This is a genomic window from Saccharothrix sp. DSM 118769, assembly GCF_052936295.1.
Window position 1 is genome coordinate 3,536,459 of record NZ_CP193627.1, and the last position, 57,671, is coordinate 3,594,129.

Sequence of the window (57,671 nt, forward strand, 5' to 3'; positions counted from 1 at the left end):
ACTCGCCCTGGCCGGCGGTGCGACGGTGATGTCCACGCCGAACCCGTTCATCGAGTTCTCCCGGCAGCGCGGCCTGGCCCGCGACGGGCGCTGCAAGCCGTTCGCCGCGTCCGCCGACGGCACCGGCTGGTCCGAGGGCGCCGGGTTCCTGCTGCTGGAGCGGCTCTCCGACGCGCGCCGCAACGGGCACCCGGTGCTCGCGGTGGTGCGCGGCAGCGCGGTCAACCAGGACGGCGCGTCCAACGGCCTCACCGCCCCGAACGGGCCGTCGCAGCAGCGGGTGATCCGGCAGGCGCTGGCCAACGCCGGGCTGTCCACCTCGGACGTCGACGTGGTCGAGGCGCACGGCACGGGCACCTCGCTGGGTGACCCGATCGAGGCGCAGGCGCTGCTGGCCACCTACGGCCAGGACCGCGAGACGCCGCTGCTGCTCGGCTCGGTCAAGTCGAACATCGGCCACACCCAGGCCGCCGCCGGCGTCGCCGGGATCATCAAGGTCGTCGAGGCGATGCGGCACGGGGTCGTCCCGGCCAGCCTGCACGTCGACGAGCCCACCCCGCACGTGGACTGGGGCACGGGCGCGGTCGAGCTGGCCACCGGGGCGACGCCCTGGCCCGGCGCGGACCGGCCGAGGCGCGCGGCGGTGTCGTCGTTCGGCATCAGCGGCACCAACGCGCACGTCATCCTGGAGCAGCCGGTGGAGGTCCCCGCGCCGCCGCGCGAGGTCCGCGAACCCGCGCTGCTGCCGCACCTGCTGTCCGGGCGGACCGAGCAGGCCCTGCGGGCGCAGGCGGCCCGGCTGCTGGACGCCGACCTGGGTAACCCGGTCGACGTCGCCTGGTCGCTGGCCACCACCCGCACCGCGCACGAGCGGCGCGCGGTCGTGCTGGGCAACCAGGCCGACCTGCGCGCCGGGCTGGCCGCGCTGGCCGACGGGCAGGCCGCGACGAACGTCGTGACCGGCCGGGCGGTCCCCGGCAAGCTCGCCGTGCTGTTCACCGGTCAGGGTTCGCAGCGGGCGGGGATGGGGGAGGGCCTGTACGAGGCGTTCCCGGCTTTCGCCCGTGCCTATGACGAGGTGTGCGGGTACCTGCCGGGTGTTCGTTCCACCGCGGACTTGGACCAGACTGGTAATGCGCAGCCGGCGATCTTCGCGTTGGAAGTGGCGTTGTTCCGGTTGGTGGAGTCGTTCGGTGTGCGCCCGGATTTCGTGGCGGGTCATTCGATCGGTGAGATCGCGGCGGCGCACGTCGCCGGTGTGTTGTCGTTGGAGGACGCCGCGACGCTGGTGGAGGCCCGTGGTCGTCTGATGCAGGCGTTGCCTACCGGTGGTGCGATGGTGGCGGTGCAGGCGTCGGAGGACGAGGTGCGCGAGCACCTGTCCGACGAGGTGTCGCTGGCCGCGGTCAACGGGCCGAACGCGGTCGTGCTGTCCGGTGTGGAGGGTCCGACCCTGGCGGCGGCCGACCACTTCGGCGAGCAGGGCCGCCGGGTCAAGCGCCTGACGGTGTCGCACGCGTTCCACTCGGCCCTGATGGAGCCGATGCTCGACGACTTCCGCGCCGTGGTGCGTGAACTGACCTTCTCGGAGCCGTCGATCCCGGTGAACGACCGCTGGACCGACCCGGAGTACTGGGTCGAGCACGTCCGCGCCACGGTCCGGTTCGCCGACACCGTCACGGCGTTGGACGAGGCCGGCGCGACCCGGTTCCTGGAGCTGGGCCCGGACGCGGTGCTGTCCGGGATGGTCGAGTCCGGCACGGCGGTCCCGGCGCTGCGCAGGGACCGCGACGAGGCCACCACGGTGGTCCTCGCCCTGGCGACGCTGCACGCCCACGGCGTGACCGTCGACTGGGAGAAGTACTTCGGGGACAGCGGGGCCACGACCGTCGCCCTGCCGACCTACGCCTTCCAGCGCGAGCGCTTCTGGCTCGACGGCGGTTCGGCGGCCGGTGACGCGGCCGGGCTCTGCCTGACCGCGGCCGACCACCCGCTGCTGGGCGCGGTCGTGCCCACCGCGGGCGGGGACGGGCTGATCTGCTTCGGCAGGCTGTCCCGCGCCGCCCAGCCGTGGCTCGTCGACCACGCCGTGCTCGGCTCCGTGCTGGTCCCCGGCGCGGCCCTGGTCGAGCTGGCGGTGCGCGCCGGTGACGAGCTGGGGTGCCCGAAGGTGGTCGAACTCGACCTGGAGGCACCGCTGGTGCTGCCGGAACGGGGCGCGCTCGCCGTCCAGGTCGTCGTCGGCGCGGCCGACGGGGAAGGACGGCGCGAGGTCTCCGTCTACTCCCGGCCGCAGGACGGCGACGAGCCGTGGACCGCGCACGCGACCGGCGTGCTCGGCCCGGAGGAGGACCACCCGGCCGTCGCGGCGGGGGCTTGGCCCCCGGCGGACGCCGAGGCGCTCGACGTGACGGACCTCTACCCCGGCCTGGCCGCCGCGGGGCTCACCTACGGCCCGGTGTTCCAGGGCCTGCGGGCCGCCTGGCGGCACGGGGACGACGTCCTCGCCGAGATCGCGCTGCCCGAGGCGGCGCACGGTGACGCGGCGGGCTTCGGCGTCCACCCGGCGCTGCTCGACGCCGCGCTGCACTCCATCGGCCTGCTGCCCTCGGACGACGAGGCGGTCACCCGGCTGCCCTTCGGGTGGCGGGACGTCTCGCTGCACGCCGCGGGCGCGACCGCGCTGCGCGTCCGGGTCGGCCGCACCGGTCCCGACTCGGTCCGGCTGGAGCTGGCCGACGCGGCGGGCGCGCCGGTGCTCTCGGTCGGCGGCCTGACGCTGCGCGAGGTCTCCGCCGACCAGCTCGGCGCGGACCCGGGGACCCGGGACTCGCTGTTCCGGCTCGACTGGCTCCCGGTGGCCGTGCCGGACGCCGCCGTAGCCTGGGCGCACCACGAGGAGGTCGGCGACACCGTCCCGCCCGTGGTGGTCCTGCGCGTCGGGGGTTCCGCCCTGGACGTGCCCGGGGCGGTGCGGGAGGTGCTGGAGCGCACCCTCGCGGCCGTCCAGGCGTGGCTGGCCGACGACCGCACCGCCGACAGCACCCTGGTCGTGCTCACGCACGGCGCGGTGACCGCGGACCCGGGCGACGTGGTCGACCCGGTCGCCGCCTCGGTGTGGGGCCTGGTCCGCAGCGCCCAGGCGGAGAACCCGGGCCGACTGGCCCTGCTCGACGCCGCGGCCGACGACGTGGCCCGCGCCGTGGCCGCCGTCGGCGAGGAACCGCAGCTCGCCGTGCGCGACGGCGTCGTGCGCGCCTGCCGCCTGCTGCGGGCCGACAACGCGGCGGAGCTGGTCCCGCCCGCCGGTGAGCGGGCGTGGCGGCTCGACTCGCCGGAACGGCCCGTGCTGCGGCCGTTCGCCGGGGCCGACGACCCGCTGGCCGGTGACGGCGTCCGGATCGCGGTGCGCGCGGCGGGCGTGGACGCCGCCGGACCGCTCGGCCGCTCCGTCGCGGGCGTCGTGCTGGAGGTCGGCGGCGACGTCACCGACCTGCGGCCGGGTGACCGGGTGATGGGCCTGCTCGGGAACGCCGCCGGTCCGGTCGCCGCGGCCGCCCGCGCGGTCCTCGCGCCGGTCCCGGACGGGTGGACCTGGGAGGAGGCGGCGTCCGCGCCGCTGACGCACCTCGCCGCCTGGCACGCGCTGCACGACCTCGCCGGCCTCACCGCCGGCGAGTCGGTGCTGGTCCACGACGCGGACCGCGGGCTCGGCCTCGCCGCCACCCGGATCGCCCGCCACCTGGGCGCGCGGGTCCTCACCACCGCCGACCTCCCGGTCGCCGGCGTGGACGTCGTGCTCGGTTCGGCCGACGGCGCCGACCACGGGTCGGCCGCGCTGTTGCCGCGCGGTGGGCGGTTCGTGGAAAGGGGGAAGGCCGACGTACGTCCCAGCGGCGATCCCGCCCGGCAGTATCCGGAGGTGAACTTCCTGGCCCTGGACCTGACCGGGGTCGGGGCGGACCGGATCGCGACGACGTGGGAGGAGCTGGTCGCCTTGTCCGACACCGACGTGCTCACCCCGATCGCGCTCCCGGCCCGGGACGTGCGCCGGGCTCCCGGGGCGCTGGCCGACCTCGGCGGGGACGGGGTCGTGCTGACCGTGCCGCGCGCCCTGGACCCGGACGGCACCGTGCTGGTCACCGGCGGCACCGGCGGCCTGGGCGCGGCGGTCGCGCGGCACCTGGTCACCGCGCACGGCGTGCGGGGACTGGTCCTCACCAGCCGGCGCGGCGCGCAGGCGCCGGGCGCGGCGGAACTGGCCGCCGAGCTGACCGGGCTGGGCGCGCGGGTCCGGGTCGAGGCGTGCGACGCGGCCGACCGGGACGCGCTGGCGGCGCTGCTCGCGGACGTCCCGGACCTGACCGGTGTCGTCCACGCGGCGGGCGTCCTCGACGACGGCCTGGTCACCTCGCTCACCCCCGAGCGGCTGGCGACCGTGCTGCGGCCGAAGGTCGACGCGGCCTGGCACCTGCACGAGCTGACCGCGGACCGCGACCTGGCGCTGTTCGCGCTGTTCTCCTCGGCCGCGGGCGTGCTCGGCGCGCCGGGCCAGGCGAACTACGCCGCCGCGAACACGTTCCTGGACGCGCTCGCCGAGCACCGCCGGTCCCGGGGCCTGGCGGCCACCTCGCTCGCCTACGGCCTCTGGGCCGACGGCATGGGCGGCGCGGCGGACGCGGACCGGATGGGCCGCGACGGCATCGCACCGCTCGACCCGGCGGAGGGGCTGGCGCTGTTCGACCTGGCCACCTCGCTGGTCGCGCCGGCGACGGTGCCGGTGAAGCTCGACGTGGCGGGGCTGCGGGCGCACGCCCGGACCGCGCCGGTGCCGCCGCTGTTCCGCGGCCTGGTCCGCTCGACCGGTCGCCGGGTGGCCTCGGCCGACACGGCGGCGCGGGCGGACGAGCTGCGGCTGCGGTTGGCCGGGCTGTCCGAGGCCGACGCGCAGCAGGCGCTGCTGACCGTGGTCCGCTCCCAGGCGGCGGCCGTGCTCGGCCACGCCGGGGTGGACGCGATCGGGCCGGACCGGGCGTTCACCGAGCTGGGCTTCGACTCGCTGACGTCGGTCGAGCTGCGCAACGCGCTGGGTGCGGAGACGGGGTTGCGGCTGCCCGCGACGCTGATCTTCGACCACCCGACCCCCGACGCGCTGGCGGCGTTCCTGCGCTCCGAGGTGGCGCCCGCCGCGGCGCCCGGCGGGACCGGTGTGGAGGCCGAGCTGACCAGGCTGGCCGACGCGCTGGGCGCGCTGGACCCGGTGGACGTCGACGGGGCGCGCGTGGAGGCGAGGCTGCGGCAGCTGGTCTCCCTGTGGCAGGACAAGGTCCGCGACCGGGCCGGTGCGGACGGCAACACGGACATCGAGTCGGCCACCTTGGACGACATGTTCTCCCTGCTGGACAACGAACTCTGACTCTGCGTTCGCGGTGGCGCCCGGGACCGGGCGCCACCGCAAGGAGGACCGCGGCATGACCACCGACGACCGGACGCTGGACTACCTCAAGAGGCTGACCACCGAACTCCGCGACACCCGGCGCAGGCTGCGCGAGGCCGAGGAGAGCGGGTCCGAGCCGCTGGCCGTCATCGGCATGGCCTGCCGGCTGCCCGGTGGGGTGACCTCCCCGGAGGAGCTGTGGGAGCTGGTGGTCCGGGACGGCGACGGCATCACCGGCTTCCCGACCAACCGGGGCTGGGACCTGGGGTCGCTCTACCACCCGGACCCGGAGCACCGCGGCACCAGCTACGCCGACGCGGGCGGTTTCCTCCACGACGCGGACGAGTTCGACGCGGGGTTCTTCGGCATCTCCCCCCGCGAGGCACTTGCCATGGACCCCCAGCAGCGGCTGCTGCTGGAGGTCGCCTGGGAGGCCGTGGAACGGGCCGGGCTGGACGCGGCCTCGTTGAAGGGCAGCGACACCGGCGTGTTCGCGGGCGCGATGCGCACCGAGTACGTGTCCGGGCTGGGCTCGGTGCCCGAGGACGTCGAGGGCTTCCTCGGCACCGGCTCGTCCAACAGCGTGCTGTCCGGCCGGCTGTCCTACTCGCTGGGCCTGGAGGGCCCGGCGGTCACCATCGACACGGCGTGCTCCTCCTCCCTGGTCGCCGTGCACCTGGCGGCGCACGCCCTGCGCTCCGGCGAGTGCTCGCTGGCGCTGGCGGCGGGCGTCACCGTGATGGCCACGCCGGAGACGTTCGTCGAGTTCTCCCGGCAGCGCGGCATGGCCCCCGACGGCCGCTGCAAGGCGTTCGCCGCGGCGGCCGACGGCACCGGCTGGTCCGAGGGCGTCGGCGTGCTGGTCCTGGAGAAGCTGTCCGACGCGCGCCGCAACGGCCACCGCGTGCTCGCGGTGGTGAAGGGCTCCGCCGTCAACCAGGACGGCGCGTCCAACGGCCTCACCGCCCCCAACGGCCCGTCGCAGCAGCGGGTCATCCGCGCGGCCCTCGCGAACGCCGGTCTGTCCACGGCGGACGTCGACGTGGTCGAGGCGCACGGCACCGGCACCACCCTCGGCGACCCCATCGAGGCGCAGGCGCTGCTCGCCACCTACGGCCAGGAGCGCACCGAGCCCCTCTACCTGGGCTCGATCAAGTCCAACATCGGCCACACCCAGGCCGCCGCCGGCGTCGCCGGGATCATCAAGGCGATCGAGTCGATGCGGCACGGCGTCCTGCCGCGCACGCTGCACGTGGACGAGCCGTCCCCGCACGTGGACTGGTCGGCGGGCGCGGTCGAGCTGCTCGCCGAGCAGCGCCCGTGGCCCGAGGTGGGCCGCCCCCGCCGCGCGGCCGTGTCGTCCTTCGGCCTGAGCGGCACCAACGCCCACGTCATCCTCGAACAGGCACCCGAGGTCGAGGAGACCGCCGAGACCGGCACGCCGCCCGCCGTCCTGCCGTGGGTGCTCTCCGCCCGCAGCCAGGAGGGCCTGCGCGCCCAGGCCGACCGCCTGCTCGCCGTCGCCACCGACACCGGCACCGACCCGCTGGACCTCGCCTGGTCGCTGGCCGGCACCCGCACGCCGCTCGAACGCCGCGCCGCGGTCGTCGGCTCGACCCGCGAGGACCTGGTGGCGGGCCTGACCGCGCTGGCCGCCGGCGAGCCCGCGGTGGGCGTGGTCGAGGGCGCGCCGCTGGTCGGCCGCACCGCGTTCCTGTTCTCCGGCATCGGCTCGCAGCGCGTCGGCATGGGCCGCGAGCTGCACGCCGCGTTCCCCGCCTACGCCGAGGCGTTCGACGCCGCCGCCGCCGCGCTCGACGAGCACCTGGACCGGCCGCTGGCCGAGGTCGTGTTCGGCGACGACCTGGACCTGCTCAGCCGCATGACCTACGCCCAGCCCGCCATGTTCGCGGTGCAGGTGGCGCTGTTCCGGCTGCTGGAGTCCTGGGGCGTGCGCCCCGACTTCGTCGTCGGCCACTCGGCGGGCGAGCTGGCCGCCGCGCACGTGGCCGGCGTGTGGACGCTCGCCGACGCGGCCCGGATGGTCGCCGCGCGCGGCCGGCTGATGGAGGCCCAGCCCGCGGGCGGGGCCATGGTCAGCGTGCAGGCCACCGAGGAGGAGGTCCGCGCCGAGCTGGTCGACGGCGTCGGCATCGGCGCGATCAACGGCCCGGACTCGGTCGTGCTCTCCGGCGACGAGGAGGCGACCCTCGCGGTGGCGGCCGTGTTCGCCGCCCGGGGCCGCAAGACCAAGCACCTGCGCATCACGCACGCCTCGCACTCCGCGCGCATCGACGGGATGCTCGCCGAGTTCGCCGAGGTCGCGGACGGCGTCACCTACCACGCGCCGCAGATCCCCGTGGTGTCCAACGTGACCGGCCGGCTGGCCGGCCCGGACGAGGTCACCACCCCCGGCTACTGGCCCCGGCACGTGCGGCAGCCGGTCCGCTTCGCCGACGGCGTCGCCTGGCTGCGCGCCGAGGGCGTCGTCCGGTTCGTCGAGCTGGGCCCGGACCCGGTGCTGGCCGGCGTGGTCGCGCGCGCCCTGCCCGACGACGCCGTGCTCAGCCTGCCGGTGCTGCGCGGCGACCGCCCCGAGCCGGTTACCGCGATGACCGCCCTGGCCGAGCTGCACGCCCGCGGCCAGCGCGTCGACTGGACCACCCACTTCGCGGGCACCGGGGCGCGCGCGGTGGACCTGCCGACCTACCCCTTCCAGCGGGAGAGCTTCTGGCTGCGCGGCACCGGCGCGGCGGGCGACCCGGCCGGGCTGGGCCTGGTCGACGCCGACCACCCGCTGCTGGGCGCCTCCGTCACCCTGGCCGACGGCGCCGGGCTGCTGTTCACCGGCCGGGTCTCGCGCACCACCCACCCGTGGCTGCTCGACCACGCCGTCGCGGGCACCGTGCTGGTGCCCGGCACCGCCCTGGTCGAACTGGCCCTGCGCGCGGGCGACGACGCCGGCTGCGCGCACCTGGAGGAACTGACCCTGCACGAACCGGTGCTGCTGGCCGACGCGCTGGACCTCCAGGTCGTGCTGACCGCGCCGGACGACTCCGGCCGCCGCGCCGTCACCCTGCACTCCCGCGCCACCGACGGCGAGTGGACGCGGCACGCCTCCGGCACGCTCGCGCCGTCCGCCCCGGCGGCCGGCTTCGACCTGGCCGAGTGGCCGCCCCGCGACGCCGCCCCCGTCGAGCTGGACGACGTCTACGAGGTCTTCGCCCGCAACGGCCTGGAGTACGGCCCGGTGTTCCGCGGCCTGCGCGCGGCCTGGCGGCGGGGCGACTCGGTGTTCGCCGAGGTCGCGCTGCCGACCGGCGGCGACGCGGAGAAGGACGCGGAGCGCTTCGGGCTGCACCCGGCGCTGCTCGACGCGGGCCTGCACGCCATCGGCCTGATGACCGGCGAGGGTGCCGGCGCCAAGCTGCCGTTCCTGTGGCAGGACATCGCCCTGTACGCCACCGGCGCCACCGCGCTGCGCCTGGAGCTGACGCCCGGTAGGTCCGGCGCGGTCACGCTGCGCGCGGCGGACGGCACCGGCGCGCCCGTCGCCGCGGTCGGCTCGCTGGTGCTGCGCGAGGTCGACGCCGAGCACTTCCGGGCGGCCGAGCCGACCGGGCTGGAATCGCTGTTCCGCCTGGAGTGGCGGCCCGTGCCCACGCCCGGGGCCGCTCCGGTCGAGTGGGCGCACTACGACTCCCTCCGGCACGACTCGCCGGCCGAGGACGTGCCGCCGGTCGTCGTGCTGCCCGTGAGCACCGGCGGCGACCCCGTCGCCGCCGCCCACGCCGCCACCCGCGACGTGCTGGCCGTGCTCCAGCGGTGGAGCGCCGAGGAGCGCTTCGCCGACACCACGCTGGTCGTGCTGACCCGTGACGCGGTCGACGCCGAGGTGGTCGACCCGGCCGCCGCCGCCGTGTGGGGCCTGGTGCGCTCCGCCCAGTCCGAGCAGCCCGGCCGGTACGTGCTGGTCGACACCGCGTCCGGCGGGATCGACCCCGACGTGCTGGCCGCCGCGCTGGCCACCGGCGAACCGCAGCTCGCCGTGCGCGACGGCGGGTTCACCGCGCTGCGCCTGGCCGCGGTGCCCGGCCGCGACGAGCTGGTCCCGCCCGCCGAGGGCGAGTGGCGGCTGGGCATGACCGAGCGCGGCAGCATCGACAACCTGCGCCTGGAACCGCGCGCCCTGGAGCCCCTGGCGCCCGGCGACATCCGCGTCGCCGTCGCCGCCGCGGGCCTCAACTTCCGCGACGCGCTCAACGTGCTCGGCATGTTCGAGGGCGACCCCGGCCCGCTGGGCAACGAGGTCGCGGGCATCGTGGTCGAGGTCGGCGACGACGTGCGCGACCTGGCCGTCGGCGACGCGGTGATGGGCGTCGCGGTCGGCGGCATCGGCACCGTCGCCACCGCCCAGCGCGCCATGGTCACCCGCGTCCCGGACGGCTGGTCGTTCGAGACCGCCGCGTCCGTGCCGCTGGTCTTCCTCACCGCCTACTTCGGCCTCAAGGAACTCGCCGGCCTGGCGGCCGGCGAGTCGGTGCTGATCCACGCGGGCGCGGGCGGCGTGGGCATGGCCGCCGCGCAGATCGCCCGCCACCTGGGCGCGGAGGTCTACAGCACCGCGAGCACCGGCAAGCAGGACGTCCTGCGCGGGTACGGCCTGGACGACGACCACATCGCCGACTCCCGCACCCTCGACTTCGAGGCGCACTTCCTGGCCGCCACCGCCGGGCGCGGCGTCGACGTCGTGCTCAACGCGCTGACCGGCGACTTCGTGGACGCCTCGCTGCGGCTGCTGCCGCGCGGCGGCCGGTTCATGGAGATGGGCAAGGTCGACCAGCGCGACCCGGCGGAGGTCGCCGAGCGGCACCCCGGCGTGCACTACCGCCCGTACGACCTGATCGAGGCCGGCCCGGAGCAGTTCACCCGGATGTGGGCCGAGGTCGTCGAGCTGTTCGACTCCGGCGCGCTCACCCCGCTGCCCGTGCGCACCTGGGACGTGCGCCGCGCCGCCGAGGCGTTCCGCTTCATCAGCCAGGCCAAGCACGTCGGCAAGCTCGTGCTGACCGTCCCGCGCGGCCCGGAGCACGACGGCACGGTGCTCGTCACCGGCGGCACCGGCGGCCTCGGCGGGATGCTGGCCCGCCACCTCGTGGTCGAGCACGGCGTCCGCCACCTGCTGCTGACCAGCCGCAGCGGCCCGGACGCGCCGGGCGCGGCGGAGCTGGCCGCCGAGCTGACCGGCCTGGGCGCGGAGGTCACGATCGCCGCCTGCGACGCGGCCGACCGCGCCGCCGTGGCCGCCCTGCTCGACGCCGTCCCCGCCGAGCACCCGCTGACCGGTGTCGTGCACTCGGCGGGCGTGCTGGACGACGGCCTGCTCGACGCGATGACCCCCGAGCGGCTGACCCGCGTGTTCGCGCCCAAGGTGGACGCCGCCTGGCACCTGCACGAGCTGACCCGGCACCTGCCGCTGCGCTGGTTCGTGCTGTTCTCCTCCGCCGCGGGCGTGCTGGGCAACGCGGGCCAGGCCAACTACGCCGCCGCCAACGGCTTCCTGGACGGCCTCGCCGCCCGCCGCCGCGCCGAGGGCCTCGCCGCCCAGTCGCTGGCCTGGGGCCTGTGGTCCGGCGGGATGCGCGGGCAGCTCGGCGACGAGGGCGAGGAGCGGATGCGGCGCAGCGGCTTCCCGCCGATCGCGCCCGTCGAGGGCATGGCCATGTTCGACCGGGCCCTCACCGTGGACCGGGCGGTCCTGCTCGCGCTGAAGCTGGACCGGGCCACCGTCCGCGGCATCGCCGCGGACACCCCGATCTCGCCGCTGGTGCGCGAGCTGGTCGGCGCGTCCGGCCGGGCCAAGGCCAAGGCCGCCGCCACCGGGCAGGCGGGCGAGCTGCACCGCCGGCTGGCCGGTCTCGACCGCGCCGCGCGCGACGAACTGCTGCTGGACCTCATCCGGCGCGAGGTCGCCGTGGTGCTGGGCCGCGCCGACTCGGCCGCGATCGAGGCGGACCGCGCGTTCAACGAGATCGGCTTCGACTCGCTGACCGCCGTCGAGCTGCGCAACCGGCTCGGCGCGGCCACCGGCCTGCGGCTGCCCGCGACGCTCGTCTTCGACTACCCGACGCCCGCCGCGCTGACCGACCTCCTGCGCACCGAGCTGGGCGGCGAGGACGTGGTGCGGGCGCAGGTCGTCGCGGCGGCCACCTCGGACGACCCGATCGTCATCGTCGGCATGGCCTGCCGCTACCCCGGCGGCGTCGGCTCGCCCGAGCAGCTGTGGCAGCTGGTCGCCGAGGGCCGCGACGGCGTGGGCCCGTTCCCCGACGACCGCGACTGGGACCTCGCCACCCTGTTCCACCCCGACCCCGACCACAAGGGGACGACCTACGCCTCCGAGGGCGCGTTCCTGACCGGCGCGGCCGACTTCGACGCGGACTTCTTCGGCATCAGCCCGCGCGAGGCGCTGGCGATGGACCCGCAGCAGCGGCAGGTGCTGGAGACCTCGTGGGAGGCCCTGGAGCGCGCGGGCATCGACCCGAGGTCGCTGCGCGGCACCCCGACCGGCGTGTTCGCCGGCGCGCTGTCCAACGACTACATCTCCCGGCTCACCGCGATCCCGGAGAACGTCGAGGGCTTCCTGGGCACCGCCTCGTTCGCGAGCGTGGTCTCCGGCCGCGTGTCCTACTCGCTCGGACTGGAGGGCCCGGCGGTCTCCGTGGACACGGCCTGCTCCTCGTCGCTGGTCGCGGTGCACCTGGCCGCGCAGGCGCTGCGCTCCGGCGAGTGCACGCTCGCCCTCGCGGGCGGCGTGAACGTGATGCCCTCGCCGAACATGTTCGTCGAGTTCTCCCGGCAGCGCGGCCTGGCCCGCGACGGCCGCTGCAAGCCGTTCGCCGCCGCCGCCGACGGCACGAACTGGGCCGAGGGCGTCGGCGTGCTGGTGCTGGAACGGCTGTCCGACGCGCGCCGCAACGGCCACCGCGTGCTCGCGGTGGTGAAGGGCTCCGCCGTCAACCAGGACGGCGCGTCCAACGGCCTCACCGCCCCGAACGGCCCGTCGCAGCAGCGCGTCATCCGCGCGGCGCTGGCCAACGCCGGACTGTCCACCTCGGACGTCGACGTGGTCGAGGCGCACGGCACCGGCACCCGCCTGGGCGACCCGATCGAGGCGCAGGCGCTGCTGGCCACCTACGGCCAGGACCGCGAGACGCCCCTGCTGCTCGGCTCGGTCAAGTCCAACATCGGCCACACCCAGGCCGCCGCCGGCGTCGCCGGGATCATCAAGATGGTCGAGGCGATGAACCGCGGCGTCGTCCCGCGCACCCTGCACCTCGACGAGCCCACCCCGCACGTCGACTGGTCGGCGGGCGAGGTCACCCTGCTCGCCGAGCAGGTCGAGTGGCCCGGGGTGGCCCGGCCGCGCCGGTCCGCGGTGTCGTCGTTCGGCATCAGCGGCACCAACGCCCACGTCATCCTGGAGCAGGCCCCGGCCGAGCCGGAGGCCCCGCGCGAGGTCGTGCCGCCCGCCGTCGTGCCGTGGGTGCTCTCCGGCGCGACCCCGGCGGCGGTGCGCGCCCAGGCGGCGTCGCTGCTGCCCAGCTCGGACTGGCCCAGCTCGGACCGGCCCGGCGCGGACCGGTCCGCCGGCGAGCCGGTGGACGTCGCCCTGTCGCTGGCCACCACCCGCGCCGCGCTGGAGCACCGGGCCGTCGTCGTCGGCGCGGACCGCGAGGAGCTGCTCGCCGGCCTCCGCGCGGTGGCCGACGGCGACCCGGGCGCGATCACCGGCACGGCCGCCGCCGGTCGGCTGGCCGCGCTGTTCACCGGTCAGGGCGCGCAGCGCGTCGGCATGGGACGCGAGCTGCACGACGCGTTCCCGGCCTTCGCCGCCGCCTACGACGAGGTGCTCGCGCACCTGCCCGGCGTCCGCGAGGTCGTCTTCGGGGACGACCCGGAACGCCTGGAGCGCACCGAGTTCGCCCAGCCCGCGCTGTTCGCGCTGGAGGTGGCCCTGTTCCGCCTCGTCGCCTCGTGGGGCGTGAAGCCGGACCTGCTCGCGGGCCACTCGGTCGGCGAGATCGCCGCCGCGCACGTGGCCGGGGTGTTCTCCCTGGCCGACGCGGCGGCGCTGGTCCTGGCCCGCGGCCGGCTGATGCAGGCGCTGCCGCCCGGCGGCGCGATGGTCGCCGTCGAGGCCACCGAGGACGAGGTCCGCCCGCACCTGACCGACGACGTGTCCCTGGCCGCCGTCAACGGCCCGCGCGCCGTCGTGCTCTCCGGCGCGGAGGGCCCGGTCCTCGCGGTGGCCGGTCGGTTCGCCGACCGCCGCACCACCCGGCTCACGGTCTCGCACGCCTTCCACTCCACGCTGGTCGACCCGATGCTCGCCGACTTCGCCGAGGTCGCCCGGGGCGTCACCTACGCCGAGCCGGCGATCCCGGTGGTCTCGACGCTGACCGGGCAGCTCGCCGACCGGCTCACCGACCCCGGCTACTGGGTCGAGCACGTGCGCGGCACCGTGCGGTTCGCCGACGCCGTGCGCACCCTGCACGAGCGGGGCGCGACCGCGTTCCTGGAGCTGGGCCCGGACGCGGTGCTGACCGCGATGGGCCGCGCCACCCTGCCGGAGGACGCGGTGTTCGCCGCCGCCCAGCGCAAGGACCGCGACCAGCCGCGCACCCTGCTCGCCGCGCTCGGCGCGCTGCACGCCCACGGCGTGCCCGTCGACTGGACCGCCTACCTCGACGGCAGCGGCGCCCGCGTGGTCGAGCTGCCGACCTACCCGTTCCAGCGCAAGCGCTACTGGCTGTCCGACCCCGGCGGCCCGGCCGCGACCGCGACCGGCGAGGACGCCCGGTTCTGGAAGGTCGTGGAGGGCGGCGACGTCGCCGAGCTGGCCGCCGAGCTGGACCTGCCCGACCACGGCGGGTCGCTGGGCGACGTGCTGCCCGCCCTGGCCCGCTGGCGGCGCGCCCGCGCGGTGGACTCCGAGGTCGACGACCTGGGCTACCACGCGCGGTGGGCGCCGTTCACGCCCGCCGCGACCGCGGCCACCGGCCGCTGGCTGCTGGTGACCCCGGCCCGCACCGACGACTGGTCCGCCGCCGCGCTCGCGGCGCTGGCGGGGGCCGAGGTCGACAGCGTCGTCCTCGACGCGCCCGACCGCGCCGCCGTGACCGCCGCGCTGGACGGCCTCGCGCCGTTCGACGGCGTGCTGTCGCTGGTCGCGCTGGACGAGACCGAGACCGACGGCCTGTCCTTCGGCGCCGAGGCCACCCTGTCGCTGGTCCAGGAGCTGTCCGCCCGCGAGTTCGGCGGTCCGCTGTGGACGCTCACCCGCCAGGCCGTCGCCACCGGGCCGCACGAGGCGCCGTCCTCCGCGCTCCAGGCGACGCTGTGGGGCTTCGGCCGCGCCGCGGCGCTGGAGCACCCGCGGCTGTGGGGCGGTCTGGTGGACGTGCCGGCCGAGCCGTCCGACCGGGTCCGCGCGCTGCTCGCGGGCGTGCTCACCGGTCCGCGCGGCGAGGACCAGGTCGCGCTGCGCGCGGCGGGCGCGTTCGGCCGCCGCCTGGTGCACGCCGCGCCCACCGAGCCGGAGCGCTCGTGGAAGCCCCGCGGCACGGTCCTGGTCACCGGCGGCACCGGCGGCCTCGGCGGCGTCGTGGCCCGCTGGCTCGTCGAGGCGGGCGCCGCGCACGTCGTGCTCGTCTCCCGCAGCGGCGAGGACGCCCCCGGCGCCGCCGCCCTGCGCGAGGAGCTGGGCGACCGGGTCACCGTCACCGCCTGCGACGTCGCCGACCGCGAGGCGCTCAGGACCGTCGTGGACGGCGTGCGCGACGACCTGCGCGCCGTGTTCCACCTCGCCGGCGTGCTCGACCTGGCGCTGATCGACGCGATGGACCGGGACCGCTACGCCGACGTGCTGCGCTCGAAGGTCGCCGGCACCCGCAACCTGGAGGAGCTGACCGAGGGCCTCGACCTCGACGCCTTCGTGCTGTTCTCCTCGATCGCCGCGTCCATCGGCAACGCCGTGCAGAGCGCCTACGGCGCGGCCAACGCCTACCTGGAGGCCGTCGCCCAGCAGCGCCGCGCCCGCGGCCTGCCCGGCACCTCGATCGCCTGGGGCCGCTGGGGCCAGGTCGGCATGGGCGTCGGCGAGCAGATCGACGCGATGCTCAGCGACCTGGGCGTGCCCACCATGGCGCCGGAGGTCGGCGTGGCCGCGCTGCGCCGCGCCCTCGACCGCGACGAGACCGCGCTGACCATCGCCTCCCTGGTGTGGGAGAAGTTCGCCCCGCCGTTCGGCGCGCTGCGGCCCAGCCCGCTGCTGGGCGACCTGCCCGAGGTCGTCGCCATCGCCGAGGCCGAGGCCCGCGAGACCGAGGAGGACGTCGAGGCCGCGGCCGCGTGGCGGACCCGGCTCGCCGGGATGCCCCCGGCCGAGCGCGAGCGCGTGCTGCTCGACCTCGTCCTCACGCACACCGCCGCCGTGCTCGGCCGCGACGGCACCGACGAGCCGATCGGCGCGAAGCAGCTGTTCACCAAGCTCGGCCTCGACTCGCTCACCGCGATCGAGCTGCGCACCCGGCTCAACACCGAGACCGGGCTGGCGCTGCCGCCGACCGCGGTCTTCGACCACCCGAGCCCGGCCGCCCTCGGCGCGCACCTGCTGGCCGAACTGGCGCCGCGGGGCGGGGAGGTCGCCGTGCACGGCCCCGCGCGGGTCGTCGCCGAACCGGGCCGGGAGATCGCCGTGGTCGGCATGTCCTGCCGGTTCCCCGGCGGCGGCGACGACCCCGACGCGTTCTGGCGCAACCTCGTGGAGGGCCGGGACGTCGTCCGGGAGGTCCCGGCGGACCGCTGGGACGCGGCCGAGTTCTACGACCCGGACCGCACCGCGCCCGGCAAGGCGTACACCCAGCAGGGCGCGTTCGTGACCGACATCGCGGGCTGGGACGCCGGGTTCTTCGGCCTCTCCCCGCAGGAGGCGCGCCGCCTCGACCCCACGTTCCGGCTGCTCATGGAGCTGGTGTGGGAGGCGCTGGAGGACGCCTCGCTGACCGCCGAGGAGCTGCGCGGCAGCCGCACCGGCGTGTTCGCCGGGCTGATCGACACCATCCAGTACTCGATGCGCCAGCTGGAGGCCGACGGCATCGAGGCGTCCGACGACCCGTACTTCGGCCTGGGCAGCTCGCTGTCCGCCGCCGCGGGCCGCATCGCGCACCACCTCGACCTGCACGGGCCCTGCCTGACCGTGGACACGGCGTGCTCCTCCGCGCTGAGCGCCGCGCACCTGGCCGTGCAGAGCCTGCGCCGCGGCGAGTGCGACATCGCGATCGTCGGCGCCAGCTCGGCGATCATCAACCCGGACCTGTTCGTGCAGAACAGCAAGATGAGCATGCTCGCCGCCGACGGCCGCACCAAGACCTTCGACGAGTCCGCCGACGGCTACGTCATGGGCGAGGGCGGCGGCGTGGTCGTGCTGCGCCGCGCCGAGGACGTCGGCGCCGGCCGGCGCGCCCGCGCGATCATCCGCGGCAGCGCCACCAACCAGGACGGCCGCAGCAACGGCCTGACCGCGCCCAACCGGGCCGCGCAGACCGCCGTCATCCGCGCCGCCCTGGCCGACGCGGGCGCGACCCCGGACGAGGTCGGCTACGTCGAGGCGCACGGCTCGGGCACCCAGCTCGGCGACGCCATCGAGATCACCGCGCTGGGCGAGGTCTTCGGCGACCGCGCCGCCCCCGAACCGCTGTTCGTGGGCGCGGTCAAGACCAACGTCGGCCACACCCTGGCCGCGGCGGGCATGGCCGGCCTGGTCAAGACCGTGCTGGCGCTGGAGCACGGCACCCTGCCGGGCAACCTGCACATGGAGAAGCCCAACTCGGTGATCGTGCCGGACGGCCCGGTGCGGCCGGTGCCGGGCGCGCGGCCCTTCCCGGCCGACGCGGACGGCGTGCTGCGCGCGGGCGTCAGCTCCTTCGGCTGGTCCGGCTCCAACGTCCACTTCGTCCTGGAGCGCGCGCCGGAACCCGAGGCGCCGCGACCGGGCGAGCCGTGGCAGCTGCTGGCGGTGTCCGGGCACGGCGAGGCCGCCCTGCGGGAGAACGCCGAGGCGCTGGCCGACCACCTGGAGGCGCACCCCGAGCTGGACCTGGCCGACGTCGCCCACACCACCAGGGCCGGGCGGACCGCGCTGCCGGTGCGGTCGGCGCTGCTGGTGCGCGACACCGCCGACGCCGTCGCCGCCCTGCGGGCCGGCATCACCGGCTCGGTGGTGGAGGACGAACGGCGCTCCGCCCTGCTGCTCCCCGGCACGCCGGGCGCGTGGCGGGGGACGACGGGTGAGCTGTACCGCACCGAACCGGCGTTCCGCGCCGCGGTCGACGAGTGCGCGGCCCTGCTCAACGGCCGCGTGGACCTGCACGACGCGCTCTACGGGGAGGGCGGCGGCGCCGACCCGGCCCTCGTCGAGCGGGCCGCGGTGTTCGCCGTGGAGTACGCCCTGGCGCGGCTGCTGGCCGCCTGGGACCTGCTCCCGGCCGCCGTCCTCGGCCGCGGGGTCGGCGAGTGCGTCGCCGCGGTCGTCGGCGGCCTGGTCCCGACCGGCGCCGGCCTGGCCCTCGCGCTGGACGGCACCGTGCCCGCCACCGCGACCGACGCCCTGATCACCGTCGTGTCCCCGCGCACCGGGGCCCCGATCACCGCGGCGGAGGTGCGCGACCCCGCCTACTGGGCCGCCGACACCGACCGCTTCGCCGACGGCCTGCTCACCCTGGGCCGGCACGCCGAGGTCCTGGTCGAGGCCGGGCTGGGCGAGGCGGGCGCGGAGGCCGCGGGCGAGTACCTGGCCCGCACCCCCGTGGTGTCGCTGCTGCCGGACCCCGTGCCCGGCGCGGACCGGCGCGGCTGGCTGGCCGCCCTCGGCGCGCTGTGGGAGCACGGCGTGCCGGTGGGCTGGGCGCGCGGCGCGGGGGAGGACCGCCGGTTCGTCCCGCTGCCCGCGTACCGCTTCCAGCGCACCCGCTACTGGCCGCAGACCGCCGCGCGCGGCGCGGACCGGTCCCTCGGCGACCTGGCCGCCGCGCCCGAGCGGGCCGCCGACCGGCTCGTCTACGACGGCCTCAAGGCGTACGCGCCGACCTGGCGCCGCGACAGCACCCGCCCGGCGCCCGCCGAGCCCGGACCGCTGGTGCTGCTCGCCGACGACGGCTGGTTCGCCGACCGGTTCGCCGCGCTGGCCACCGCCGCCGGTCACCGGGTGGTGCGCCCCGAGCCCGGTCGCGCCGACGTGGACGACTACCGCGCGCTGCTGGCCGGCACGCCCGGCGCCCCGCTGCGCGTCGTGCACGCCCACGGCCTGGCCGACACCGCCCTGGAACGCGGCTTCTTCGACCTGATGAGGCTGGGCAAGGCCATCGGCGCGGAGTGCGCCGACCGCCGGGTGGAGCTGCTCACCCTGGCCGCCGGCGGGTTCGACGTGCTCGGCGGCGACGCCCGCGACCCGCACGCGGCGACCATCGCCGCGGTCACCGACAGCATCGCCGCCGAGTACCCGCTGGTGCGCTCGCAGTACGCGGACTTCGGCGACGACGTCGGCTCGGGCGGCGACCCGGCCGCCCAGGCGCTGCGCGAGCTGGACGCCCTGGCCGCCTCCACCGCCGGCACCGTCGACGGCATCGGCGTGGTGGCCTGGCGCGGCGGTCGCCGCTGGGTGCGCGACTTCGACGAGGTCGAGCTGCCCGAGGTCGACGACGCCGACGCCTGGCGCCCCAACGGCGTCTACCTGATCACGGGCGGCCTGGGCGCGCTCGGCCTCGCGCTCGCCCGGCGGCTGGCCGGGATCGGCGCGCGGCTGGCGCTCACCGGCCGGACCGCGCTGCCGCCGGAGGACACCTGGGACGCGTGGATCGCCGAGAAGGGCGTGGACGACCGGACCAGCGGCGTGCTGCTGGCCGTGCGCGAGCTGCGCGCGCTGGGCGCCGAGGTGCTCGTCGCCCAGGCCGACGTCAGCGACCCCGAGCAGGTCGGCCCGCTGGTGCGCCGGGTCCGCGAGCACTACGGCGAGCTGCACGGCGTCGTGCACGCGGCCGGCGTCGCGGGCGGCGGCCTGCTGCAGAACCGCAGCGAGGAGCAGGCGGCGGCGGTGCTGGCCCCGAAGGTGGCGGGCACCCTGGCGCTGGCCGACGCGCTGCGCGCCGACCCGGTGGAGCTGCTGGTGCTCTACTCGTCCATGGTCACGCTGACCGTCGACGTCGGCGAGACCGACTACTCCGCGGCCAACGCCTTCCTCGACTCGTTCGCCGTCGCGGAGGCCGTCACCGGCGGGGTGGCGAAGAAGGTCGTCTCGGTCGCCTGGGGCCCCTGGCAGCTCGACCCGTGGACCACGGCGGGCCTGGCCGGTTCGGCCGAGGCGCAGGAGGAGTCCCGGAAGTTCCGCGAGGAGCTCGGCATCCCCACCGACGAGGGCACCGGGCTGCTGTCCCGCGTCGTCGCCTCGGACCAGGCGCAGGTCACCGTGTCGCCGATCAAGCTCACCGACGTGCTGGCCGCGCTGGCGCAGATGGGCACGACGGACGCGCTGGTCGGCGGCGGCCTGACCGAGTCCACCGGCGAGCGCTACCCGCGCCCGGACCTGCGCGTGCCCTACGTGGCCCCGCGCACCCCGGTCGAGGAGCGGGTGGGCGTGGTGTGGCAGGACTGCCTGGGCCTGGAGCGCGTCGGCGTCAACGACCCGTTCTTCGACCTCGGCGGCACCTCGCTGATCGGCATGGTGGTGATCGGCCGGGTGGGCAAGGAGTTCGGCGTCGAGCTGGCCCCGGCCACCCTCTTCGAGAAGCCGACCATCGCCGAGTTCGCGACGCTGCTCGACCGGACGGGCGCCGCCGGGAACGCGGCCGAGCCCGAACCCACCGTCGACGCCGAGGACGTTTCCGCGCGCGGTGAACGCCGTCGCGCCCGCGCTGCCGGCCTGCGCAAGCGCCAGGGCCGGACCGGAAGGTGAGGACCCGATGACCAGCCCAGAGCCGACCACGCGAGAGTCGGACACCCGAGAGTCGGCCACCGCGGGCCGCGACACCAGCGGCGACATCGCGATCGTCGGCATGGCCGGGAACTTCCCGGGCGCGCCCGACATCGCCCGCTTCTGGACCGAGCTGTGCGCCGGCCGCGACGGCATCACCCGGATGAGCCGCGACGAGCTGCTCGCAGCCGGGGTGTCCCCGGCGCTGGTGGACGACCCGGCGTTCGTCCCCGCGGCGGGCCTGCTGGAGGGCGTCGACCTGTTCGACGCCGACTTCTTCGGCTACCGCGCCGCCGAGGCCGAGCTGCTGGACCCGCAGCAGCGCCTGTTCCTGGAGTGCGCGTGGCACGCGCTGGAGGACGCCGGCGTCGACCCCGGCCGGGTCGAGGGCCTGGTGGGCGTGTTCGCCGGCAGCGCGCCGCCCGCCTACCTGCTGTCGAACCTGTTCCAGGACGAGGCCACCGTGCTCGCCCACGGGCCGGACCGGCTGCTGCTGCTCAACGAGAAGGACCTGCTCGCCTCCCGCCTGTCCTACGCGCTGGACCTGACCGGCCCGTCGATGAGCGTGCAGAGCTGCAGCTCCACCGCGCTGGTCGCGGTGGCCCAGGGGTGCGGCAGCCTGCTCACCGGCGAGTCCGACCTCGTCGTCGCGGGCGCGGTGTCGGTCGTCGTCCCGCAGGACCCCGGCTACCTCTACCGCCCGGGCAGCCTGTTCGCCCCGGACGGCGTGAACCGCGTCCTCGACGCCGGCGCCAACGGCAAGCTCCCCGGCAACGGCCTGGGCGTCGTCGTGCTGCGCAGGCTGGAGGACGCGGTGGCCGACGGCGACCGGGTCTACGCGGTCATCCGCGGCTGGGCGGTCAACCACGAGGGCAGCCGGGGCCGCCAGGGCTTCGACCTGCCGGGCGTGCCGGGGCAGGCCGCCGTGGTCGCCGAGGCGCTGGCCGCCGCCGACGTGGAACCGGACGAGGTCGACCACGTCGAGGCGTCCGTGATGGGCACGTCGTTCGGCGACATCGCCGAGATCCGCGCGCTCCAGGAGGTCTTCGACGTGCCCGGCGTCGAGCGGGTGACGCTCGGCTCGACGGACGCCAACCTGGGCCACATCAACCAGGCCGGCGGCATCGCCCGGCTCATCAAGGCCGCGCTCGCCCTGCACCACGAGCAGCTGCCGCCCGCGGTGAACTTCACCGCGCCCAACCCGCAGCTCGCCCGCTCCGGCGACAAGCTGGTGGTGGTCGACGAGCTGACCGACTGGCCGCGCGGCGAGCGGCCCCGGCTGGCCGGCGTCAGCGCGTTCGGCTTCGGCGGCACCGACGCCCACGTGGTGCTGGAGGAGGCACCCGAGGAGGAGGCGCCGGACCGGGGCGTCGAGCGCCCGCACCAGCTGCTGATCTGGTCGGGCCGCACGCCGGCCGCCGCCGACGCCGCGACCGGCCGCCTGGCCGACAGCGCCGCCGGGTGGTCGGACCTGGCCGACGTCGCCTACACGCTCCAGTACGGCCGCAAGGCGTTCGAGCACCGGCGGATGACCGTGGCGACGGGCCCCGCCGACGCGGCGGACGCGCTGTCCTCGCCGACCCGGGTGCTCGCCGCCGCCGACGTGGCCCCGCGCCGCGCCGGGTTCCTGCTCACCGGCGTGGGCGAGCAGTACGACGGCATGGTGGCCGGCCTGTACGCCACCGAGCCGGTGTTCCGGGACGCGCTCGACGAGTGCGCCGAGCTGTTCCGGGCGCACCTGGGCTTCGACCCGGTCGCCCGCCTGGTCGGCCCCCGGGCCGCGGGCGGCGGCGACCTCGCCCGGCTGTTGGGCCGGGCGACCGACGACGGGCCCGCCGACACCACCGTCGTCCAGCCGGGCGTCTTCGCGGTGGACCACGCGCTGGGCGTGCTGCTGCGCACCTGGGGCGTCCGCCCGGCGGTGCTGGCCGGCTACAGCGTCGGCGAGTTCGCCGCGGCGGCGCTGGCGGGCAGCCTCACCCTGGAGGAGGCGACCGCGCTGGTCGCCACCCGGGCCCGGCTGATCTCGGCGCTGCCCGCGGGCGCGATGGCCGCGGTGCCGCTGTCGGTCGAGGAGCTGACCCGCACCGCGGGCGACCCCGCCGGGTTCGGCCTCGACGTGGCCGCGGTCAACGGGCCGCGCGCGGTCGTGGTGTCCGGACCGGCCGACGGGATCGCCGAGCTGGCCGGGAAGCTGGCCACCCGCGACATCCCGGTCCGGCCGCTGCGCACCTCGCACGCCTTCCACTCCCGCGCGCTGCGCCCCGTCGCCGCCGAGCTGACCGCCTGGGCGCGGGCCAACCTGAAGCCCGCCGAGCCCGAGGTGCCCTACCTGTCCAACGTCACCGGCCTGCCGATCACCGCCAGGCAGCTGGCCGACCCGGGCTACTGGGCCGAGCACATGTGCCGGCCGGTGCGCTTCGCCACCATGATCGGCCACCTCGCCGCCGAGCACCCGGGCACCGCGCTGGTGGAGCTGGGCGCGGGCCAGTCGCTGGGCGGCATGTTCCGCGGCCACCCCGGGTTCCCGCAGGACGCCTGGGCGCACCTCGTGCCCACGCTGCCCGGCGAGGCCGACCCGAGGCCGGACACCGAGGCGCTGGCCGAGGCGCTGGGCAGGCTGTGGCTGTCCGGCGTGGACGTCGACTGGCGCGCCCACCACGAGGGCCGCTCGCCGCGCAAGACGACCCTGCCGGGCTACGCCTTCCAGCGCGAGCGGCACTGGGTCGAGCCCACCGCCGGACCGGCCCTCGACGTCGCGCTCGGCGCCCGCGAGGCCGACCCGCTCGCCGGCCGACCGGTCTACCTGGTCGAGGGCGACACCGACCCGGCCGGCCGCGCGCTCGCCGTCCGCCTGGGCGCCGAGCTGGGCGCCACCGTCGTGTTCGCCGACGAGTTCGGCGGACCGGCCGACGACGTGGTCGAAGCGGTGCGGCGCGCGCACGGCCGCGTCGACGGCGTGCTCGGCGCCGCCCCCGGCCCCACGAGCACCGTCCCCACGAGCACCGTCCCCACGAGCACCGTCCCCACGAACAACGCAGTCAAGGAGGAGCGATGACCATCGTCGGAGTGGTCGGCGCCGGTGTCATGGGCACCGGCGTCGCCCAGGACCTCGCGCAGCACGGGCACCAGGCGGTCCTGGTGGACCGCGACCCGGACGCCCTGACCAGGGCGCTGGAGCGGATCGAGCTGGAGTGCCGGATGGCCCGGATGCTCGGCCGCCCCGAGGTCGACGCGGCCGAGGTGCTGTCCCGGATCACCACCGGCACGTCGCTGGAGCTGCTGGCCGAGGCGGAGGTGGTCATCGAGAACATCACCGAGAGCTGGCAGCTCAAGAGCGCCCTGTACCCGCAGCTGGACGCGGCGTGCAAGGCCGACACCGTGTTCGTGGTCAACACCTCGGCCATCCCGATCACCAAGGTCGCCGCGCTGACCTCGCGCCCGGACAAGGTCATGGGCGTGCACTTCATGAACCCGGTGCCGATGAAGCCGGCCTGCGAGTTCATCCCCGGCTACCACACCAGCGAGCAGACCAAGGACACCGTCCGCGCGCTGCTGGAGTCCATCGGCAAGAAGCCCATCCCGGTCAAGGACGCCTCCGGCTTCGTGTCCAACCGGGTGCTGATGCTGACCGTCAACGAGGCCGCGTTCCTGGTCCACGAGGGCGTCGCCGACGCCGAGACCGTGGACGAGGTGTTCCGCAGCTGCTTCGGCCACCCGATGGGCCCGCTGGAGACCGCCGACCTGATCGGCGTGGACACGATCCTCTACAGCGTCGAAGTGCTCTACGAGCAGTTCAACGACAGCAAGTACCGCCCCTGCCCGCTGCTCAAGCAGATGACCGACGCGGGCCTGCACGGCCGCAAGACCGGCAAGGGCTTCCACACCTACCACGGCGTCGGCGCGGGCTGACCGGCGCCGCACCCACCACATCACCACGAGAGAGGCCCAGAGCATGTCGCAGGACGTCCGCACCGAGATCCGCTCCTTCATCGCCGCGAAGTTCCCCCGGCTGAGCTTCACCGACGAGCAGGACATCTTCGCCCTCGGCTTCGTGAACTCCCTGTTCGCGATGGAGCTGGTCATGTTCATCGAGAAGGCGTTCGCCACGCGCATCCCCAACGAGGAGCTGATGCTGGACAACTTCCGCACGGTGGAGCGGATGACCGAGCTCGTGCAGCGGCGCACCGCCGCTGCCGCGCACTGAGCCGGGCGGTCGACGTGTCAGTGGAGGCGGTGACCGCGCCGTCGCGGGCGGCGGACCTGGCCGAGGTCGCGCGGTTCGTCGACCAGGAGGTCGCCCCGCGCGCCAACGAGTTCGACCGGGCCGAGCGGCTGCCGGACGAGGTGCTGCGCCGGGTCGGCGAACTGGGCCTGTGGGCGCCGTTCCTGCCGGTCGAGGTCGGCGGTTCGGGCATGGACATGGTCACCCTGGGGCGCGTGCACGAGGAGGTCGGGCGCGGCTGCTCCTCGCTGCGCAGCATGCTGACCGTGCACACCATGGTGTCCGCGTCGGTGCACCGCTGGGGCACCGACGAGCAGCACGCCCGGTGGCTGGGGCCGCTCGCGGCGGGGGAGGTCCTGGGCTCGTTCTGCCTGACCGAACCCGACCACAGCGGCAGCGACTCCACCGCCGAGGGCACCACCGCGGTGCCGGACGGCGACGGCTGGGTGCTGGACGGTCGCAAGACCTGGATCACCGGCGGGCAGGTCGCGGGCCTGTTCATGGTGTTCGCCCGCACCGGCGAGGGCATGAGCACCTTCCTGGTGGAGGCCGACCGGCCGGGCGTGCGCGTCACCCCGGTCCGGCACGTGATGGGCACGGCGGCGAGCATGCTGGCCACCGTGGAGTTCACCGGCGTCCGGCTGGACGGCTCCGCCCTGCTCGGCCCGCGCGGCTGGGCGACCGCGACGGTCATGACCAGCGCGCTGGACCTGGGCCGCTACAGCGTCGCGTGCGGCTCGGTGGGCATCATCCGGGCCGCGCTGGACGCCTGCGCGAGCTACACGTCCACGCGCACCGCCGGCGGCTCCCCGCTGCGCGACCTGCCGCAGATCCGCGCCATGGTCAGCGGCATGGTGACCGCGCGCGACGCGGCGCGGCTGCTGTGCGAGAAGGCGGGCGCGCTCAAGGACGCCGGCGACCCGGCGACGATCATGGCCACCTGGGTGGCCAAGTACTTCGCCTCCACCTCGGCGGTCCGGGTGGCGGGTGACGCGGTGCAGGTGCACGGCGCCAACGGGTTCGGGCAGGACCACCCGGTGGGTCGGCTGTACCGGGACAGCAAGGTCATGGAGGTCATCGAGGGCAGCACCCAGATCCAGGAGCTGACCATCGCGGCCGAGGCGTATCGAGAGGTGACGGGGTGACGACGGCGGACACCGCCGCTCCGGCGAAGCCGAAGCGCGGTCGGATCAAGTGCGTGGTGTGGGACCTGGACAACACGCTGTGGGACGGCACCCTCCTGGAGGACGGGCGGGTGCGGGTGCGCCCGGAGGTCGTGGCGGAGATCAAGCGCCTCGACGAGCTGGGCGTCCTGCACTCGGTGGCCAGCCGCAACGACCACGACGCGGCGATGGAGCGGCTGCGGGCCGAGGGGCTCGACGACTACTTCCTGCACCCGCAGATCAACTGGAACCCCAAGTCGCAGTCGGTCGAGCGGATCGCCAAGTCGCTCAACATCGGGCTGGACGCGATTGCGTTCGTCGACGACCAGCCGTTCGAGCTGGCCGAGGTCGCCCACGCGCTGCCCGCGGTGAAGACCGTGGACACCGCGCGGCTGGCCGAGGAGCTGGAGTCGGACGAGTTCCGGCCCAAGTTCGTCACCGACGAGTCCCGCATCCGCCGCGAGCTGTACCGCGCGGCCGAGGTGCGCGACCGGGTCGAGCAGGACTACGCGGGCACCAGCGAGGAGTTCCTGTCCACGCTGGACATGGTGTTCACCATCGAGGAGGCCAAGGAGGAGGACCTCCAGCGCGCGGAGGAGCTGACCGTGCGCACCAACCAGCTCAACGCCACCGGGCGCACCTACTCCTACGAGGAGCTGGACGAGCTGCGGCAGTCGCCCGACCACCTGCTGCTGGTCGCCTCGCTGACCGACCGGTACGGCGGCTACGGCAAGATCGGCCTGGCCCTGGTCGAGCGCGGGCGGCCCGCGTGGCACCTGCGCATGATGCTCATGTCGTGCCGGGTGATGTCGCGGGGCGTGGGCACGGTGCTGCTCAACCACATCATGCGGTTGGCCAAGGCCGACGGCGCGGTGCTGCGGGCCGACTTCGTGGAGACCGGCCGGAACCGGGTCATGTACGTGACCTACGCGTTCGCGGGCTTCGCCGAGGTCGCCCGGGACGGCGACCACCTGGTGCTGGAGTCCGACCTGAGCCAGATCCAGCCCATGCCCGCGTACCTGGAGGTGAACGCCGGGTGACCGCGGCGACCACCGCCGCGCGCTGGCTGCCGTTCGGCGCGTCCGGCGCCGGCACGCGGCTGTTCTGCTTCCCGCACGCGGGCGCGGGCGCGGCCGTCTACCGGGGCTGGTCCGCCTCGGCGGGCGACGGCCTGGCGATCTGCCCGGTCCAGCTGCCCGGCCGCGCCGAGCGCGGCCGGGAGGCGGCGCACCACGACGTGGAGGCGCTCGTCGACGACGTGCTGGCCGGGCTGGGTGAGGAGTTCACCGGCGACTACGCCCTGTTCGGGCACAGCATGGGCGCGCTGGTGGCCTACCTGGTCACCCGGCGGATCGCCGAGCGCGGCGGTCCGCTGCCCCGGCACCTGTTCGTGTCCGGCCGGGCCGCGCCCCAGCTGCCGGACACGCGCAAGCGGCTGCGGGACCTGCCGGCGGCCGAGCTGACCGCCGAGCTGCGCGCGCTGGGCGGGCTCCCCGACGTGCTGATGGGGGAGCCCGAGCTGCTGGCGATGTTCCTGCCGCTGCTGCGGGCCGACCTGACGGTGAACGAGACCTACCGGCACGTGCCCGGCCCGCCGCTGCCGGTGCCGCTGACCGCGTTCGGCGGGCACGGCGACCCGAGGGCGTCGGACGACGAGCTGGCGGCCTGGTGCGCGCTGTCCGCCGACTCGGCGCTGTTCACCTACCCCGGCGGGCACTTCTACCTGGACAAGAGGGCGCCCGAGCTGCTGGGGGTCGTCCGCGCCAGGCTGGCGGGATGACCACCGGGCGCGCCCTGAGGCCCCGGCGCGACGTGCACGTGTGGCGCGTCGAGCTGGCGCGGGACGCGGGCGCGCTGGACCTGGACGTGCTGGACGCCGACGAGCGGCGGCGTGCCGGGGGGTTCGCGGTCGAGGACGAGCGGTGGCGGTTCACCGCCTCGCACGCGGCCCTGCGGCACGTCCTCGCCGGGTACGCCGGGGTGCCGCCCGGCGAGCTGCGCCTCACCCGGGACGGCGGCCGGCCGCGCCTGCTGCCGGACCGCGGCGGGCTGGAGTTCAGCCTGTCGCACTCCGGCGGGCTGGCGCTGGTCGCGGTCGCCCGCGGGATGCCCGTCGGGGTCGACGTCGAGCAGGTCCGCGACGTCGACCACGCCGGCCTGGCCGAGCGCGTGCTGGCCCCGGCCGGGGCGGCGTCGCTGGCCGCGCTGCCGCCCGCCGAGCGGCTGCCCGCGTTCTTCCGGCACTGGGCCTGCACGGAGGCGTACCTGAAGGTCGACGGCCGGGGACTGGCCGGGTTGCCGGGCCCGGCGTTCACGCTCACCGGCGGCGAGGCCGCGGGCCGTCCCGGGTGGACGGTGCGCGAGCTGGCCGTCGGGGCGGGGTTCGCCGCCGCCGTGGCGGCGCCCGCCCACCCGGTCGACGTCACCACCTCCGAGTGGTCGCCGGACCGACCACCCACTCCCACGACGAGCACCACGAGCCGAGAACGGTGACCACCGTGACAGACCCCCGCGCGGAACTGGAAGAGTTCATCACCACCAAGGAGTTCAGCTGCCTGGGCGCGCGCGCCGCGCTGAAGAAGCAGTCGATCGTGCACGGCCACTACCGGGCGCTGGGCGACCCCGAGTCCGCCCGCGCCAACCACCAGGACCTCGTGCCCTACGCGCGCGACCTGAAGCCGACCCTGTCGGACCGGAGCTTCCGCACGTTCGTGGCGACCTTCGACGAGCCGGGCGAGGTGCTCGACGAGCTGGAGTACGAACGGCTGCTGTGGCAGCACCTCCAGCTGATGCACGACCTCGACGCGCCGCTGCACGGCCTGGACCAGGGCGCCACCTCCGACCCGAACGAGCCGAACTTCGGCTTCCACACGGCCGGGCACGCGTTCTTCATCGTCGGGATGCACCCCGGCTCGTCCCGGGCCAGCAGGCGCTTCACCCGCCCGGCGATCGCGTTCAACTCGCTGGTGCAGTTCATGATGCTGGGCGAGAAGTTCTTCTCGATGCAGGACGCCATCCGCAAGCGGGAGGAGGGCAACAACGGCTCGGTGAACCCCAGCTTCACCACCTACGAGTACGCGATGCCGTCCCGCCACTTCTCCGGCCGCTTCACCGAGGAGGACTGGAAGTGCCCGTTCACCTCGCGGCACCCCGCCGCCGCGGTGAAGTACACCGCCGACGTGATGCAGCGCCCGCACGGCTGAACCCCCTGCGAACGGGGGCGGCCCGGCGAACGAGAGCGGCGCGGACCCGACCGGGTCCGCGCCGCTCCGGCGTGCGGGTCGCTCAGGCGACGCCCTCCCGGGCGCCCACCAGGGCGCGGCTCGGCGAGTCGGCGACCAGCGACCGGGGCGCGGTGCGCCTGCCGACGGCGGCGGTCACGTGGCGGTGGTGGTGCCTGCGCAGCGGGTGGTGCGCGTCCCACTGCCCGCCCCGCGCGCTGCTCAGGCCGTCGATCCAGGACGCCGCGTTGCGGTGCTTGGCCGCCCGCTGGGTGTGCGGCAGCTCCAGGTAGGAGATGTCCCGCACGAGGATCTGGGTGAACTCGTAGGTCGGTCCCTCGGCGGGGTCGCGGTAGGGGGCGCGGCGCAGGAGCTGGCCGCGTTCGAGCCGTTCCAGGCAGCGGGCGACGGCGTCGACCTGGTGCTCGCCGTAGCCGCCGACCGCGGCGATGCCCGCGGCGGTGATCATCTCGCCGAGCACCGCGGCGTCCTTCAGCACGGCCTTCTCCTCCGGCGACAGCGCCGTCAGCCGGGCGGCCAGCACGCGGCGCACCTGGTCGGGCGGCAGCTCGTCCTGGAGCCGGCCGTCCCGGATCGCCGTCGCGTACTCCACGGCGAACAGCGGGTTGCCGCTGACCTTGGTCAGCACCGAGCGCCGCAGCTGCTCGGTCCGGACGCCGTCGTGCCCGGCGGGCAGCAGCGAGTCCAGCAGCGCCTCCACCGCGGTGTCGGGCAGCGGTTCCAGGGTCACCGTGGTCGCGTTGCGCACGGTGCCGTGCCAGCCGGGGTGCGCGGTGAGCAGCTCGGGCCGGGCGGTGGCGACCACGAGCAGGGGCGCCGGGCCGAAACCGCGGGAGAGCCGTGCGACGAGGTCCAGCAGCCGCTCGTCGGCGAGGTGCAGGTCCTCGAACACCAGGACCAGGGGGCGCTGCGCCGCCTTCGCCTCCAGCACGGCGCGCAGCGCGTAGAACGCCTCCTCCAGGTCGATCCCGGCGGGGGAGGGCGCCAGCAGGGGCGCCAGCCGGGAGACCAGGGAGTCGGCCTGCTCGCCGGGGCCGACCAGCTCGTCCACCGCCGCCGCCGGGTCGCCGTCGCGCCGGACGAGGCAGCCGCGCAGGACGTCGGCCAGCACGCGGACCGCGACGTCGTCGCACAGCGCGGGCACTCGGGTGGTGTGCACCAGCGGACCGGTCCCGTCGTCCCCCTCGGGCAGCGACTCGACGAACTCGCGCACCAGGCGGGACTTGCCGATGCCCGCCTCGCCGAGCAGGGTCAGCAGTTGCGGGCGGGCGTGCAGCTCGGCCTGGTTCAGCATCCGGTGCAGCAGGTCCAGGTCCAGCTCGCGGCCCAGGAAAGGGGTGCGGACGTGCCGCTGCGGCGCCGGGACGGGGGTGTCGCGCACCGACTCGGCCCGCCACATCGCCGCCGCGTCGGACCGCTCGGCGTAGGCGATGAGCGAGGCGCTGGCCTGCCGGGTGACCTCGCAGGCCCACACCGTGCCGCGCCGGGCCGCGTTCGTCATCTGGGCGCAGGTGTCCACCACCGTGCCCGCGATCGTCGGGGTCGCCCCGCCGGCGACGGGGAACTTCGCCAGCACCTCGCCGGTCGCCACCGCCAGGCGGAAGTCCGGCCCCGACCCGACCGCGCCCAGCAGCCGGTCCCTGATCGCCAGCGCGGCGCGGGTCGCCCGCACCACGTCGTCGTCGTGCGTGCGGGGGACGCCGAAGACCGACAGCAGCACCGAACCCGTGCTGCCGATGACCGCGCCGCCGGCGCGCTCGACCTCGTCGCGCACCGCGCCGGCGATCTCCACCAGCGACTGCTCGACCTCCTCGGGGTCCCGGTCCGCGTCCTGCCGCAGGGCGACCGCCACGACGCTGACGAGCCTGCGCTCGGCCACCGCGCCCGGCGCCACGCCCGGCACCGCCGCGGCGGCCGGCCGGACGACCCCCGCCGAGGGCTCCGCGACGGGGACGGGCGCGACCCGCACCCGGTCGGCGACCCGCGCGGGCGCCCCCGGGCTCAGCGCCTCCTCGTCGTGCTCCAGGATCGCCCGCTCCAGCTCGCGCAGCTCGCGGCCGGGCTCCAGGCCGAGGTCCTCCGCCATCGCCGCGCGGGTGCGGCGGTAGACCTGGAGGGCGTCCACGTGCCGCCCGGCGCGGTAGAGCGCGGTCATCAGCTGGCGGCACAGCCGCTCGCGGTGCGGCTCGGCCAGGAACAGCTGCTCCAGGTCGGGCAGCACCTCCGCGTGCCGGGCGCGCTCCAGCTCGATGTCGAAGTAGTCCTCCATGACGCCCACGCGCATGTCGCGGACCTTGGTCAGCTCCGGCCAGCGGACACCGGCCTCCGCCAGGTCGGCCAGCACCGGCCCGCGCCACAGCCGCAGGGCCTCGCGCAGCGCCTGCGCGGCCTGGTCGGTGCGGCCGTCGGCGAGGCCCGCGCGCGCCGCCTGCGCCAGCCCCTCGAAGCGGCACAGGTCGATCTGCTCCGGCGGGACCCGCAGGACGTAACCGGGCGCGTGGGTCAGCAGCAGCGCGGACCGCTCCCCGTCGGCGTGCGACGCCAGCACGTTGCGCAGGCCGGAGACGGCGTTCTGCACCATCTTGCGCGCCGTCGAGGGCACCTCGTCCGGCCACAGCGCCTTGAGCAACCTGCTGGTGGCCACCACCTGGTTCGCGTGCAGCAGCAGGTAGGCCAGCACCGCGCGCTGCTTCGTGCCCTTCACGGGGACGGCGACACCGCGGTCGACGACCTCCAGCGAACCCAACACACCGAATTGCATGGACCCCACCTCGACTCGACGGATCGTCACCTGCCGGGCCACGCCCGACCCGCCCGGCGGCCGATCGCCGTCGGGGACGTCCGTGAGAGTTCCGCGTGCGCCGCCGCCTCCGCAATGGAACCGGGGGGAACCGGCGCTTTCTACTAGATGCGCGTCCGGGGGACTTGCGTGCCTTGACAGCCTCTCGACGCGTTTGCTAATTGCATTCACCCTATTGTGATGTGCGTCCCACATTCTTCGGTGCGTCGGAATGGTGTGAGCGGGCCTCGGGTCTGTGCGGACGTCCCGGGTGAACGCCGGGTTGCCTCCCGGTGGAGCGCACGGGTGAAACCGGTTCCACCCTGCGCCGCAGGGGTGTGGGCCGGACGGGGAGGGTAAAAACGTGAATTCCGGGTGCCCGGAATTCCTGCGCGGTCCGACGCGAAGACTAGGGATTCTCGGCACTTCCGCGCGGTTTACTGGTGGCTCCCCACATGAATCCGAAGGAGGTGGGTGGTGACACTTCCCGACCTGGCGGTAATGACGCCCGCGCCCGCGGTCGTCGCACCGGCCGACGTCGACCACCGCGACCCGGTCAGGCGGGTGGAGCAGTTGCTCGACCCCGGTTCCACCGTGCTCGTCCAGCGGCCCGCGCACGCGAACATCGTGGTCGCGAGGGGCACGATCGAGGGTGCCCCCGTCGTCGTCTACTGCACCGACGCCACCCGCAAGGGCGGCTCGATCGGCATCGACGAGTGCCCGTACATCGTCGACGCGATCGACCTCGCGGTGCGCGAGCGCTGCACCGTCATCGGGGTGTGGCACTCCGGCGGGGCCAAGCTCGCCGAGGGCGTGGCGGCCATGGACGGCATCGGCCGGATGTTCAGCGCGATGGTCCGGGCCTCCGGGCAGGTGCTCCAGCTGTCGATCGTGCTCGGCCCGGCGGCGGGCGGCGCGGCCTACGGCCCGGCGCTGACCGACGTGGTCGTCATGGCCGACGGCGGCCGGGTGTTCGTGACCGGCCCGGACGTGGTGCGGTCGGTGACCGGCGAGCAGATCGACATGGACGGGCTGGGCGGCCCGGAGGCGCACGGGCGCAAGTCCGGCGTCGTGCACATCACCTCGGGCAGCGAGGCGCAGGCGTTCCTGGACGCCCGCAGGGTCGTGGACCTGGTCGCCAACCCCGGCCGCTTCGACATCGGCGCGCCGCGCCTGGACGAGCCGCTCGGCTTCCGGCTGCCCGAGTCGCCCAAGCGCGCCTACGACGTGCACCCGCTGGTGGACGCCCTGCTCGACGGCGGTCCGCGCGCCGGTTTCGTGGAGCTGCAACCGAAGTGGGCGCCCAACGTGGTGATCGGCCTGGGCCGCCTCGGCGGGCGGGCGGTCGGCGTGGTCGCCAACAACCCGCTGCGCAAGGGCGGTTGCCTGGACTCGCTGTCGGCGGAGAAGGCGTCGCGGTTCGTGCGCACGTGCGACGCGCTGGGCGTGCCGCTGGTGGTGCTGGTCGACGTCCCCGGCTACCTGCCGGGCATCGCGCAGGAGTGGGGCGGGGTCGTCCGCCGCGGCGCGAAGTTGTTGCACGCCTTCGCCGAGGCCACCGTGCCCAGGGTGACCCTGGTGGTGCGCAAGTCCTACGGCGGCGCGTACATCGCGATGAACTCCCGTTCGCTGGGCGCGACCGCGGTGCTGGCGTGGCCGGACGCCGAGGTGGCCGTCATGGGCGCGCGGGCCGCGGTGGAGATCCTGCACCGCAAGAAGCTCGCCGCCGCGCCGGAGCACGAGCGCGAGGCGCTGCTCACCGTCCTGGCCGCGGAGCACGACCTGGCCGTCGGCGGCGTGGCCAAGGCCGTGGAGCTGGGCGTGGTGGACGAGGTGGTCGACCCCGACCGGACCCGGCGCAGGCTCGTGGAGATCCTGTCCGCCGCCCCGGCCGGGCGCGGCCACCACCGCAACATCCCGTTGTGACCGAGCCGGGAGGTCGACCGTGTCCCTGACCGACAACGCAAACCCGACCCACAACGCAAACCCGACCCACGACGCGAACCCGATCGAGAACGCGGGAACGACCCGGGACGGCGCGCTGCCCGAAGGGGCAGAACTGCCGGTGCCGAAGAACCACGAGCTGCACCGAGCCCTGGGCGAGGTGCGCCGGTGCATCCGGGCGCTGCGCGCGCGGCACGGCGACCACGTGGTGATCCGCCGCCTCGTCAACGGGGTCGAGCGGCTGGAGATCGACGCGGCGGACCTGCCCGCCGCGGGCCGGGCGCACCACGCCGAGGTGGTGTACGTCCCGGACACGCCCTACGACCCCTCGCTGTGGTCGGACGTCGACGACGAGGGGGTCGGCGGTCACCGGCGGCACGTCTGTTGAGACGCCGTTGCCCGTTCCCGCCCCGGCGGCCTTCCTGTTGGTACCTTCGCCGCCCGGCTGACCATCGCATTATGCAAGACTCCGCATAACGAACAGGACGACGCTCCCCGAGGGCGGCGCACGAGCGACCGACCGCATCGACGCGGTTCCCGGTCGCGGTCGCCGGGGCGGTCCTGTTCTCGGCGCGTCCACCGGTGGAGCACCCGGGGCGCGACCCGTCGAAAGAAAACACGGAAGGCTGTGCCGTGTCACTCGGATACCCGATCTCGAACGAACCCGACCACCTGGTGGCCACGTCGGCGAGCACCAGGTTCGGCGCGGACGACTTCAGATGCCTCTTCGACCACTCCGGCCTGTGCATGGTGACGCTCGACCGCGCCCTGGTCGTGCAGGAGGTCAACGCCGACTTCAGCCGCGAGTTCGGCTGGCGCAACGCGACCCTGCGCGGTCGCGAGGTCCTGCACTTCGTGCACCGCAGCGCCCGTTCGCACCTGGGCCGCCAGCTCGACCGGCTGGTGGCGGACAAGGTGCCCAACGTGACCGAGCACGTGCTGGCGACGTGCTTCGGCGACCAGGTGGTGCCGGTGGTGTTCACCGCGACCGCGGTGCGCCCCGGGTTCGACCTCGCCCGCGTGCTGGTCGTCGTCCAGCCGGGACGGGGGGAGCGCGACGAGAGCCCCGTGGTGGACGACCGGCTGATGCTGAGCGAGCTGGACGCCCGCATCCTGGAGGGCGTGGCCGCCGGCGTCTCGTCGGTGCGGCTGGCCTCGGCGCTCTACCTGAGCCGGCAGGGCGTCGAGTACCACGTGAGCACGATGCTGCGCAGGCTCAACGTGCCCAACCGGACCGCGCTGGTGTCGCGCGCGTACTCGCTCGGCCTCCTGTCGGCGGGCGTCTGGCCGCCCAGGGTCGGCCCGGAGTTCGTGAAGTAGCACCGACGCCCGTTCGGAGCAGTCGCGGACCGGTGGAGCGGCCGTGCGCCCGGATCACCCGAATGCGACGCGGTCCTGCTGCGAACGGTGGTCGGCGATCCGCACCGCGTCGTGGGGCCACCGGCCCAACCGGCCGTGCGGGGCTCGCTTCCGTCACTACCTCATAGTGCTCTCACCTGGTCTTTTGCTGCAAAAAATCAGGTACCGTACAGAAGTCTGACAATTCGCGGGAGGTTTCCCTAGAACTAACGCCGAACCCTGTTCGAAGTGCCGATCGGCGGCCTTGCCATGACAAGCTGTGTGTGGAAGTACACGGAGAGTGTGCCTGCGGCACGAGCGAAGGACGATCGACGGAGCGGGGATGAGCGCGATCAACGTGGCGGTGCACGCGGCGGACCCGATCACCCGGGCGCACCTGGCCGACGAGATCAACTCGACGGTGGAGTTCCAGCTGGTGGCCCCCGAGGGCGGGGAGGCGGTCGACGGGGTCGTCGTGGCCTCGGTGGACAACGCCGACATGACGACCCTGGAGATGATGCGGGACCTGCGCACGCCCCGCACGGCGTTCTGCCTGATCGTCCGCCACGACTGGTACCTGGACTACTCCGCGGCCGTCGAGCACGGCGTGCGGGGCGTGCTGTGGCGGGCCGACTACACCCCCGCCCGGCTGCGGCGGCTGATCCACGTCGCGCACCAGGGGCAGGCGGACTTCCCCAACTCCCTCCAGGCGGGGCTCCTGGAGCACCTGCGCAGGCTCCAGGAGCACGTGCTGGTGCCCGCCGGGCTGACCCCCTCCGGGCTCCAGGTCCGGGAGGTCGACATGCTCCGCCTGATGGCCGAGGGCATGACGCTGGAGGAGATCTCCAAGGAGATGTCCTACTCGGAGCGGACCGTGAAGAACATCTTCTACGGCTTGATGAAGCGGCTGAACCTGCGCAACCGCACGCACGCCGTGTCCTACGCCATCCGCGCCGGGCTGATCTGAGCGGACCGGTGCCCCGGCCGGATCAGGGGCGGTCCCGACGAGGACGGTCTTGTCACGGGTAGTCCTCGACGCGCATCGCCGTGGCCAGCTCCACCCGCGACCGCACGCCCGCCTTCGTGAACAACCGGGTCAGCCGACCCGCGATCCCGCCCTCGCTCACCTGGAGCACGGCGGCCAGCTGCCGGTTGGTCAGCCCCTCGGTCACCAGGCGGGCCAGCAGTTGCTCGTTCTCCGCGGCCGCGGCGTTGCGGCCGGGCACCGACACCCCGGCCTCGCGCATCGCCGTGCGGGTCCGGTTGCGCCACGTGGCCGCCCCCAGCCCGCCGAACAGCTCGTACGCCTCCAGGAGGTGGTCACGCCCGGCCCGCCCCGGTTCGGCGGCGGCCAGCAGCGTCAGCGCCAGCTCGAACGGTTGGCCGGACTCCCGCGCCAGCGCGACCGCCTCGGCCGGTCTGCCGGCGGTCCGGTCCACCCGCAGCGCCGTGCGCAGCGCCAGCAGCCGGGCCGCCGCGACGCCCGTGCACCCGGCGACCCGTTCGACCTCGCGCACGCAGTCCGCCGCGCCCCGGGCGTCGCCCACCGCGGCCCGGCACTCCGCCAGCCCCGCCCACAGCTCCCCGGTGCCCAGCACGTAGCCGTGCGCGCCCGCGTCGGCGAGCCCGGCGCGCAGCACGGCCTCCGCCGCGTCCGCGTCGCCCAGCAGCGCGTGGACCGCGGCGGTCGCGGCGGCCAGCAGGTGCGGCACGGGGACGGTCGCCCGCGCCGCGTCCAGCACGCTCGCCGCCCGCGTCGGCCAGCCGCGCGCCAGCAGCATCGTCGACGCGCCGGCGTGGGCCAGCACGCTGACCGGCATCCGCGCCGACGCCGGGGTGTTGGCCATCATCGACCGCGCCGTGCCCAGCCCCCGCTCCCAGTCGCCCCCGAGGAACCGGGCCAGGAACACGTCCTGCCGCGGCACCTGGTCGACGCCCACCCCGCGCCGGGCCAGCAGGTCCAGCGCCGCCGTCAGCTCGCCCACCCCGAGCAGCGAGTCGTACTGGTGCACGGTCAGGTCGTAGCGCGTCCGCCCGCCGTCCCGCGCCACGGCCGCGCGCAGGTCCGCCAGGTCGCCGTGGACCAGCCCCGTGGACCAGCGCGCCGAGCTGTCCAGCCAGCGCTCCGCCGACTCTTCTGCCACTGACTCCTCTGCCGCTGACTCCTGGGCCACCGGCGGGACCCCCTCCAGCAGCCGCCGCGCCTCGTCCCACCGGCCGAGCAGGCACAGCGCGTGCGCGCCGAGCGCGAGGTGGGCGGCGTCGGCGGTGGGGCGCAGGTGCTCCTCGGCCGCCGCGGCCAGCGCCGCGCGGTCGCCGGTGCCCGCCAGCGCGAGCAGTTCCAGCCCGGCCACGTCGAGCCGCAGCCCGCGGTCCATCGCGCTCGCGAAGCGCGTCAGCAGCTCCCTGCTCTCGCGGGCCGCGGTGGCGTGGTCGCCGGAGCGCAGGGCCGCCGACGCGTGCGCCGTCAACGCCTTCACCTGGGCCACCGGGTCGTCGAGCAGCGTGGCGGCCACCCGCATCCAGCGCGCGCCGCGGGCCATGTGGGTGAAGCGCAGCGCGTGGCCCGTGTCCAGCAGCTCCCGCGCGGCGCGCTTCGGGTCCAGCAGGGCCACCCCGTCCGCGATCCGGTCGGCGAGGAAGGCCAGCTTGTCGGGCGGCGAGGCGGCGTCCGCCCGGTCGTGCCGCCAGTGGTGGCGCACCGCGGCCGCCGACACCGCGCGCCGCTCGTAGGGGCCCATGCGCGCCGCGACCGCCGCCGCGAGCAGCGGCACCCGGAAGCCGAGCCGCTCCGGGGTGCCGGAGCGCTCCGCGAAACCGGAGGCGACCAGCAGGTCCAGCGCCTCCGCGACCGCCCCGGGGGCCACGCCCGCGGACTCGATCACCGAGACGACCGTGTCCGAGGGGCAGCGGTGGTCCGAACCCAGCAGGCCGAGCGCCTTGGCCACCCGCCACGGCGTCGCGCCCAGCCCGCGCAGCGCGCGCACGAACCGGTCGTCGTCGGGCAGCACCGGCGGCGGCGTGCCCTCCAGCAGGTGCGCGTGGCCGATGAGCACCCGGATGCCGCCGGTGCGCCGCAGCTGCTCGACCACCGCCACCAGCGCGGCCGGGTTGCCCGCCGTCAGCCGGTGCGCCTCGGCGACCAGCGCGCCGTCCGGGATGGCGCCCAGCAGCCGGACCAGCGCGCGGGCCACGCCGTCGCGGTCCATCGGGGCCAGCGGCACGTCGACCTGCCCGGCCGGCGCGGGCCGCGGGTGGTGGACCAGCTCCGACAGCACCAGGCGCACGTCGCCGCGCGCCGGTCCGGCCACCAGGTCGCGCAGCAGCCGGGCCGACTCGTCGTCGGCGTGCTGGGCGTCGTCGACGAGCAGCACGACCCGGCCGCGCTCGCGCAGCGCGCGGGTCAGCGCGAGGGGCAGGTGCGGCACCGGCGCGCCACCGGCCTCGTGACCGCCGGTCAGCGACCCGAGCAGCCGGCGCGCCACTGTGAAAGCGCTCCCACGGTCACTGGGCAAGCAGGTGGTGGTGCGCACGTCCGCCCCCTCGGCACCCACCCGGTCGGCAACGGCGGCGAGCACCGAGGTACGCCCCGACCCGCGGTCACCGGTGACCACCACCGGCCGGTGGCCCTCCGCTCCCAGCGCCTCGACCACGGCGTCCACCGCACCGGTGAAAACCTGCCCGCTCAGCTGGGCCTCCTAATTTGTCCACGTTGTTTCGATTTCATTCACCGCACGGCCCGCAGCCCGAGTGGAGACTTTAGGGCAGCGGCTCCCGTGGTACAAAGTGGGAGCGAGTCGCGGTCAGGTGGAAACGGTCCGCAGTCATTGAATTGCGGGTGTCCACGTCGCCGCAGGTTAATACGGGGTGGTGGCGGAAATCCGAAGACGCGCGCTGGTGGGCCGGGACGAGCAGTCGCGACTCCTGCGGGAGGTGGTGGCCGGGTCCGGTGGAACGCCGGCCGAGGCGGTCCTGCTGTGCGGCGCGCCGGGCGCGGGCAAGACCGCGCTGCTCGACGTCGTCGCCGGGGAGGCCGCCGCGCGCGGCGTGCTCGTCGTGCGCGCGACCGCGTCGGCGGACGTCCTGGACCTGGTCGGAGTGGCGGACGCGGTGCTCGGGGCGGTCGCCCGCGGCACGGCGGAGGCCGACCTGGTGGGCCGGGTGGACGCCCTGCGCCGGGCCCGCGACCGCACCCGGCACGACCCCCGCGCCGGGCTCGCCCTCGTCGCCGCACTGGTCGCGGTGCTCGCCCGGGTGGCCGCGTCCAGGCCGTCGGCGGTGCTGCTGGACAATGTCGAGCGGATTGCCCCGAGGCAATTCCCGCTGTTCGGCACGCTGCTCCGCGGAATGCGCACGGCCGGAATTCCCCTGGTGCTCGCCTGCCGGACGACCCGGCGAAACCCGGAACCGCCGGCGGAACTCGCCCTGCCGGCCGACCGGGTGGTCGAGCTGCCCGGCCTGGACCGCGCCGCCGTGCGCGAGCTGATCAGCGCGGCGCTGGAGGTCGCCGCGGAGGAGGACCTGGTCGACGCCGTGCGGGCCGCGCTGGGCCCGCGCGCGGGCGTCCCCGGCGACGTCCTGGCGCTGCTGGGCGCGCTGGACCCCCGGGACAGCCTCGTGGTGGTGGACGGCCACGCGTGCCTGCCCGCGACCGAACTGCCCGCGGGGCTGCCGCTGGAGCGCGAGGGGACGTCCGCCGAGTGCGACCGGGTCGTCGAGGTCGCCGCCCTGGTGGCCGGGCTCACCGCGACCACCCGGCTGCTGGTGGACGAGCTGCTCTCGCTCGCCCCCGCCCTGGACCGCCCCGTCGACGACCTGGGTACCGCCCTGGACCTGCTCGTCGAGGACGGCGTCCTCTCCGTCGGGCCGGACGACCGGGTGACCTGCGCCGTGCCCGCCGTGGCGAGGTCGCTGCGCGCCGGACCGGACCGGTGGGACCTGCCCGCCCTGCACGCCTCGATCGCCGCCGGGGCGGTCCGCCGGGGCGGTCTCGCCACGGCCTGCGGCGACCCGGCCGTGCGCGGCCACGCCCTCGCCGCGGGCGGCGCGCTGCCCGCCGAGGTGGCGACGCCGCTGCTGCTGGCGGCGGTGGAGCGGGCCGAGGAGGACCCGGGGCAGGCGATCAGGGCGGCGGTGGCGCTGCTCGACGCGCTGCCGCCCGAGGACCGGCGGGTGCCGGGGCTGCTGAGCACCGCGATGCGGCTGATGATGCGGCGCGGCCACGTGCGCGGCCTGGTCGACCTGGGCAACCGGGTGATGCTCCGGCGCGACCGGCTGCCCGCGCGCGCCGTGCGCAAGGCGGGCCTGGTCTGGGCCTTCGCCGTGGTCCAGGCCCGGTGGACCGGCGCGGACGCGTGGGTCGACCCGGCGGCCGAGACGGTGGCGGCCGGCGAGCCCGAGGCCGCCGGGATGATGGCGATGGGCGCGCGGGCGTTCCCCGCCCTGGCGGGTCCGGGCCCGGCGGGCGGTCGCACCGAGGCGGGCGCCTGGGCGGCGGTCGGCCCCGTGCCGGGCAGCGCCGAGGCCAACGTGCTGGTGGCCGGGCTCGGCGACCGGGACGGGTTCGAGACCGCGCTGGCCGAGCTGCGGCGGGCGGGTGGCGGGCCGGCGGACCCCGAGCAGGTGCGCGACGCGCTGGCGTTCGAGGACTGGGGCGCGGCCTACGCGATCCTGCTGGGCGAGAGCCGCACCCACCCGGTGGACCGCCGCCCCCGGTGCGGCTACCGCGACCTGGTGGACGACTACCTCGCGGGCGAGTGGGACGCCGCCCTGTCCAAGGCCCGCCGCATCGAGGCGCGGGCCACCGCCGCGCACCGCGCACCGCAGCACGACCTGGCCTGCGCGGTGGCCGCCGAGGTCTGCCGGGCCCGCGGCGACCTCCCGCGGGCCGTCGCCTGGCTGGACCGCATCCCGGCGGACGCCGCGCTCGGCCCGGTGCTCGCCTGGGTGCGGTGCGGGGTCCGGCACGACCTCGGCCGCACCGCCGAGGCGGCGGAGCGCGGCTGGGCGGACTACCGGGCCCTGCGCGCCGCCGGGCACCTGGTGGGCCTGGAGCGCCTGCTGCTGCGCCTGGGGCGGCAGGGCGGGGCCGGGCGGGACGCGGTGCCCGCCGAGCTGGCGGACCTGCACGACCGGGTGCGCTCCCGGGGCACCGAGGTCGGGGTGCTGGTGGCGCGGGCCATGGCCGGCGGTGACGTGAGGAGCGCGTTGGCCGCGCACGCCCTCGTGGCCGCCCGGCCCGACCGGGCCCTGCTGTTCACGATCGACCTGCTGCTGGTGCGGCTCGCCGACGACCCCCGCGCGTGGCTGGCCGAGGCGCGCGACCTGGCCGACCGCTTCGCCTCCCGGCAGGCCCGGCGGCTCCTCACCCAGGTCGCCAAGGCGCGCGGTGTCGCCCCGCCGCGCCGGCGCGCGGAGCGGGAGGCGTTCAGCGCGCTGGAGGTGCAGGTGCTGGACCTGGTCAGCGCCGGGGCGACGAACCGCCAGATCGCCACGTCGTTGGGGCGCAGCGAGAAGAGCGTGGAGAACTACCTCGCCCGCCTGTTCGAGCGCAGCGGCTGCCGCTCGCGGCTGGAGCTGGCGATGTGCTGGGTCGACGGCAGCCTCGCGGCGCAGGCGGGTCGGGAGCCGGACCAGGCCGGGCGAAAGCCCGACCAGGCGGGGCGCAAGTCGGGCAAGGCGGCGCGGAGAACGGGGCAGGCGGGCCGGAAGTCGGGGCAGGCGGGGTCGGTGCCCGCACCGTGACCCGGTGGCCGCGTCGTGGCCCGGCGCTCGCGCCGTGCCCGGCCTTGCTCCGTGGCCCGGCCTTGCTCCGTGGCCCGGTGGCCGGTCCGCGACCGACCACCGGGTGCGCGGGTCAGAGCCTCGGGTGGGCGTTGGCCAGCAACTGGCGGAACTGCGCGGAGAACCAGTGCCCGGACAGCGGGGCGTCCGCGAGGGAGCCCGGCCGGTTGTTGCCGTTGCGGGCGTTGCCGCCGTACGTCGGGTCGCACATCCGGTCGAAGCCCTTGCCCTCGTCGTTCGGGATCTCCCGGCTCGCGCCGTCGGACTCACCCGGCGGCTTGGCCCACACGTAGGCGTCGACGCCCTGGGCTGGGTTCGCCCGGGGCCGCTCGCCGATGCCCGCCCCGGACTGGTTGCACCAGTTGCCGAGGTGGATGCGGCGGTCGTACCGGCCACCGTCCACATAGGCGTCCACGCTCGTCGTCGGTCCCTTGGCGGTCGGGCGCTGCGAGCCGCCCCAGCCGTTGCGCGACGTGTCGACCAGCATGCCGATGTCCGACCGGAACCCGGCGCTCACCAGCCGGGTGCGGAACGCCTGGACGAACGACAGCTCGTCCACGTACCGGTTCCAGTCGACCCACTTCGACTGGCGCACCGACGTCCCGTTCACCGCGTCGTCGACGGTGTAGTGGTCCTCCTTCAGCACGCCGTAGTTCGCCGTGTTGGAGATGAACCCGGTCACGTTGTCCACCGTGCTGCCCGACGCGCGGGCGGCCTGGGCGAACAGCGTCGCGGAGGCGCCGAAGTTGTCGTCCCACCCGATCCAGCCGTGGTGCGCGGCGTCGATGTAGTTGTAGACGTTGCCGACCGCGCCGAGCTTCGCCAACGCGTACCCGACGCCGTTGACGTAGTTGCCGTTCTGGAGCATCCGGTCGCACTGCGGCGTCGCGGTCGGCCGGCTGCCGACGTTCGTCACGAGGTTGGGCAGCGAGTCGATCTCGATGATCGTCACGATGCGGAGGTTCGCGTACTTCGCGTCGCCCATGATCGCGGCGATCGGGTCGATGTACTCGGTCTTGTAGCGGGGGAGGTCGTCGGGGCCCAGCTCGCCGTTGGACGCCAGCGCCGCGCAGTCGCGGCCGGGCAGGTTGTAGATGACGAACTGGACGACCATCGTCCGCCCGGCCGCCTGGGACACCGCGTTGTCCAGGTGCGACCGCAGGCCGCGGCTGCCGCCCACGCCGTTGATGGCGGCGATCCGGTCCAGCCAGACGAACGTGGGTTGGTTGGCGATGGCGGACCCGCCGTCGGCGCGCGCCTTCGCGGCCCAGTCGGGGTTCACGTACACCGACGCGCCGGCGTACGGGTTGTCGACGCGCGCGGCGGCGCCCACACCGGTGGCACCCACACCCTCCGCGCCCACACCCTCCGCGCCCACACCCTCCGCGCCCACGCCCTCCGCGGCAGCGGGGCCCGTGCCCAGCGCCGTCGCCGCCGCGAACGCGAACGCGGCCACCGCGGTGAGTGCGCGACGTGGAACTCTCCTGCTCGTGCCTGATGATGACTTCAGTGGCATCTTCGGCTCCCTGATAGGGGATCAGGATCGACGGCGGAATTCTGGGAACGTTCCCAGGAATCGGACCGTAGCAGGGGAGTGACTTGTCGTGAAGAGCTTTCACGGTCAATGCACCGCCGCGCCGGGTATTCCAGACCGCGCGGAAGTGGAACGGGGTGCGCGGATTTCCCCGTTCGACCGCGTTCGACGTCGAACCACCCTCGAACGGTGCGGAGACCCGTGCTCCACCGTGGGTAGGTGAAGGCTGAGCGGCTCCGCGTCCACTTCCCGGGAGGCTGGTTTCGGTGGCGAGGCGGTCGGGAACACGATTGACGGGCGTTCTGCTCGAATCGCCGGGTTGACCGAGGCGGGCCGGGTTTCCGGCGCGCCGGGAATGTTCTTCCAGGGGAGGGGGAATTGATTGTGGTGAGCAAAAGAAAACATGCGGTCCACGGGTCCGGCGACCCGGTGCGCGACCACTCGGCTTGCACGGCTGCGCGGAACGTGCTGTCATCGGGAACAGGTAGGGGCGACCGTTCGACCGGTCGCAGCGGTTCCTGACCGTCCGGGGACCGTCCGACATTCCCGTCAGGGCGGCCGTGAGGCTGACCGATGGTGGAAACACGTCGTCCGATCTCCCACGTCCCCGCGCTGTGGCTCGTCTTCTTCCTCAACGGTGCCGTCCTGGCCAGTTGGGCGCCGCGGATACCCGAGGTCAAGTCGCTGCTGGGGCTCTCGGACGCCGCGCTGGGCGTGGCGCTGTTCGGGGTGGCCGCCGGCTCGGTCCCCGCCCTGCTGGGCACCAGCCGGTTGTTGCGCCGCACCGGCGCGCGCGAGCTGTGCGTCGTCTCGGGCCTGGCGTTCGCCGGGCTGCTCCCGCTGATCGCGGTCGCCTGGGACGCGGTGTCCCTGGGGATCGTCCTCGTGCTCCTGGGCGCGGCCAGCGGGTGCCTGGACGTGGCGATGAACACCGCCGGGATCGAGTTCCAGCAGCGGACGCCGGACCGGCCGCCGGTCATCTCGCGGCTGCACGGTGGCTACAGCCTCGGCGTCCTCTTCGGAGCCGCCGGCGGCGCGCTCGCCACGAACCTGGACGCGGGGGTCCTGCTGCACTTCTCGGCGGTGGCCGCGGTCCTGGTGGCGCTGCTGGCCGTCGCCGCACCCGCCCTGCCGCGCACCGCGCCCCGCGCGCCGGAACGCGGCGCACCGCCGGGCACGTCGGGAACACCGGTCACGTCGGGAACACCGGGCACGTCGGGAACACCGGGCACGTCGATGTTGCGCAGCATCGCGGCGCTCCCGCTCGCCGTCGCCGCCGTCGCGATCAGCGGCCTCCTCGTGGAGGGCATGATCACCGACTGGTCCGCCCTGCTCGTCTCCCGGGACTTCGGCGGCGGACTGGACCTGGGGTCGGCGACCGTCGTCGCGTTCAGCGTCGCCATGTTCGCGTCCCGCTCCCTCGGGGACGTCGTCGTGGCCCGCTTCGGCCGGCGGGCGGTCCTGCGCGGGGCGGCCTGCACGACCGCGGCCGCGCTGGTGATCGGCCTCGTCCAACCGAGCGCGGTGGGCGCGTTCACCGCCGTGGCGGTCGTCGGGTCGGCCCTGGGCCCGGTCTTCCCGCTGGCGATGACCGCGGCGACCGAGCGGATGCCGCACTCGGTCTCGACCGCCACCGCCTGCGTGAGCGCGGTCGGGTACCTCGCCTACCTCGCGGGCCCGCCGCTCGTCGGCGTGCTGGCCGAGGCGGCGGGCCTCCCGACCACCCTCGGCGTCATCGGGGTGGCCGCCGCGGCGGCGATCGCGCTGGCCACCCACCACCTCGACCGCACCACCGCCGCCCCGAAGGGCGGTGCAGAACCGGAAGGAGGAAAGGGATGAGTTCCGCGCACCTGCGCGAGGTACCGGTCGGCCGGTACCGGCTCGACGGGCTCCGAGCCTGCCTCACCACCGAGCGCTGGGACCGGTTGCTCGCGGCGGCGGCCCGCTGGAGGGCCGCGATGCCCACCGTGTGGCACGTCAACTCCACGGCGGACGGCGGTGGCGTCGCCGAGATGCTCAGGCCGCTCCTGGGCTACGGGCACGCTCTGGGCATCGACGTCCGGTGGCTCGTCATCGAGGCGGGCACCGACTTCTTCACCACCACCAAGCGGATCGACAACGGCGTCTCCGGCGTCCCGGGCGACGGCGGCCCCCTCGGCGCGGCGCAGGCCGACCGCTTCCGGCGGGCCAGCCGGGACGCCGCGGCCCACCTGGCGCGGCACGTGCGACCCGGTGACGTCGTGGTCCTGCACGACCCGCAGACCGCGGGGCTGTGCGACCGGGTCGCCGAGCTGGGCGCGGTGCCGGTGTGGCGGGCGCACAACGGCGCCGACCGCCCGAACGAGCACACCGCCCGCTCCGGGGAGTTCCTCGCGCCCTTCCTCGCCGCGGCACGGGGGCTCATCACGACCCGGGAGCACTTCCGCGACGTGGTGCTCCCGGCCGGCGGCGGGCTGCCCGGCGCGGCGATCACCCCGTTCATCGACCCGACGTCCGCGAAGAACGACGCCGCGCCGCCGGACGAGGCGCGCCCGCTGCTGGCGCGGTGGGGCCTGCTGGGCGGCCCCGGCGCGCGGGAGCCCGGCCGGGTGGCGGGGCACGTGGTCGTCCGGGAGGGACCCGCGCCCGCGCCGGACGTGCCCGTGGTCGCCCAGGTCTCCCGGTGGGACCCGGTGAAGGACATGACGGGGGTCATGGACAGCTTCGGCCGGGCGGTGGCGCCCGCGACGGACGCCTACCTGACCCTCATCGGGCCTCAGGTCGACGGCGTGGCGGACGACCCCGAGGCGGACGGGTACTTCCGGCGGTGCGTCGAGCACTGGCGGCGGCTGCCGGGGGCGGTGCGGTCCCGGGTCCAGCTGTGCTGCCTGCCGACCGGGGACGCGGCGGAGAACGCCCGCGTGGTCAACGCCGCCCAGCGGCACGCCGCCGTCGTCGTCCAGAAGAGCCGGTCGGAGGGGTTCGGCCTGACCGTGACCGAGGCCATGTGGAAGGCCAGGCCCGTCGTCGCCACGGCGGTCGGCGGCATCGCCACCCAGATCCCCGACGACCGGTACGGGCGGGCGGTCGCCCTGCCCGACCCGGACGACCGGTTCGGCGCGGCGGTCGTCGAGCTGCTCACCGACCCCCGCGCGAGCCGGGCCACCGGCGACTCCGCGAGGGAGCGGACCCGCGACCGCTTCCTGCCGGACTCGCACTTCCACGCCGAGCTGGACTTCCTCGGCGGGCTGGTCGGCGCGGGGGAGGCGGCGTGAACGTGCTGGCGGTCGGGGCGCACCCCGACGACGTGGAGATCCTCTGCGCGGGCACGCTGGCGCGTTACCGGCTCCGGGGCCACGCCATCGGGATCTGCGTGCTGACGAACGGCGACCTCGGCGCGCCCGACGGCGACAAGGCGTCGATCGCGGAGGTGCGCGCGGCGGAGGCGGAGCGGTCCGCGGAGGTGCTCGGCGCCCGTACGTTCCGGCTCGGCGAGCCCGACGGGTTCCTGTTCGACAGCCCGGGGACGCGCACCGCGTTCAGCGAGGTGCTCCGGGCGTTCCGGCCCGACCTCCTGCTCGTCCCCGACCCCCACGACTACCACCCCGACCACCGGGCGGCGGCGGCCATCGCGCTCAACAGCCTCCAGCTGGCCGCCTCCCCGCTGCACCGGACGGCGAGCGCCGCCGTCGGGTCGCTCCCGGCCGTGTTCCACATGGACACCCTGGCGCTCGTCGGCGCGAACCCGCAGCGCTGGGTGGACATCACGGCCACCCTCGACACCAAGCTCACCATGCTCGGCGCGCACCGCAGCCAGAACGACTGGCTGCGGTGCACGGACGGCACCGACTACCTCGACTACGCCACTAGGCAGGCGAGGCTCCGCGGCCTCCAGTGCGGCACGCAGGCCGCGGAGGCGTTCCGGGCGCCCGAGCACTTCCCGATCCACCACCCCGGCTCGACGCTGCCGGGGCTCCACCCCGACCACGAGGACGGATGAGCCCATGTGCGGAATCGCAGGAACGACAGGCACCCGAGACGTCGGGCGGACGCTGATGACGGCGCTCGAAAGACTGGAGTACCGGGGGTACGACTCCGCCGGGATGGCCGTGCACGCCCCGGGAGGGTTCCGGGTGCGCAAGGCCGCGGGACCGGTGACCTCGCTGGGGGCGGTGTGCCCGCCCGAGGCCACCGGCGGGTCCGGGATCGCGCACACGCGGTGGGCCACCCACGGCGCGCCCTCGACCCGCAACGCCCACCCCCACCTGAGCTACGACTCGTCCACCGCCATCGTCCACAACGGAACGGTCCGCAACGTCGCGGAACTGCGGCGGGAACTCGACGACCGGGGGATCGCCACCACCTCGGACACCGACAGCGAGGTCCTCGCCCACCTCATCGCCTGGCACCGCGACCAGGGCGCCGACACGGCGGACGCCGTCCGCCTGACCCTCGCGCGCGTCGACGGCGACTACGCGGTGCTGGTCATCGTGGCGAACCGCCCCGGCACGCTGGTCGCGGCCTCCCAGGGCAGCCCGCTGCTGATCGGCACCGACGGCAGCTCGGTCCACGTCGCCTCCGACCGCGCGGCGCTGACGGGCGGGTGCACGCGCTGCTCGCAGGTCCTCGACGGCGAGGTCCTCACCATCACCACCGCCGTCCCGGAGGACCGGGAGTGGGAGCCGCTGGGTGGCGAGTTCGCCTGGACCGGCAAGGGGGACTACCCCGACCACCTGCTCAAGGAGATCCACGAGCAACCGCGGACCGCCCGCGCGGCGATCGGGGCGCTGTTCACGCCCGCCGGCGCGGACCCGTCGCCGGACTGGGCCGCCTCCCTGGACCGCTCGTCGATCAGGCGGGTCCGCTTCCTCGGGTGCGGGTCGTCCTACTACGCGGGCCAGGTCGCGGCGTCCTTCGTCGAGCACCTGGCGCGCGTCCCCGCGACCGCCGAGCCGGCCGCGGAGTTCACCCAGCGCCACCCGGTCGTCGAACCGGACTGCCTGCACGTGCTCATCAGCCAGTCCGGCGAGACGCTCGACACGCTGCACGCCCAGCGGTACCTGCGGCAGCACCCGGTGCAGGCGCTGTCGTTCGTGAACGTGCCGGGGTCCACCCTCGACCGCCGCAGCGACGCGTCGGTTCACCTGCGCGCCGGCGCGGAGGTGTCCGTGGCGTCGACCAAGGTGGTGACCAACGTGCAGCTCGCCGGGCTGGCGCTCGCCTCGTGGCTGGCCCGGTCGGACCCCCGCGCCCCGTCGGAGGAGCTGCTCGAACTGGACCTCGCGCTGCCGCTGCTGCCGACGGTCCTCGCCGACCTCCTCGCGACCCGGTCGGCGGGCATCCGCGAGGTGGCGGAGGCCGTGCACACCCGCCGGAGCATGTACTACCTGGGCCGGGGGACGTCGTGGCCGGTCGCCCGGGAGGGGGCGCAGAAGCTCAAGGAGATCTCCTACATCCACGCCGAGGCGTACCAGGCGTCGGAGCTGAAGCACGGACCGCTCGCCCTGGTCGGTCCCGGGCACGTCTCCGTCGTGCTCGCCGGCCGCGACAGCGGGGGCCGGGACGCGAACCTCGTCGAGCAGATCCGGGCGCGCGGCGGTGAGGTCGTCGTGTTCGCCCACGGTTCGCACGGCGAGTTCGGCGTGCCCACCACCCGGCTGCCGTCCCCGCACCCGCTGCTGGACCACGTCGTCACGGGGGTCGCGCTCCAGGTGTTCGCCCACCACGCCGCGACCCTGCTCGACCGCGACGTCGACCGCCCCCGCAACCTCGCGAAGAGCGTGACGGTCGAATGAGGGCCGCGCCGACCACCACCGTCCTGCTGGGAGCGGGCGCGCTGGAGTTCCGGTGCAGCGCGGTCTGCTTCGACCTCGACGGCGTGCTCGCCGACTCCCACGACCACATCGAGCGCGCCGTCACCGACTGGGCCGCGAGCAGGCGGGTGGGCCTCGACGGCCTGGCGGACGCCTCCCGCTCGCTCACCGACGTCGAGTTCGTCAGGATCGCCGCGCCGCACCTCGACGCCGAGGCCGAGGCCCGCGCGATCCAGCGCATCGAGTACGAGCTGGCCGCCCGGACCACGCCGATGCCCGGCGCCCTGGAGCTGTACCGCAGCATCCCCCGGGAGGTGACGGCGGTCGTCACGTCCGGCGCGCGGGACGTGGTCACCCGCCGCCTGGACTCCCTGGGCATCCCGGACCCGAACGTCGTGGTGAGCGCCGACGACGTCAGCGCGGGCAAACCGGACCCGGAGCCCTACCGCGCCGCCCTGCTCCGGCTGGAGGCGAGCCCCGGCGACGCGGTCGCCGTGGAGGACACGGTCACCGGCGCGTCGGCGGCCAGGGCCGCGGGCCTCCGCGTGATCGGGGTGGGGGAGCGGCTGGCGCGCGTCCCGGCCGGCGTCTTCGACACCTGCGTGCCGAGCCTGCGGCACGTCACCGCGCAGCCGGTCTGACCACCCGCGGCGGGCCGGGCGCCCACCCGGCCCGCCGCGGGTGGCGACCGGACGGGCGACCGTGCGGACGACCCGCCGCCCGGCGTGCAGAGGGACGCCCCGCCGCCCGGCGCGCAGACGGGCGACCCGCTGCCCGGCGCGCGGACGGGCGACCCGGCGAAGCCCACCCCCGGACGGGGGCGTGGACCGGGCAGCCCCGTCCGGGTCCGCGACCCGGTGGGTCACGACCAGCGCGACGCCCGGCGCGTCCAGGGTGCCCCGGGCCCCCTCGTCCGCCGCGCGGTGAGCACGACGAACCAGGCCACCGCCGCCGCGGCGGGCGGGACGAGCCACGCGCCCGCCGTCGACACGTCCTCGGGCCGGACGGGGGCCATCACGCCGAGCCGGTCGAAGACCAGCGGCACGCGGTCGCCGACCACCGCCGGGCGGACGCCGCGCCCCAGCGCGTCCACCACACCGCGCCCGTCGCAGGACAGCACGTACCGCTCCTCGTCGTCGTCGCGCGCCGTCTGCGCCACGACGCGGTCGACCACCACGCACGCGTCCCGCTCGCCGAACCACGCCGACCACAGCGGCGGCCCGGTGATCGCGGTCAGCGCCGGCAGCCCCAGCCCGAGGAACAGCGCCGCGCCCAGCACCGCGTCGCGCACGCGGAGCGCCCGGTAGACGAGGGCGAAACCGGTCCCCCCGACGACGAAGCCGGTCGCCCCGACCCACCACCACCCGTCGCCGCCGACCAGGAAGCCGGCGACGACCTGCACGACCACGCACGCGCCCGCCGACGCGAGCAACACCCGACGTCCCACCGGAATCCCCACCGAACCCCCACCGCCGACCGACGAGCTCCACCGGTCGGACGCGCGCCGGCCCGTGCGCGTTCCGGTCGGTCGGACCGGCGTGGTGTGGACGACCGGCAGCCGCGGCCACGTCGCGGCGGCTACGACCGGTCCCCGTGCGCGAAATCGCCCGGGCGGGCGGACAACCACACCGGTGCTGCACGACCACAGCCGTCAAGGGGTGGCGACACCGGCTCGGACGCAGGGAACAGCGCGCTCAGGAGTCCCCTGACCGGGTGACGGGCACCGCGTCGGGGGTGGTCGGGGAGCGGCGTCGGCCCACCCGCTCGACCAGCGCCAGCAGCGGCGCGGTCATCGCGGTGGTCACCAGCGCCATGACGACCATCAGCGAGTACAGGTCCTCGTGCAGCAGGCCCAGTTGCAGCCCGACGGTGAGGATGACCAGCTCGGTCAGGCCGCGGGTGTTGAGCAGCACGGCGAGGGACGCCGCGTCGCGCGGCGGCACCCGGTGCAGGCGGGCCGAGACGTAGGCGGCGCCCGCCTTGCCGCCGACCGCCACGAGCAGCACCAGGAGGAGGTCGACGACGCCGGACCCGCCGATCGTGGACAGGTCGACCTTGAGGCCGGCCGTCACGAAGTAGACCGGCAGCAGCACCGAGGTGATGGTGCCGATCCGGCGCGCCACGTCGGCCCGCAGGCCGCTGTCGGCGTCCTTCGGGAAGACGAACCCGAACAGGAACGCGCCGAACGCGAAGTGCAGGCCGAGCCACTCGGTCGCGCCGCCGGACGCGAGCACGCCGACGGTGATCGCCACGAGCCGCGGGGTGTCCGCGCCGGACGCCGTCCAGCGGGCGGCCAACCGGCGCAGCAGCGGGCGCACGACGAGGAGCAGGACCGCCAGGTACGGCACGGCGAGGAGCAGCCGCCACTCCGAGCCGGTGCCGCCGACGAGCACGACCACCCCGGTGAGGACCGACCACACCACGACGTCGCCGATCGCGGCGATGCCCAGCGAGAGCGTGCCGAGCGGGGTCTGCTGGATGCCGCGGTCGGCCAGGATGCGCGCCAGCACGGGGAACGCGGTGGCGCCCATGGCCACCCCGAGGAAGAGCACGAACCCGAGTTCGTGCCGGGTCCCGTAGGACCCGAGCAAGTACCAGGCGAGCGCCGCGCCCAGCGCGAACGGCACGAGCGTGGCGCTCAGCGCGACCCCGGTCATGACCCGCCGCCCGGTGGCGAGCAGGGACCGGTCCAGCTCCAGCCCCACCAGGAACATGAACAGCGCGACGCCGACGTTCGCCAGCGGCGACAGCAGGGGGCGCACGTCGGTCGGGATCACCGCGGCGGACAGCCCGCCCGAGAACAGCGTCGGCCCGAGCAGGATGCCGCAGAGGATCTCGCCGATCACCGGCGGCTGCCCCAGCCTGCGGGCGAGCGCGCCGAAACCCTGGGCCAGCAGCAGGATCAGCGCCAGGTCCAACAACAGCACGGCCACGTGGTCGCTCACGGTCGGTCCCCTCCGTCGGGTTCATCCACTGTGGACTGGGCTCCCGGGCGGCGGCGACCACCGCTCCCGGTCAGAAGAACACGTCGCCGAACACGGCCGGCGCCGCGGCCAGGCAGCTGTACCGGACGAAGCGCCCGGCCAGCCCGACCGCGAGGAACAGCTCCACCCGCATCCGGGTGAGGCCGGCGAGCACGGTCGTCATCCCGAACGGGGGAAGCCCGACCACCGAGCTGAGGCCGAAGACCCCGGCCATCCACCGCGGGTCCTCGCGGGCGCGCTCGGTCGCCGCCTTCAGCAGGGCGGCCACCCGACCCGGTTCGCGCTCAGGGCGGGCCGCCCGGCGCGGCAGCCGGCGCGACAACCAGCGCGGTGGTCGCCACGACAGCCGCAGCGCGCCCACCGCGGCGTAGTAGTGGACCAGCTTGCCCAGCACCTGACCAGCGGCGATCGCCGCGCCCAGGGCGGCGAACGGGATGTCCGGCCGCTGGGTGACGAGCCCGATGAGGAACAGCTCGATGCTGCCGAACGGGACGACCGCCGTCGCGAACGCCAGCCCGAAGGCGATGCCGAGCCACGTCAGCACCGCTCTCCCGGCGACGGGGGTGCTGATTCGGGAATCCGAAAGACTCCGAACGGCTCAATCTGGCGACGGGGCATTGCACCCGTCTGACCTATCGTTCCGGTATTTGACATGTGCTTTTCTTTCTTCGGCCAGCATTGCGAATGAATATTTGACGAAGATGTCGGAGGTTTTGCCGGGAATAGACGCACTGTGGTGAACCGATCTCACGTTCGACCGGCGGCTGGCTCCAGCCGCTCTGGGGAGGTTGAACATGCAGTTCCTCGGTCTCGGCACCGATGCCGGAATCGTGTACCAGACCATGATCAAGTACCCGCACGTCGGCATCGCGGAGCTGGGGCTCTGGCTGACGTGGTCGGCAGGCAGGCTGAACCGCGCGCTGGACGAACTCGTGCAGCTCAACCTGGTCAAACCGGACTGGCAGGACCACGACCGGGACGAGGTCGTCCTGGTCGACCCGGGCACGGCGCTGCACGGGTTGCTGGAAGCGCAGGAAGCGGTGCTGGCCTACCACCAGCAGGACGTCGCCCGCAGTCGGGCGCTGGTGTCGAGCATGCTCGCCGAGTACGAGCAGGCGCAGGTGGACCAGGGCGATTTCCCGGACCAGCGCGTGCTGGGCCCGGAAGCGGTGCAGAGCTTCGCCGACAGCCTGGCGGACAACTGCACGTCGGAGATGATGTCGTTCTCGCCGGGTGGTCCGGCGCCGCAGCCGCAGGAGGCCGCGGACCGGGCCGAGGACCTCCGGCTGCTGGGGCGCGGCGTGCGCATCCGCAGGCTCTACCTGGAGAGCATCGCCAACGACACGGCCGCCGTCGCCTACGCGCGCTGGCTGGTCGAGCAGGGCGGCGAGGTGCGCACCGTGCCGAGCCTGCCGGTCCGGATGTCCCTCTACGACCGCAAGGTGGCGATAGTGGCCATCGACCCGCACAACTCCGACGAGGGCATCGTGGTGCTGCGCGGCACCGGTGTGCTCACCGCGCTGTGCGCGTTCTTCGACCACGCCTGGGAACCCGCCACCGGGATCGGCGCACCGGTCAACCGGGACGTCGACGGCCTCACCGCGCAGGACCACGAGGTCCTGCGCCTGCTGGCCGACGGGCACACCGACGCCGTGGTCGCCCGCAAGCTCGGCGTGTCGGTCCGCACGACGCGCCGGGTGATCGCGGACCTGGCCGAGCGCCTGGGGGCGCGGAGCCGGTTCCAGGTCGGCGTGCGGGCGGTCGAGGTCGGCTGGCTGTCCGGCGGCTGTCGGGGCTGACCCGGCCGGTGGCGCGGCGGTCACAACGACAGGACCTGGCCGAGGTCGGCCCGTTCGGCGGCCTCGGCCACCCGGTGCGCCACGGCCACGTCCAGGATGGCCATCCCGAACGCGTTGCACACCACGACGTCGGTGTCCGCGCCGCGTCCGGGGTGGTCGCCGGACACCACCTCGCCGAGCGTGGCGTCCACCTTGCGCACCGACGTGCCGGGTGAGCCGCCGTCGCCCTCCACGATGCCCGACGGCGGCAGCAGCTCGCCCGCGCGGTACATGCGGCCCAGCAGCCGGCGGTTGTCGCTGCTGACCAGCTCCCAGTCGTCGACCACCAGCAGGTCGCAGCGGCGCACCGCGTCGGGCAGCAGGTCGTCGAGCGACACGTTGGACACCAGCGCGCCCGGCGACAGCCAGTCGTGCGGGATGTAGCCCTCGGTCACCGTCGTCACCGGCACCACCAGGTCCGAGCCGCGGACGCAGTCCCGCGCCGACGCCGCCACCGACACGGTCAGCCGGGGCCTGCGCGCCGACGCCTCCTCGCGGAACCGCTCCGCCCGCGCCGGGTCGATGTCGAACACGACGACCTCGGCCAGGGTCGGCACCGTGTCCGCGAGCAGCTCCAGGTGCGTCATCGCCAGCGTGCCGCAGCCGATCAGGCCCATCCGGGACGCGCCCGGCCGGCCGAGCGACCGCGCGGCCACGGCGGTCACCGCGGCGGTGCGCAGCGCGCTGATGTGCGCCGCCTCCATCAGCGTCCGGGGCCGCGCGGTCTCCGGGTCGAGCAGGAGGGTGAAGCCCTGCGAGCGCGGCAGGCCGCGCTCGACGTTGCCGAGGCTGGCGTTGATGGTCTTCAGGCCGACCGCGAAGCCGTCCTCGAACTCGACCGCGCCCGGCATCGCCAGGCACCGGTTGGCCGCGCCGCTGGGCGACCGCCACGGCAGGTACGCCTCCTCCGGCAGCATCACCCGGCGCTCGGTGTGCAGCCGCAGCGCCTCGGCCACCACCGCGACGGCGTCGACCTCGGTCAGCGCGCGCACGACGTCGTCGCGGGTGAGGTAGCGGAACTCGTTGATCGCTGTCGTCACAGGGGGTCTCCTGAAGAGGGGGACGGTGGTCAGCCGACCTTGCAGAGCTGGTCCTGGTCCAGCGCCAGGGCGTGCACGAGCTCGGGCAGCCGGTAGTGGTCCGCCGTGCGCGCGTCGGGGCGCAGCAGGTGCGCGGCGACGAGTTCGTCGAGCACGTCGAGCGCGTCCACGACGGGCAGGCGCAGCAGGTCGGCGGCGGTGCCGAGGTGGAACGTGCCGGGGCCCAGGGTCGACAGCCGCAGCAGCGCGTCGCGGAGGTCGCCCGCCAGCCCGGCGAACGACGGCAGCAGCCGCTCCCGCACGTCCAGGTCGCCCACCCGCAGCTCGTCCAGCACCCGCCGCGGGTCGCGCAGCCGTTCGGCCAGCCGCCGCAGCGGCCAGTGCGGGCGGGCGGCCAGCCGCGAGCCGCACACGCGGATCGCGATCGGCAGGTGCCCGCACACCTCGGCGATGTCGAGCGCCGTCCGGTGCTCGGCGGCGGTCCGGTCGACGCCGATGATCCGGCCCAGCAGCTGCATCGACTCGGCGGGGGAGAACGGGCCGAGCGTGATGCGCGCGGCGCCCTCCAGGGTGGCCAGCAGGGAGCGGCTGGTGATCAGCACCCCGCAGCCGGGCACGGACGGCAGCAGCGGTCGCACCTGGCGCTCGTCGTGGGCGTCGTCGAGGATCAGCAGGGTGCGGGTGCCCGCCAGCGTGCGGCGGTACAGCTCGACCTTCGCCGGGGTCGACTCCGGCAGCCGGTCGGCCGGCACGCCGAGCCGCGCCAGCAGGCTGTCCAGCACGGTGTCGGCGCCGGGCGGCGACGCGTGCCTGCCGCCGAGGTCCACCAGCAGCTGGCGGTCCGGGAAGTGCTTGCCCAGCAACCTGGCCGCGCGCTGGGCCAGGGTGGTCTTGCCGACGCCGTTCATGCCGCTGACGACGCACGCGGTGGGCAGCTCGGCCTGCCCGGTGGAGCCGCTCAGCACCGCGCACGCCCGCTCGGTCTCGACGGCCCGGCCGGTGAAGTCGCTGGGCTCCGGCGGCAGCGCGGGGTCGGCCTCCTGCCGCCGCGTCCACAGCTTGATCGTCGTGCGCGGCGTGCGCGGCACGGAGGTGAGGATCGACTGGTGCAGGTCCCGCAGCTCGGCGGACGGGTCCAGGCCCACCAGCTCGGCGAGGGCGGTGCGGAAGTCCTGGTACACGGCCAGCGCGTCGGCCGTGCGGCCACTGCCGTGCAGGGCGGTCATCAGCTGCATCCGCGGTCGTTCCCGCAGCGGTTCCGCGGCGATCAGGGCGGTGAGGTCGGTGATCAGCCGCTGGTGCTCGCCCAGGGCCAGTTCGGCGTCGATGCAGCTCTCCAGCGCGGTGAGCCTGGCCTCCTCCAGGCTCGGCTGCTCCACCGTGGCGAGGTGGTCGGTGACCCCGCCCAGCGCCGGGCCGTTCCACCGCGACAGCGCGTCGCGCAGCAGCCTGCTCGCCTCGGCGTGCCTGCCGTCGGCCAGGGCGGCGCTGCCGCGCGCCGCCAGCGTCTCGAACTCGACCAGGTCGAGCTGGACCCGCTCCTCCGCCAGGAACTCGAAGCGGTAGCCGGGTGGCTGGCGCGTGATCCTGGCCTCCGCGCCGAGCAGGCTGCGCAGCCGCGAGGCGTAGGTCTGGATCTGCGCCTGCGTCGTCGAGGGCAGGTCCTCGTCCCACAGCATCTGCATCAGCCTGGCGTCCGAGACCACCCGGCCCCGGGCCAGCAGCAGCGCCGCCAGGAAGGTGCGCATCTTCGAACCGCGCACTTCGATCTGCGTGTCGCCAGCCCACGCCCCCACCAGACCAAGTACCTGGAACCTCATCGACCACCCCTCACACGCTCGCGCGGCGGCGTTGCCCGCGTGCTCTCGCCTCAAGGCAGTTTGTTCAAGGTTTTCCAACATGTCAGCCGTCCTGTTTGGCAGGAACATGCCTTGACAGGATGTGGCCTCACGAGTGCTCCCCGTGACGACCGCAGGGCGTCCGGACGCGCCGCCGCCCGACACCCGTGGGGTGCCGGGCGGCGGCGCGTCCGCACGTGGCCGGGGGGAGGGGGCACGTCCGGACGGCACCGGGGTCGCCGGTGCCGGGACGGTCAGCGGCTCTCGCTGAAGTTCTGCTGGTACTGCGGGGTCGGGATGGTCAGCTCCCGGTAGCGGTTGGGCAGGTTCGCCCAGTCGAGGAACTCCCGGCGCCGCATGTCGAGGATCAGGTTGATCGTCACCTCGACGTCCAGCCCGGCCTCCTCGGCGATGCGCCGCACCGAGCGCGAGCCGTCGACGAGGCCCAGGATCGTCGCCTCGCGCGGGTCGCTCGGGCCCTTCTCGCCGTCGGCCGTGAGGCTCGTCGGGACCATGTCGGCGAAGTTCGGCGCGGTGAACTCGTACTGGCCGATGAACAGCCGGTCGAGCCGGGAGCCGAACAGGCAGTTCAGCGCGTCGCCCGCGGTCTCGACGATCGGCTTCGTGCGCAGGTTGAACGAGGTGTTGAGGATCATCGGCACCCCGGTCAGCTCGTCGAACCGCTCGATGAGCTTGCGGAACTTGC

The 57,671-nt window shown here is 75.3% G+C and carries 30 protein-coding genes (2 of these 30 running past the window's edge); 21 read left to right on the forward strand and 9 right to left on the reverse strand.

Annotated elements, in window-relative coordinates:
- The 10 genes in view from ACRAKJ_RS15565 to gntA are tightly spaced (at most 55 nt apart) and all read left to right on the forward strand, a layout consistent with a single transcriptional unit that may run on beyond the window.
- A protein-coding gene (locus ACRAKJ_RS15565; RefSeq protein ID WP_447009002.1) for an SDR family NAD(P)-dependent oxidoreductase crosses the window boundary here: on the forward strand, positions 1 to 5,416 show its 3' end. It extends 16,475 nt beyond the left edge of the window; 5,416 of the gene's 21,891 nt are visible here — the last part of the coding sequence; the start codon falls outside the window, past its left edge; its stop codon occupies positions 5,414 to 5,416.
- Positions 5,417 to 5,471: 55 nt separating this feature from the next.
- Positions 5,472 to 20,447 (forward strand): type I polyketide synthase, encoded by a 14,976-nt coding sequence (locus tag ACRAKJ_RS15570; protein WP_438925349.1) that lies wholly within the window; start codon positions 5,472 to 5,474, stop codon positions 20,445 to 20,447.
- Between the two features lie 7 nt (positions 20,448 to 20,454).
- Positions 20,455 to 23,523 (forward strand): beta-ketoacyl synthase N-terminal-like domain-containing protein, encoded by a 3,069-nt coding sequence (locus ACRAKJ_RS15575; protein ID WP_438925350.1) that lies wholly within the window; start codon positions 20,455 to 20,457, stop codon positions 23,521 to 23,523.
- Positions 23,520 to 24,377 carry a 3-hydroxyacyl-CoA dehydrogenase NAD-binding domain-containing protein gene (locus tag ACRAKJ_RS15580; protein ID WP_438925351.1) on the forward strand — a complete coding sequence of 286 codons (858 nt, stop codon included), beginning with the start codon at positions 23,520 to 23,522 and terminating at the stop codon, positions 24,375 to 24,377. The genes ACRAKJ_RS15575 and ACRAKJ_RS15580 overlap by 4 nt, the downstream gene beginning before the upstream one ends.
- 43 nt (positions 24,378 to 24,420) lie before the next feature.
- Entirely contained in the window at positions 24,421 to 24,672 is a 252-nt protein-coding gene (locus tag ACRAKJ_RS15585; RefSeq protein WP_438925352.1) for a phosphopantetheine-binding protein, read from the forward strand.
- Between the two features lie 29 nt (positions 24,673 to 24,701).
- Positions 24,702 to 25,835: an acyl-CoA dehydrogenase family protein gene (locus tag ACRAKJ_RS15590; protein WP_438925353.1), complete on the forward strand. Its 1,134-nt coding sequence runs from the start codon at positions 24,702 to 24,704 to the stop codon at positions 25,833 to 25,835.
- On the forward strand, positions 25,832 to 26,893 hold the full coding sequence (locus ACRAKJ_RS15595) for an HAD-IIIC family phosphatase (RefSeq protein ID WP_438925354.1): 1,062 nt from the start codon (positions 25,832 to 25,834) through the stop codon (positions 26,891 to 26,893). Before ACRAKJ_RS15590 ends, ACRAKJ_RS15595 begins: the two co-directional genes overlap by 4 nt.
- On the forward strand, positions 26,890 to 27,633 hold the full coding sequence (locus tag ACRAKJ_RS15600) for a thioesterase II family protein (protein ID WP_447009003.1): 744 nt from the start codon (positions 26,890 to 26,892) through the stop codon (positions 27,631 to 27,633). The genes ACRAKJ_RS15595 and ACRAKJ_RS15600 overlap by 4 nt, the downstream gene beginning before the upstream one ends.
- The gene (locus tag ACRAKJ_RS15605; RefSeq protein WP_447009004.1) at positions 27,630 to 28,346 is read left to right on the forward strand and encodes a 4'-phosphopantetheinyl transferase family protein; all 717 of its coding nucleotides are present in this window, start codon (positions 27,630 to 27,632) and stop codon (positions 28,344 to 28,346) included. The genes ACRAKJ_RS15600 and ACRAKJ_RS15605 overlap by 4 nt, the downstream gene beginning before the upstream one ends.
- A 5-nt stretch (positions 28,347 to 28,351) precedes the next feature.
- On the forward strand, positions 28,352 to 29,056 hold the full coding sequence (gene gntA / locus ACRAKJ_RS15610) for a guanitoxin biosynthesis heme-dependent pre-guanitoxin N-hydroxylase GntA (RefSeq protein WP_447009005.1): 705 nt from the start codon (positions 28,352 to 28,354) through the stop codon (positions 29,054 to 29,056).
- An 82-nt stretch (positions 29,057 to 29,138) separates the two neighbouring features.
- Here gntA and ACRAKJ_RS15615 read toward each other — a convergent pair whose 3' ends face one another.
- Positions 29,139 to 31,856, reverse strand: a complete 2,718-nt coding sequence (locus ACRAKJ_RS15615) for a BTAD domain-containing putative transcriptional regulator (protein ID WP_447009006.1) — start codon at positions 31,854 to 31,856, stop codon at positions 29,139 to 29,141.
- A 495-nt stretch (positions 31,857 to 32,351) separates the two neighbouring features.
- Between ACRAKJ_RS15615 and ACRAKJ_RS15620 the strand changes: the two genes are divergently transcribed.
- The 4 genes from ACRAKJ_RS15620 to ACRAKJ_RS15635 all read left to right on the forward strand — a co-directional run bounded on the left by ACRAKJ_RS15620 (position 32,352) and on the right by ACRAKJ_RS15635 (position 36,123).
- Positions 32,352 to 33,800: a carboxyl transferase domain-containing protein gene (locus ACRAKJ_RS15620; RefSeq protein ID WP_438925452.1), complete on the forward strand. Its 1,449-nt coding sequence runs from the start codon at positions 32,352 to 32,354 to the stop codon at positions 33,798 to 33,800.
- A 19-nt stretch (positions 33,801 to 33,819) separates the two neighbouring features.
- Positions 33,820 to 34,206, forward strand: a complete 387-nt coding sequence (locus tag ACRAKJ_RS15625; RefSeq protein ID WP_438925453.1) for a hypothetical protein — start codon at positions 33,820 to 33,822, stop codon at positions 34,204 to 34,206.
- A gap of 245 nt (positions 34,207 to 34,451) precedes the next feature.
- Entirely contained in the window at positions 34,452 to 35,138 is a 687-nt protein-coding gene (locus ACRAKJ_RS15630) for a LuxR C-terminal-related transcriptional regulator (protein WP_438925454.1), read from the forward strand.
- A 361-nt stretch (positions 35,139 to 35,499) separates the two neighbouring features.
- Positions 35,500 to 36,123, forward strand: coding sequence for a LuxR C-terminal-related transcriptional regulator (locus tag ACRAKJ_RS15635; protein ID WP_438925455.1), 624 nt, complete (start codon positions 35,500 to 35,502; stop codon positions 36,121 to 36,123).
- Between the two features lie 52 nt (positions 36,124 to 36,175).
- On the opposite strand, the gene ACRAKJ_RS15640 is transcribed toward ACRAKJ_RS15635, so the two are convergent.
- Positions 36,176 to 38,818 (reverse strand): AAA family ATPase, encoded by a 2,643-nt coding sequence (locus ACRAKJ_RS15640; protein ID WP_438925456.1) that lies wholly within the window; start codon positions 38,816 to 38,818, stop codon positions 36,176 to 36,178.
- A gap of 208 nt (positions 38,819 to 39,026) precedes the next feature.
- Here ACRAKJ_RS15640 and ACRAKJ_RS15645 point away from each other — a divergent pair, with 208 nt between their 5' ends.
- On the forward strand, positions 39,027 to 41,900 hold the full coding sequence (locus ACRAKJ_RS15645) for an AAA family ATPase (protein ID WP_438925457.1): 2,874 nt from the start codon (positions 39,027 to 39,029) through the stop codon (positions 41,898 to 41,900).
- A gap of 112 nt (positions 41,901 to 42,012) precedes the next feature.
- Here the strand turns inward: ACRAKJ_RS15645 and ACRAKJ_RS15650 are convergent, their stop codons facing one another.
- Positions 42,013 to 43,395, reverse strand: coding sequence for a glycoside hydrolase family 6 protein (locus tag ACRAKJ_RS15650; RefSeq protein ID WP_438925458.1), 1,383 nt, complete (start codon positions 43,393 to 43,395; stop codon positions 42,013 to 42,015).
- A 651-nt stretch (positions 43,396 to 44,046) separates the two neighbouring features.
- Here ACRAKJ_RS15650 and ACRAKJ_RS15655 point away from each other — a divergent pair.
- The 5 genes from ACRAKJ_RS15655 to ACRAKJ_RS15675 are packed head-to-tail and all read left to right on the forward strand — an operon-like array spanning position 44,047 to position 49,906.
- Positions 44,047 to 45,312 (forward strand): MFS transporter, encoded by a 1,266-nt coding sequence (locus tag ACRAKJ_RS15655; protein ID WP_447009007.1) that lies wholly within the window; start codon positions 44,047 to 44,049, stop codon positions 45,310 to 45,312.
- The gene (locus tag ACRAKJ_RS15660; RefSeq protein ID WP_438925460.1) at positions 45,309 to 46,727 is read left to right on the forward strand and encodes a glycosyltransferase; all 1,419 of its coding nucleotides are present in this window, start codon (positions 45,309 to 45,311) and stop codon (positions 46,725 to 46,727) included. The genes ACRAKJ_RS15655 and ACRAKJ_RS15660 overlap by 4 nt, the downstream gene beginning before the upstream one ends.
- Positions 46,724 to 47,452 carry a PIG-L family deacetylase gene (locus tag ACRAKJ_RS15665; protein ID WP_438925461.1) on the forward strand — a complete coding sequence of 243 codons (729 nt, stop codon included), beginning with the start codon at positions 46,724 to 46,726 and terminating at the stop codon, positions 47,450 to 47,452. Before ACRAKJ_RS15660 ends, ACRAKJ_RS15665 begins: the two co-directional genes overlap by 4 nt.
- Before the next feature lie 55 nt (positions 47,453 to 47,507).
- The gene (gene glmS / locus ACRAKJ_RS15670) at positions 47,508 to 49,247 is read left to right on the forward strand and encodes a glutamine--fructose-6-phosphate transaminase (isomerizing) (RefSeq protein ID WP_438925462.1); all 1,740 of its coding nucleotides are present in this window, start codon (positions 47,508 to 47,510) and stop codon (positions 49,245 to 49,247) included.
- Entirely contained in the window at positions 49,244 to 49,906 is a 663-nt protein-coding gene (locus ACRAKJ_RS15675; protein WP_447009008.1) for an HAD-IA family hydrolase, read from the forward strand. The genes glmS and ACRAKJ_RS15675 overlap by 4 nt, the downstream gene beginning before the upstream one ends.
- A gap of 221 nt (positions 49,907 to 50,127) precedes the next feature.
- On the opposite strand, the gene ACRAKJ_RS15680 is transcribed toward ACRAKJ_RS15675, so the two are convergent.
- The 3 genes from ACRAKJ_RS15680 to ACRAKJ_RS15690 form a co-directional block, all read right to left on the reverse strand.
- On the reverse strand, positions 50,128 to 50,712 hold the full coding sequence (locus ACRAKJ_RS15680; protein ID WP_447009009.1) for a hypothetical protein: 585 nt from the start codon (positions 50,710 to 50,712) through the stop codon (positions 50,128 to 50,130).
- A 247-nt stretch (positions 50,713 to 50,959) separates the two neighbouring features.
- Entirely contained in the window at positions 50,960 to 52,210 is a 1,251-nt protein-coding gene (locus ACRAKJ_RS15685) for a cation:proton antiporter domain-containing protein (RefSeq protein WP_438926816.1), read from the reverse strand.
- Between the two features lie 70 nt (positions 52,211 to 52,280).
- Positions 52,281 to 52,793: a hypothetical protein gene (locus tag ACRAKJ_RS15690; protein WP_438926815.1), complete on the reverse strand. Its 513-nt coding sequence runs from the start codon at positions 52,791 to 52,793 to the stop codon at positions 52,281 to 52,283.
- 250 nt (positions 52,794 to 53,043) lie between these two features.
- Between ACRAKJ_RS15690 and ACRAKJ_RS15695 the strand changes: the two genes are divergently transcribed.
- Positions 53,044 to 54,048 carry a helix-turn-helix domain-containing protein gene (locus ACRAKJ_RS15695; RefSeq protein ID WP_438926814.1) on the forward strand — a complete coding sequence of 335 codons (1,005 nt, stop codon included), beginning with the start codon at positions 53,044 to 53,046 and terminating at the stop codon, positions 54,046 to 54,048.
- Between the two features lie 20 nt (positions 54,049 to 54,068).
- Here ACRAKJ_RS15695 and ACRAKJ_RS15700 read toward each other — a convergent pair whose 3' ends face one another.
- The 3 genes from ACRAKJ_RS15700 to ACRAKJ_RS15710 all read right to left on the reverse strand — a co-directional run.
- On the reverse strand, positions 54,069 to 55,127 hold the full coding sequence (locus ACRAKJ_RS15700; RefSeq protein ID WP_438926813.1) for an ornithine cyclodeaminase family protein: 1,059 nt from the start codon (positions 55,125 to 55,127) through the stop codon (positions 54,069 to 54,071).
- A gap of 29 nt (positions 55,128 to 55,156) precedes the next feature.
- Positions 55,157 to 56,875, reverse strand: coding sequence for a BTAD domain-containing putative transcriptional regulator (locus tag ACRAKJ_RS15705; RefSeq protein WP_438926812.1), 1,719 nt, complete (start codon positions 56,873 to 56,875; stop codon positions 55,157 to 55,159).
- Positions 56,876 to 57,219: 344 nt separating this feature from the next.
- Positions 57,220 to 57,671, reverse strand: the final stretch of a protein-coding gene (locus tag ACRAKJ_RS15710; protein ID WP_438926795.1) for a carbamoyltransferase C-terminal domain-containing protein. It continues 1,555 nt past the right edge of the window; 452 of the gene's 2,007 nt are visible here — the last part of the coding sequence; the start codon falls outside the window, past its right edge; its stop codon occupies positions 57,220 to 57,222.

What these genes read in the sequence shown, in the direction of transcription:
- ACRAKJ_RS15635 (WP_438925455.1), top strand. Translation starts at nt 35,500, where the DNA reads ATGAGCGCGATCAACGTGGCGGTGCACGCGGCGGACCCGATCACCCGG.
- ACRAKJ_RS15660 (WP_438925460.1), top strand. Translation starts at nt 45,309, where the DNA reads ATGAGTTCCGCGCACCTGCGCGAGGTACCGGTCGGCCGGTACCGGCTC.
- glmS (WP_438925462.1), top strand. Translation starts at nt 47,508, where the DNA reads ATGACGGCGCTCGAAAGACTGGAGTACCGGGGGTACGACTCCGCCGGG.
- ACRAKJ_RS15605 (WP_447009004.1), top strand. Translation starts at nt 27,630, where the DNA reads ATGACCACCGGGCGCGCCCTGAGGCCCCGGCGCGACGTGCACGTGTGG.
- ACRAKJ_RS15580 (WP_438925351.1), top strand. Translation starts at nt 23,520, where the DNA reads ATGACCATCGTCGGAGTGGTCGGCGCCGGTGTCATGGGCACCGGCGTC.
- ACRAKJ_RS15655 (WP_447009007.1), top strand. Translation starts at nt 44,047, where the DNA reads ATGGTGGAAACACGTCGTCCGATCTCCCACGTCCCCGCGCTGTGGCTC.
- ACRAKJ_RS15675 (WP_447009008.1), top strand. Translation starts at nt 49,244, where the DNA reads ATGAGGGCCGCGCCGACCACCACCGTCCTGCTGGGAGCGGGCGCGCTG.
- ACRAKJ_RS15575 (WP_438925350.1), top strand. Translation starts at nt 20,455, where the DNA reads ATGACCAGCCCAGAGCCGACCACGCGAGAGTCGGACACCCGAGAGTCG.
- ACRAKJ_RS15695 (WP_438926814.1), top strand. Translation starts at nt 53,044, where the DNA reads ATGCAGTTCCTCGGTCTCGGCACCGATGCCGGAATCGTGTACCAGACC.
- ACRAKJ_RS15585 (WP_438925352.1), top strand. Translation starts at nt 24,421, where the DNA reads ATGTCGCAGGACGTCCGCACCGAGATCCGCTCCTTCATCGCCGCGAAG.
- ACRAKJ_RS15615 (WP_447009006.1), bottom strand. Translation starts at nt 31,856, where the DNA reads ATGCAATTCGGTGTGTTGGGTTCGCTGGAGGTCGTCGACCGCGGTGTC.
- ACRAKJ_RS15570 (WP_438925349.1), top strand. Translation starts at nt 5,472, where the DNA reads ATGACCACCGACGACCGGACGCTGGACTACCTCAAGAGGCTGACCACC.
- ACRAKJ_RS15705 (WP_438926812.1), bottom strand. Translation starts at nt 56,875, where the DNA reads ATGCGCACCTTCCTGGCGGCGCTGCTGCTGGCCCGGGGCCGGGTGGTC.